Annotated in this window: 49 protein-coding genes, 1 tRNA gene and 1 pseudogene (2 of these 51 cut by a window edge); 19 read left to right on the top strand and 32 right to left on the bottom strand. The window is 66.7% G+C overall.

Annotated elements, in window-relative coordinates; genetic code table 11:
• On the top strand, window positions 1–433 hold the 3' end of the coding sequence (gene clsB / locus RV045_RS07995) for a cardiolipin synthase ClsB (protein WP_423235256.1). The gene continues 965 nt to the left of window position 1, outside the view; 433 of the gene's 1398 nt are visible here — the last part of the coding sequence; its start codon lies off the left edge, out of view; it ends in the stop codon at window positions 431–433.
• A gap of 42 nt (window positions 434–475) precedes the next feature.
• Here clsB and RV045_RS08000 read toward each other — a convergent pair whose 3' ends face one another.
• The 3 genes from RV045_RS08000 to RV045_RS08010 all read right to left on the bottom strand — a co-directional run bounded on the left by RV045_RS08000 (window position 476) and on the right by RV045_RS08010 (window position 4110).
• The gene (locus tag RV045_RS08000; RefSeq protein ID WP_423235257.1) at window positions 476–1552 is read right to left on the bottom strand and encodes a LacI family DNA-binding transcriptional regulator; all 1077 of its coding nucleotides are present in this window, start codon (window positions 1550–1552) and stop codon (window positions 476–478) included.
• A 102-nt stretch (window positions 1553–1654) separates the two neighbouring features.
• Window positions 1655–2794, bottom strand: coding sequence for a glycosyl hydrolase family 17 protein (locus RV045_RS08005; RefSeq protein WP_423235258.1), 1140 nt, complete (start codon window positions 2792–2794; stop codon window positions 1655–1657).
• A gap of 14 nt (window positions 2795–2808) precedes the next feature.
• Window positions 2809–4110 carry a porin family protein gene (locus RV045_RS08010; protein WP_423235259.1) on the bottom strand — a complete coding sequence of 434 codons (1302 nt, stop codon included), beginning with the start codon at window positions 4108–4110 and terminating at the stop codon, window positions 2809–2811.
• A gap of 230 nt (window positions 4111–4340) precedes the next feature.
• Between RV045_RS08010 and RV045_RS08015 the strand changes: the two genes are divergently transcribed.
• On the top strand, window positions 4341–6677 hold the full coding sequence (locus tag RV045_RS08015) for a glycosyl hydrolase (protein ID WP_423235260.1): 2337 nt from the start codon (window positions 4341–4343) through the stop codon (window positions 6675–6677).
• A 71-nt stretch (window positions 6678–6748) separates the two neighbouring features.
• Entirely contained in the window at window positions 6749–8812 is a 2064-nt protein-coding gene (locus tag RV045_RS08020) for an Ig-like domain-containing protein (protein ID WP_423235261.1), read from the top strand.
• Between the two features lie 73 nt (window positions 8813–8885).
• Here RV045_RS08020 and RV045_RS08025 read toward each other — a convergent pair whose 3' ends face one another.
• The 11 genes and pseudogenes from RV045_RS08025 to RV045_RS08075 all read right to left on the bottom strand — a co-directional run bounded on the left by RV045_RS08025 (window position 8886) and on the right by RV045_RS08075 (window position 22050).
• A complete protein-coding gene (locus RV045_RS08025; protein WP_423235262.1) occupies window positions 8886–9968 on the bottom strand; it encodes an ABC transporter ATP-binding protein in 1083 nt (360 codons plus the stop codon).
• Between the two features lies 1 nt (window position 9969).
• Window positions 9970–11307: a GH1 family beta-glucosidase gene (locus RV045_RS08030; protein WP_423235263.1), complete on the bottom strand. Its 1338-nt coding sequence runs from the start codon at window positions 11305–11307 to the stop codon at window positions 9970–9972.
• A gap of 4 nt (window positions 11308–11311) precedes the next feature.
• Window positions 11312–12151: a carbohydrate ABC transporter permease gene (locus tag RV045_RS08035; RefSeq protein WP_423235264.1), complete on the bottom strand. Its 840-nt coding sequence runs from the start codon at window positions 12149–12151 to the stop codon at window positions 11312–11314.
• Window positions 12152–12153: 2 nt separating this feature from the next.
• Window positions 12154–13074 carry a carbohydrate ABC transporter permease gene (locus RV045_RS08040; protein WP_423235265.1) on the bottom strand — a complete coding sequence of 307 codons (921 nt, stop codon included), beginning with the start codon at window positions 13072–13074 and terminating at the stop codon, window positions 12154–12156.
• Window positions 13071–14312, bottom strand: a complete 1242-nt coding sequence (locus tag RV045_RS08045; protein WP_423235266.1) for an extracellular solute-binding protein — start codon at window positions 14310–14312, stop codon at window positions 13071–13073. Before RV045_RS08045 ends, RV045_RS08040 begins: the two co-directional genes overlap by 4 nt.
• 195 nt (window positions 14313–14507) lie before the next feature.
• On the bottom strand, window positions 14508–15734 hold the full coding sequence (locus tag RV045_RS08050) for a DesA family fatty acid desaturase (RefSeq protein WP_423235267.1): 1227 nt from the start codon (window positions 15732–15734) through the stop codon (window positions 14508–14510).
• 82 nt (window positions 15735–15816) lie between these two features.
• Complete coding sequence (locus RV045_RS08055) at window positions 15817–17598, bottom strand: cation:proton antiporter domain-containing protein (protein WP_423235268.1); 1782 nt, start codon at window positions 17596–17598, stop codon at window positions 15817–15819.
• Between the two features lie 125 nt (window positions 17599–17723).
• Window positions 17724–19082 (bottom strand): annotated as a pseudogene (locus RV045_RS08060) (MFS transporter); the annotation flags it as partial.
• Window positions 19079–19855: an exodeoxyribonuclease III gene (xth, locus tag RV045_RS08065; protein WP_423235269.1), complete on the bottom strand. Its 777-nt coding sequence runs from the start codon at window positions 19853–19855 to the stop codon at window positions 19079–19081. The pseudogene RV045_RS08060 and the gene xth, both read right to left, overlap by 4 nt.
• A 10-nt stretch (window positions 19856–19865) precedes the next feature.
• Window positions 19866–20822, bottom strand: a complete 957-nt coding sequence (gene lipA, locus RV045_RS08070; RefSeq protein WP_423235270.1) for a lipoyl synthase — start codon at window positions 20820–20822, stop codon at window positions 19866–19868.
• A 16-nt stretch (window positions 20823–20838) separates the two neighbouring features.
• Window positions 20839–22050 (bottom strand): class I SAM-dependent methyltransferase, encoded by a 1212-nt coding sequence (locus RV045_RS08075; RefSeq protein ID WP_423235271.1) that lies wholly within the window; start codon window positions 22048–22050, stop codon window positions 20839–20841.
• An 86-nt stretch (window positions 22051–22136) separates the two neighbouring features.
• Between RV045_RS08075 and RV045_RS08080 the strand changes: the two genes are divergently transcribed.
• A complete protein-coding gene (locus RV045_RS08080; protein WP_423235272.1) occupies window positions 22137–22967 on the top strand; it encodes an SDR family oxidoreductase in 831 nt (276 codons plus the stop codon).
• A gap of 7 nt (window positions 22968–22974) precedes the next feature.
• Window positions 22975–23418: a dihydroneopterin aldolase gene (locus RV045_RS08085; RefSeq protein WP_423235273.1), complete on the top strand. Its 444-nt coding sequence runs from the start codon at window positions 22975–22977 to the stop codon at window positions 23416–23418.
• A 28-nt stretch (window positions 23419–23446) separates the two neighbouring features.
• On the opposite strand, the gene phaR is transcribed toward RV045_RS08085, so the two are convergent.
• From phaR to RV045_RS08100, 3 genes are all read right to left on the bottom strand, one after another.
• On the bottom strand, window positions 23447–24157 hold the full coding sequence (gene phaR / locus RV045_RS08090) for a polyhydroxyalkanoate synthesis repressor PhaR (protein WP_423235274.1): 711 nt from the start codon (window positions 24155–24157) through the stop codon (window positions 23447–23449).
• Between the two features lie 131 nt (window positions 24158–24288).
• On the bottom strand, window positions 24289–24942 hold the full coding sequence (locus tag RV045_RS08095; protein ID WP_423235275.1) for a YiaD family glycine zipper/OmpA-like lipoprotein: 654 nt from the start codon (window positions 24940–24942) through the stop codon (window positions 24289–24291).
• Between the two features lie 44 nt (window positions 24943–24986).
• On the bottom strand, window positions 24987–25931 hold the full coding sequence (locus tag RV045_RS08100; RefSeq protein WP_423235276.1) for a GGDEF domain-containing protein: 945 nt from the start codon (window positions 25929–25931) through the stop codon (window positions 24987–24989).
• A 235-nt stretch (window positions 25932–26166) separates the two neighbouring features.
• On the opposite strand from RV045_RS08100, the gene RV045_RS08105 reads away from it, so the two are divergent.
• Complete coding sequence (locus RV045_RS08105) at window positions 26167–27543, top strand: heme biosynthesis protein HemY (protein WP_423235277.1); 1377 nt, start codon at window positions 26167–26169, stop codon at window positions 27541–27543.
• Between the two features lie 27 nt (window positions 27544–27570).
• On the opposite strand, the gene RV045_RS08110 is transcribed toward RV045_RS08105, so the two are convergent.
• The 5 genes from RV045_RS08110 to RV045_RS08130 form a co-directional block, all read right to left on the bottom strand.
• Window positions 27571–28908 (bottom strand): MFS transporter, encoded by a 1338-nt coding sequence (locus RV045_RS08110; protein WP_423235278.1) that lies wholly within the window; start codon window positions 28906–28908, stop codon window positions 27571–27573.
• A gap of 27 nt (window positions 28909–28935) precedes the next feature.
• Window positions 28936–29421, bottom strand: coding sequence for a MarR family winged helix-turn-helix transcriptional regulator (locus RV045_RS08115; protein WP_423235279.1), 486 nt, complete (start codon window positions 29419–29421; stop codon window positions 28936–28938).
• Window positions 29422–29457: 36 nt separating this feature from the next.
• Window positions 29458–31005, bottom strand: a complete 1548-nt coding sequence (locus tag RV045_RS08120; protein WP_423235280.1) for a DHA2 family efflux MFS transporter permease subunit — start codon at window positions 31003–31005, stop codon at window positions 29458–29460.
• A 6-nt stretch (window positions 31006–31011) separates the two neighbouring features.
• Complete coding sequence (locus tag RV045_RS08125) at window positions 31012–32190, bottom strand: biotin/lipoyl-containing protein (protein WP_423235281.1); 1179 nt, start codon at window positions 32188–32190, stop codon at window positions 31012–31014.
• Between the two features lie 80 nt (window positions 32191–32270).
• Window positions 32271–33740 (bottom strand): efflux transporter outer membrane subunit, encoded by a 1470-nt coding sequence (locus RV045_RS08130; protein ID WP_423235282.1) that lies wholly within the window; start codon window positions 33738–33740, stop codon window positions 32271–32273.
• A gap of 192 nt (window positions 33741–33932) precedes the next feature.
• Here RV045_RS08130 and miaB point away from each other — a divergent pair, with 192 nt between their 5' ends.
• Entirely contained in the window at window positions 33933–35354 is a 1422-nt protein-coding gene (miaB, locus tag RV045_RS08135; RefSeq protein WP_423235283.1) for a tRNA (N6-isopentenyl adenosine(37)-C2)-methylthiotransferase MiaB, read from the top strand.
• A gap of 24 nt (window positions 35355–35378) precedes the next feature.
• Here miaB and RV045_RS08140 read toward each other — a convergent pair whose 3' ends face one another.
• From RV045_RS08140 to RV045_RS08155, 4 genes are all read right to left on the bottom strand, one after another.
• Window positions 35379–36341: a TIGR01777 family oxidoreductase gene (locus RV045_RS08140; protein WP_423235284.1), complete on the bottom strand. Its 963-nt coding sequence runs from the start codon at window positions 36339–36341 to the stop codon at window positions 35379–35381.
• Window positions 36342–36492: 151 nt separating this feature from the next.
• A complete protein-coding gene (locus RV045_RS08145) occupies window positions 36493–36810 on the bottom strand; it encodes an H-NS histone family protein (RefSeq protein WP_423235285.1) in 318 nt (105 codons plus the stop codon).
• 95 nt (window positions 36811–36905) lie between these two features.
• Complete coding sequence (locus RV045_RS08150; protein ID WP_423235286.1) at window positions 36906–37178, bottom strand: oxidative damage protection protein; 273 nt, start codon at window positions 37176–37178, stop codon at window positions 36906–36908.
• A gap of 135 nt (window positions 37179–37313) precedes the next feature.
• Window positions 37314–37583, bottom strand: a complete 270-nt coding sequence (locus RV045_RS08155; protein ID WP_423235287.1) for a hypothetical protein — start codon at window positions 37581–37583, stop codon at window positions 37314–37316.
• 120 nt (window positions 37584–37703) lie between these two features.
• Here RV045_RS08155 and hemA point away from each other — a divergent pair, with 120 nt between their 5' ends.
• The 3 genes from hemA to prmC are packed head-to-tail and all read left to right on the top strand — an operon-like array spanning window position 37704 to window position 41083.
• A complete protein-coding gene (hemA, locus tag RV045_RS08160) occupies window positions 37704–39044 on the top strand; it encodes a glutamyl-tRNA reductase (RefSeq protein ID WP_423235288.1) in 1341 nt (446 codons plus the stop codon).
• A gap of 6 nt (window positions 39045–39050) precedes the next feature.
• A complete protein-coding gene (prfA, locus tag RV045_RS08165; RefSeq protein WP_423235289.1) occupies window positions 39051–40166 on the top strand; it encodes a peptide chain release factor 1 in 1116 nt (371 codons plus the stop codon).
• Window positions 40163–41083, top strand: a complete 921-nt coding sequence (gene prmC / locus RV045_RS08170; protein ID WP_423235290.1) for a peptide chain release factor N(5)-glutamine methyltransferase — start codon at window positions 40163–40165, stop codon at window positions 41081–41083. Before prfA ends, prmC begins: the two co-directional genes overlap by 4 nt.
• Before the next feature lie 9 nt (window positions 41084–41092).
• On the opposite strand, the gene RV045_RS08175 is transcribed toward prmC, so the two are convergent.
• On the bottom strand, window positions 41093–42172 hold the full coding sequence (locus RV045_RS08175) for a DMT family transporter (protein ID WP_423235291.1): 1080 nt from the start codon (window positions 42170–42172) through the stop codon (window positions 41093–41095).
• A gap of 23 nt (window positions 42173–42195) precedes the next feature.
• The gene (gene ftsY, locus RV045_RS08180) at window positions 42196–43476 is read right to left on the bottom strand and encodes a signal recognition particle-docking protein FtsY (RefSeq protein WP_423235292.1); all 1281 of its coding nucleotides are present in this window, start codon (window positions 43474–43476) and stop codon (window positions 42196–42198) included.
• A gap of 46 nt (window positions 43477–43522) precedes the next feature.
• Between ftsY and RV045_RS08185 the strand changes: the two genes are divergently transcribed.
• The 8 genes from RV045_RS08185 to RV045_RS08220 all read left to right on the top strand — a co-directional run bounded on the left by RV045_RS08185 (window position 43523) and on the right by RV045_RS08220 (window position 51258).
• Window positions 43523–43599: transfer RNA gene (locus RV045_RS08185), tRNA-Met, on the top strand.
• A 330-nt stretch (window positions 43600–43929) separates the two neighbouring features.
• A complete protein-coding gene (locus RV045_RS08190; RefSeq protein WP_423235293.1) occupies window positions 43930–44307 on the top strand; it encodes a response regulator in 378 nt (125 codons plus the stop codon).
• The gene (locus RV045_RS08195; protein ID WP_423235294.1) at window positions 44304–44648 is read left to right on the top strand and encodes an STAS domain-containing protein; all 345 of its coding nucleotides are present in this window, start codon (window positions 44304–44306) and stop codon (window positions 44646–44648) included. The genes RV045_RS08190 and RV045_RS08195 overlap by 4 nt, the downstream gene beginning before the upstream one ends.
• Window positions 44645–46837: a chemotaxis protein CheA gene (locus RV045_RS08200; RefSeq protein ID WP_423235295.1), complete on the top strand. Its 2193-nt coding sequence runs from the start codon at window positions 44645–44647 to the stop codon at window positions 46835–46837. Before RV045_RS08195 ends, RV045_RS08200 begins: the two co-directional genes overlap by 4 nt.
• Before the next feature lie 3 nt (window positions 46838–46840).
• Window positions 46841–48574, top strand: a complete 1734-nt coding sequence (locus RV045_RS08205; protein ID WP_423235296.1) for a methyl-accepting chemotaxis protein — start codon at window positions 46841–46843, stop codon at window positions 48572–48574.
• A 17-nt stretch (window positions 48575–48591) separates the two neighbouring features.
• Window positions 48592–49113, top strand: coding sequence for a chemotaxis protein CheW (locus RV045_RS08210; protein WP_423235297.1), 522 nt, complete (start codon window positions 48592–48594; stop codon window positions 49111–49113).
• Window positions 49106–50353, top strand: coding sequence for an EAL domain-containing response regulator (locus tag RV045_RS08215; RefSeq protein ID WP_423235298.1), 1248 nt, complete (start codon window positions 49106–49108; stop codon window positions 50351–50353). Before RV045_RS08210 ends, RV045_RS08215 begins: the two co-directional genes overlap by 8 nt.
• A gap of 5 nt (window positions 50354–50358) precedes the next feature.
• Complete coding sequence (locus RV045_RS08220) at window positions 50359–51258, top strand: CheR family methyltransferase (protein ID WP_423235299.1); 900 nt, start codon at window positions 50359–50361, stop codon at window positions 51256–51258.
• Here RV045_RS08220 and dnaJ read toward each other — a convergent pair.
• From dnaJ to grpE, 3 genes are all read right to left on the bottom strand, one after another.
• A complete protein-coding gene (dnaJ, locus tag RV045_RS08225; protein WP_423235300.1) occupies window positions 51251–52405 on the bottom strand; it encodes a molecular chaperone DnaJ in 1155 nt (384 codons plus the stop codon). The two genes, RV045_RS08220 and dnaJ, sit on opposite strands and share 8 nt — an antisense overlap.
• Window positions 52406–52527: 122 nt before the next feature.
• Window positions 52528–54468, bottom strand: coding sequence for a molecular chaperone DnaK (gene dnaK / locus RV045_RS08230; RefSeq protein WP_423235301.1), 1941 nt, complete (start codon window positions 54466–54468; stop codon window positions 52528–52530).
• 112 nt (window positions 54469–54580) lie between these two features.
• Window positions 54581–55153, bottom strand: a complete 573-nt coding sequence (grpE, locus tag RV045_RS08235; RefSeq protein WP_423235302.1) for a nucleotide exchange factor GrpE — start codon at window positions 55151–55153, stop codon at window positions 54581–54583.
• A gap of 157 nt (window positions 55154–55310) precedes the next feature.
• On the opposite strand from grpE, the gene RV045_RS08240 reads away from it, so the two are divergent.
• On the top strand, window positions 55311–56468 hold the full coding sequence (locus RV045_RS08240) for a Y-family DNA polymerase (protein ID WP_423235324.1): 1158 nt from the start codon (window positions 55311–55313) through the stop codon (window positions 56466–56468).
• Window positions 56469–56492: 24 nt separating this feature from the next.
• On the opposite strand, the gene RV045_RS08245 is transcribed toward RV045_RS08240, so the two are convergent.
• Window positions 56493–57671, bottom strand: partial view of an EAL domain-containing protein gene (locus RV045_RS08245; protein WP_423235303.1) — the 3' portion only. The gene runs 729 nt beyond the window's last position; only the last 1179 of its 1908 coding nucleotides appear in the window; its start codon lies beyond the right edge, outside the window — the gene reads right to left on this strand; the stop codon is at window positions 56493–56495.

Consider the following 57671-nt stretch of genomic DNA (forward strand, 5'->3'; position numbering starts at 1 on the left):
GCAGGCTGCCGCGCGGCGCGGCGTGCAGGTGCGCCTGCTGATGCAAGGGCGCACCGATTACCGCATCGCCGCCGATGCCGCCCGCGCCATGTACCCCGCCCTGCTGCCCTGCGGTGTGGCCATTTTTGAATACCAGCGCGCTTTCCTGCACGCCAAGATCGCCGTCATCGACGGCCGCTGGAGCACCGTGGGCAGCAGCAACATCGATCCGATCTCGATGCTGCTCAACCTGGAGGCCAACCTGGCCATTCACGATGCCGCCTTCGCCGCCGATCTGGAGGCGGCCTTTGAGCAGGCGCTGAAGCACGCCACCCCCGTCACCGCGCTTCCCGGCGTCAGCCGAGGGCCGCTGGCCTGGCTGCGCCGTGCGCTGCTGGCCTGGGTGGCCCGGGTGTATCTGGGTGTGGCGGGGGCGGGCGGGACGCGGTACTGAGCGCGGCATCAAGCCCGATTCCCGAGCGCCCGGATCAGACGCTCAGCGGCGCACCATGCGGGTTGATTCGCGCACCACCAGCTCGGCCGGAATCACTTTGGACGGCGGCGTGCGCCGGGCCAGCAGATCGAGCATGGCCCGGGCGGCAGTCTGGCCCACCTCGTAAACCGACTGCCGCACAGAGGTCAGCGGCGGCAGCGTGTAGGCCGAGTAGAGCAGATCGTCAAACCCGACCAGCGACACATCTTCCGGCACACGCAGGCCGGCACGGTGCAGCGCCAGCCGTGCGCCATAGGCCATCTGGTCGTTGGCGGCAATGACGGCGGAGAAAAGCCGCCCGCTTTGCAGCAGAAGACCCATGGCGCGAAAGCCGCCCGACTCCTGGAAATCACCGATGACCACCAGATCCGGATCGTAGCCGGGCTCTGTGGTCTGGATTTCACCGCGAAAGCCGTCCATGCGCGCCTGGGCATCGGGGTGATCCAGTGGGCCGGAAATGAAGGCGATCTGGCGGTGGCCCAGCGCATGCAGGTGACGCACGGCCAGGCGCATGCCTTCTTCGTTGTCGTAATCCAGGCTGTAGAGGTTGTCGGCGCTGAGCCGCCGCCCGGTCACGACAACGGGCAAGGCCTTGGCCAGCTCCAGCAGAGCCGCATCGGACAGGCGGCCCGTGAGTACGATCAGGCCATCGACTTTGCGCTCCTGCAGCAGGGCCACGCGGCTGGTTTCTTCGGCCTCGTTCCAGTGGCCGCTGACGAAAAGGGGCGAGTAATTGGCCGGATGCAGCTGATCCTCGATACCCCGTAGCGCTTCGCCGTAAAAGGGACTGTCGATGAACTGGGTCAGCACACCGACGCTCATGGTCCGCCCGCCCGCCAGGCTGCGCGCCATCGGATCGGGCCGGAAATCCAGCTCCTGGATGGTGCGCTCGACCAGCGCGCGCTTGACCGGGCTGACGTTGGCGGTGCCGTTGAGAATGCGCGAAACCGTGCTGGGCGACACGCCCGCCCGCTGGGCGACCATGCCCAGGGTGGTTCGGCCGCGCGGCACGGGGAGGGCTGGCGGCCCATCGGCAGAGCCAGCCTGGCTTGGGGTGGGATCGGTGTGTTTCTTGCTCATGAAATCGGTGTCAATACGCGTAGGGCAAATTTTGCGTCATTTCCACCCGCCTGCACCGATCATGTCACGCCAAGGTCACCTCCAGACCCAGCGCCGGCCCGGTCACCCCGGCGATCCCGTCCAGTAAGCCGCCTGGGCCGGGTCGCAGGATGCGCTGTCAGCCGCCAGACCTGTCCCGAGGCTCTGGGTCACACAGCGCGCCTTGCGGTCCACGGTGAACAGGCCCCACTTGTCGTCGCCCTGCTTCCATGGCTCGTCGAACGCCTCGAAGTGCACGACGGTGGCCGGGCCGTTCCCGGCGGCTTTCCAGGCCTCGATGCGGTCGAAGTACATCTTCTGGTTGACGGGGCTCGCCCGCTGGGTTTCCCCGCCGGAGGGCGCGGCCTTCCAGCCGGTTTCACCCACGACAATGGGCATGCCAACATGGCCCAGCGCGTCCAGGTTGCTGCGCACGGCGCTGTACTCGTTTTTCAGGCTGACCACGGCGGCGTCCATCATGGCGGCTGCGCGCTGGGAAGCCGGTACGGCGGCCTGTTTCCAGTCCCAGAGCGTTTCGTTGTAGATGGTATCCAGCAGGGGATAGGAATGCATGGACACGAAATCGATTTCCGCCAGCACAGGGTCTGATTTTTTCGCCCCCTGGGCTGCCGCATCGGCGAAGAAGGCCCAGTTGTCATCGGTGGTCACGGGCTGCGTGGTGGCGGCGCGCACCTTGCGGATATAGCCGACCATGGCCCCGACGTCGATGGGCGCAAACGACCAGTACACCAGCTTCTCATTGCCCACGCTCAGGGCGACGACCTCGGCCGGATAGGCCTTGGCGAGAGCAATGCCCCGGTCCAGCTCTGCCTGGTTGGCAGCTTCGGCATTGGGGTTGACATACATGCCCAGCATGACCTTGATGGGCAGCTGGCGCTCACGGATGACCTCTAGGACCAGTCTGGAAACGGCATCCGACGCATCAAACAGCCGGATCAGGCCAAAGCCGGTCTGCTGCAGCAGCGCCAGATCCTGCTCGATCATCGTCTTGGTGATGGTTTCCGTGTCGCGGTTGCTGGTGCGGTAGGGCGAATAAGCCGTCGCCCTTTGCTGCATCACCGCTGCAGGCAGCGCGCGGAAATCGCTCACACCGGCGACAGGAATGGTGCCGCCGCCCCCGCAAGCCGACAGCAGCAGCGCGCTGGCCAGGGAGATACCACCGAGCCACTGGCGTCTGTTCTGGCGCCCAAACTTGATTTCCATGATGTGTTCCTCAATCAAAAGGTGTAGGTGGCGCCCACGCCCGCCCAGCGGCCGGTGCGCGCGACGCGGGAATCAACCCCGCTGAACGCCGAGTTCGAGGGCATGGACAGCGGCGCCAGCCCCTTTTTGCGGTACTGAACCATGCCGGCCAAGCCGTACACCAGCCAGTTCTGGCCAAAGCGCTTCGAGACGCCCACCGTGGCGAGATCCATGGCGTTGCTCTGGCCGCGCTCCGACGGGTTGGCGGTGCTGGCGCGGCCCAAGTGCACGTAGCCCGCCGAATACGTCCAGTCCCCCCGGGTGTGTCGCACACCCAGCGACACATCCATCGAGGTTGCGGGGTAACCTGGATTGGGCACGCCGCGCAGCGTGCCGCCCCAGTCCACGTTGAACATGTTGTTCCACAGGGTATTGCCGTCGGCGCGGAATTCGGTCTGCACCGCGTAAGCCCCGCTCCAGCGGTTTCTGCGCAGACCGGCTGACAGCTGCCACTGGCTGTTCACGTCGTAGCGCGCCATCAGCATGGCAATGGACTGCCCCGATCCGCCCAGCTTGGCATCGTCGGCCGGGTTGGGGGTCAGCGACGTGAAGGGGCCGTGTCCCCAGGACGAGGGCGTGCCGTTGCGGCTGGTCTGCATCACGGCGTCCAGCGCCAGATCGCCCCGGCGGTACTGCGCCCAGAACTCCAGCAGGCGCGGTTTGTTGATTTTGAAGCCCGACTTGCCCTGATCGTAGGTCAGCTCGACCACCAGATCGCCCGACATCACGTCAAACGGGCGGCTGGTGTAGCGCAGTGCGTGGCCCAGCAGGCCGTAGCCGGCACCGCTGCTGGCCCAGGCGTCGGCCACGCCAATGTCGCTGCCGTAGGGGTAATCGGCGACGCTCCAGGCCCGCGAGGTCATCGCGCCGACCGTCAGGCGGCCCCACTCCTCGTGGCTGATGCCCACGTTTTTCTCGTAGAGCACGCCGTCGATGTCGGGCTTGCCGTCGCGCCAGCGCTGGCTGAGCGCGGCGTGCACCTTGAAGCCGCGCCCGATGTCCTGGTTGAGCGTCAGCCAGGGCTGAAACAGCGTCACCACCGAGGTGCGGGTGCCATAGCTTTTGCCGGGGACCAGCTCGTCGGCCCAGAGCCTCTGGCGGTCTTCGCCCGGAAAGCGCTGGCAGTCCTTGCACTGGTTGCCGGACACCAGGGCTTCGACCTTGGCAAACCCGTTCACGTTGATGGGACCGATTTCAAACGCCTGCGCGGGCGCTACGCCCAGCGCGGTGAGCGTGGCGGCCAGCGCCAGCCAGCGTCTCTTGTGGGGGATGTTCATATTGCCTCCTGGGATCGGGGTCGGGGTCGGAGCTGGATGTCGTTTTCAGCATCCAATCTGAAAGCGCTTTCAACACTGATCATGTTAGCAACGGCAAATAACGGGCGTCAACGCGGCAGACACCGTGAAAACCCTGGGATTTGGTCCGATGCGACATGCGGTAAACCCTAATTTGATGTGAAAGCGCTTTCAACAATACTGGCGCGATCGCGACTCCGGATCCGACTGCCATGACTGCACTGATCTCTTCCCCTCAGACCCGTCCCGCCCTGTGCCCGTCCCGCGTGGCATGGCGTCCGGCCCTGCTGCTCGCCGCCGTGGTGGCCCTGCTGGCCCCCGCAATCGCCCCGGCGCAGGACAGCCTCCAGGCCGGAGCCGCCCGGCTGCTGCTGCAACCGAGGTCGGGCGACCGGGCGGCGCCTGTGGCCCAAGGCCGCGAAGGGGCGATGCTCAAACAGGCGGTGCCGACCAACCAGTGGTATTCCAGCCTGATGTTCAGCGCCGAACCCATGCCGCTGTACGCGCAGCCGCTCAGCGGCCGGGCCACCGTGGCCGGGTTCGAGATGGCCCTGCCCGTCAAAAAAGTGGTGCCGTCGGAGCGCAAGGACAACGAGATCCACTACCCGCACCGCGCCGCCATCACCGTCAAACCCGCCGATTTCGCGTTGAAACCGGTACGCCTGAGCCGCGTCAGCGACTGGGCCATCGACATCGCGCTGGGGCAGGACGCGCAGCGCTTTGACCTGACGATGGCGCACGGCAGCCCTTATGTGTGGGGCCAGATCAGCCAGGGCGATCTGCTTTTGCAGGCGGCGGCGGGCGCGAAACGCGTCGATCATCCGGACAAGCGACTGCTGCTGCTGGACATCGCTGGCCAGCGCTACCTGGCGCTGGGCCCGCAGGGCACGCAGTGGGAGCCTGCGGCAGAACCAGGCACATGGCGCGCACGTATGCCCACAGGGCCCGCAGGCGCCCGGTATTTCGTGCTGGCGGCCACGCCGGACAGCAGCGACGCCAGCCTGGCGCTGATCCTGCGCCACGCCTTCGTGCGCTACGCCAGCACGGCGGTGGACTGGCGCTTTGACAACGCCAGCCAGACCGTCCACACCCGCTACGCCGTCACACCCGAAGTGCTGGAAGGCCGCGAGGAGACGCCGCTGCTGGCGCTCTACCCGCACCACTGGCACAGGAACGAGAGCGTCTCAGCCCGTCTGGGGCCGGCTTACGACACGGTGCGTGGCCCGCTCAAACTGCTGGCCGCCCGCGATTTCAGCACCGATGTGCGCCATCGCGGTTTCGTGCCCTGGTGGCCCAAAGTGCCCGAGGGCGAGGGCAGCGAGATGCTCAAAAGCCTGATGTCCAGCGATGTGCGCGACGCCCGCCGCATGATGCTGCAGATCGGCAAAGGCCCCTACTGGCAGGGCAAGGGGCTGCAGCGCACCAGCAAGCTGCTGGACATTGCCGAGGTGCAGGGCAACGCAGATCAGGCCAGCCGCCTGCGCGAGCTGCTGCAGGGCCGCATCGAGGAGTGGTTCAGCGGCAGCGACCGCCAGCGCTACTTCCACCTGGACCGCCAGCTGGGTACGGTGCTGTCCTATCCGGAAGAGTATTTCGCGGTCGAGCAGATGAACGACCACCACTTCCACTACGGCTACTGGATCCGCACCATGGCCGAGCTGGCCCTGCGTGATCCGAAGTGGACCGCGCCGGACCAGTGGGGCGGCATGGTGCCCTGGCTGATCCGCGACATCGCCACCGCCGAGCGCGGCCGGGCCGACTTCCCCTTCCTGCGGCCGTTCGATGTCTATGAAGGGCATTCCTGGGCCTCGGGCATCGGGCTTGGCGAGCTGGGCAACAACCAGGAATCGTCCTCCGAGGCCATCAACGCCTGGGTGGGGCTGATCCTGTGGGGCGAATCCCAGGGCGATACGGCCCTGCGCGATCTGGGGCTGTATCTGTACAACACCGAGATCGAAGCGATCCGCCACTACTGGTTTGACGTGCACGGCCTGGTTTTCCCGCCCGAGTACCCGCACGTGGAAACCAGCCTCGTGTTTGGCGGCGCCTACAAGCACAACACCTGGTGGACGGACGAACCCCGGCAGATCAAGGGGATCAACCTGCTGCCCATCACCACGGCATCCACCTATCTGGGGCTGGACCCCGCCCACACGCGGCGCAGCATGGCCACGCTGGCCAGGGACAGCGAGATTTTCGAATCGCGCGGCAAGAAAGCCGATCCGAAAGACATCTGGCAGGACCTGTTTGCGCAGTACACGGCGCTGAGCGATCCGGCCGCCGGACGCGCCCAGTGGGACCGCTGGGGGTCCGTCGAAGCCGGTGAATCGCGCAGCCACACCCTGCACCAGCTGCTCAGCCTGAGCAGTATGGGGACGCCCGATTTCAGCATCTGGGCCGACACGCCGCTGCACGCGGTGTTCAAAAGCGCATCGGGCCAGCGCACTTACCTGGCCTTCAACAGCAGCACGCAGGCCCGCCAGGTGCGCTTCAGCGATGGCACCACGCTGGAGGTCGCACCCCGCTCGCTGGCCCAGACACAGCGCTGAAGCCGCCACCCCGCTTTTCTTTTTATAGACCGTTTTCCCTGCCTGATTGTCACACCACCCGGAGACCCGCCGTGAACCACCGCTCCCCCCTGCTCCACCCCAGCGCCCTGGCGCTGGCCGCCAGTGCCCTTCTTGCCGCCTGTGGCGGCGGCAGCGCGGGCGCTCCTCCCGGCTCGGAGGACACCACCCCGCCCACGCTGACCCTCAGCGACAGCGTGCCCGGCGCCACCGCCACGGGGCCAGTGACCTTCACTTTCACGTTCAGCGAGCCCGTCAGCGGCTTCACCGCCGAAGATGTGACCGTCGCAGGCGGCACGGCAGGCGCCTTCAGCATGGGCGCCACCAACACCACGGCCACACTGGTCGTCACACCGGCAGCCAACAGCACCGGCACGCTGCAGGTGAATGTCGCGGCAGGCTCGTTCGCCGATCTGGCCGGGAACGCCAGCACAGCCGCCGCCAGCGCCAGCCAGGCGTTTGACACCACTGTCCCGGCCGAGCCCCCGCCCGCAGGCCTGCTGGCCGACTTTGACACCGCCCCGCTGCCCACCTTCGAAGGCTTTGAAGGGGCAGGAGCCAGCATCGAAGTCGGACCGGACGGCGGAACAGGTTCAGCACTGAAAATCGTGCGCAACGGCGGCCAGGTGTATGCCGGCGTCGTGGTGAATGTGCCAACGATCCCCAGCAATGCGGGCACGCAGGTCGTCAGTGCCCGGGTGTACTCGCCCACGGCGGGCATTCCCATGGTGATCAAGGTCGAAGCGGCGGACCAGTCAAGCCCGGGTGACGTGCAGGCCAACGAAACGGTGAAAGCGGGCTGGCAGACCCTGACCTGGACCCTGAGCAACCTGGACGCCAGCAAGGTCTACAACCGCTTTGTGGTGCTGCCTCAGCTGGGCACCGTGGGCAGCGGCGAGACCTTCTTCTTTGACGACATCGCGGTCAAGGCCGCCCCCGTGACCCCGCCCGCCCAGCAGAATCTGCTGGCCGACTTTGACACCGCACCGCTGCCCACCTTTGAAGGCTTCGAAGGGGCTGGCGCCAGCATCGCAGCCGGACCGGACGGCGGAACAGGTTCAGCACTGAAAATCGTGCGCAATGGCGGCCAGGTGTATGCAGGCGTCGTGGTGAATGTGCCGACCATTCCCAGCAATGCGGGCACGCAGACCGTCAGCGCCCGGGTGTATTCGCCCAAGGCGGGCATTCCCATGGTGATCAAGGTCGAAGCGGCGGACCAGTCAAGCCCGGGTGACGTGCAGGCCAACGAAACCGTGAAAGCGGGCTGGCAGACCCTGACCTGGACCCTGAGCAACCTGGACGCCAGCAAGGTCTACAACCGCCTTGTGGTGCTGCCCCAGCTGGGCACCGTGGGCAGCGGCGAGACCTTCTTCGTTGACGACATCACCCTGGCAGCGAAACAGTCGCCCGAAGTGCCCGCCGCAAGCCTGCAGACTTTCTCCGCAGGATTTGCCAGCAACGTGCTGACCAGCAGTGGCGGGGCCGTAGCGACTGCCGGAGGCAGCGACCTGGACAGCTTCAACTGCAACGGAACACCCGACTGGTGCGGCAGCGGATCGGGCGGCACAGGGGCCGACAGCTTTGTCTACTTTTATTACCAGACGCCCAGCCCAGCCAGCGCGCTGTACAGCCAGATCGAGGTCTTTGGCCCCGGAATCACAGGCCTGAGCACCTCCGGCGATACCGGCGGTGTGACGCTGGGCAGCCAGACCAAACTGAACTTCACCTTCAACCCCAATCCGGAGTGGTACAACAGCGCCAACAATGCGCTGGGCGTCGTGCTGACCTTGGGCAAACGCTACGCGATTGACAACGGCTGCCACCTGCAGCTCCACGGGGTGCTCAAGCCCAGCTCTGTGGATGCCACCGCCTACTCGATGAACCTGCGCAACGACTTCCGCGTCGCCGCCGACTGCGGCGCGGGCATTGCGCAGGAGGATGTGGCCGCTGCTCTGGCGGCGTCCCCCGTGGTCAGCAGCGTCAAATTTGTCGGTGCAGGCGGCGGTGCGGCCATTCTGGGCCGCAATGGGGCCAGCAGTGGCGCCAACCTGACGACGGCAGCAGGCACTGTTTATCCGACCACTGTCGCTCTGAAGGGGGCCATCACCTTCGACTGATTGCGATCTTTACCAACAGGAAAAGGGCCTTCAAGGCCCTTTTTCTTGGGGTGCGAACCCTTAAAAATCCGGCTCAGGCATCAACCCTTTGGCCCTGAGCGTCAAACACCAGCCCCGCATCCAGCGGCATCAGGCCGACCGCCGTGCCCATGCGCAGAGCCTCGGACTCGCCGTTGTGCTTCACAGCCACCAGCTCGGTGTGAGCGGGCGTGCGGACATAGATCACGGTGACATCCCCCAGCTTCTCGACAAACTCGATCTGGCCAGGCAGCCCGCGCCCCGGCTCGCACAGCCCCAGGGATTCCGGACGCCAGCCGATGGCCTCACCCCGTGACAGCAGGGCAGCCATTGACTGCAGGGTGTCCAGCGGCAAGGCCGCCGCGCCGTCACCCAACACAAGACGCTGTCCGGCGGCATCCACACGGTAAGGCATCACATTGATCTTGGGCGAGCCCAGGAACTCGGCCACGAAGCGGTTGGCGGGCTGGCGGTAAAGATCCATCGGCGCGCCGACCTGCTCGATGCGGCCCTTGTTGAACACGGCAATGCGGTCGCCCAGGGTCATGGCCTCGGTCTGGTCATGGGTGACGTAAATCATGGTCGTGCCGAGCTGGCCATGCAGGCGCGCCAGCTCGATGCGCATCTGCACGCGCAGCGCGGCATCGAGGTTGGACAGCGGCTCGTCAAACAGGAACACCTTGGGCCGACGCACGATCGCCCGCCCGATGGCCACGCGCTGGCGCTGTCCGCCGGAAAGCTGCTTGGGGTAGCGATCCAGCAGCGGCGTGAGCTGCAGGGTCTGGGCAACCTCCTCCACGGCCGCCTGGCGCTGCGCCTTGCTGTGGCCCGCCATGCGCAGGGCAAAACCCATGTTTTCGGCGACCGTCATGTGCGGGTACAGGGCGTAGCTCTGAAACACCATGGCCGCACCCCGGTCGGAGGAGCCAATGTCGTTCACCCGCTGGCCATCGAACAGGACATCGCCGGAGGTGATGCTCTCCAGGCCCGCCAGCATGCGCAGCATGGTCGATTTGCCGCACCCGGAAGGTCCGACAAAAACAAGGAACTCGCCGTCCTGGACCTCAAGGTCGACCCCGGGAATCACCAGGGTATCGCCGTAGGATTTGCTGACTTGCCTGAGTTGAATCTGTGCCATATCACGCTTTCAGAAAACCGCTGTACCAGTGCGCACTGCTTTTGAGCGTGCGCTGCTGCGTCTGATAATTCACATAAACCAGGCCAAAGCGCTTGGCATAACCACTGGCCCATTCGAAGTTGTCCATCAGGCTCCAGGCGAAATAAGCTCCTACAGGAACCCCCTTCTCACGGGCATTCCAGGCGGCCTGAATGTGGCGCTGCAGATAAGCAACGCGGTCCGGATCGTCCACAACGCCGTCACGCTCGGTGTCCTTGAACGCAGCCCCGTTTTCGGTGACCCAGAGCGAGGGCACCGGATAATCAGCGTGCAGGCGGCACAGCAGCTCGGTCAGACCTTGCGGATAAACCTCCCAGCCCATGTCAGTGACCTGGTTGCCCGTGGAGCTGACATCCCACGGATTACCGCTGGACGCAAAATTGCGCGTGTAGTAGTTGACGCCCAGGAAATCCAGCGGCTGCGCGATCATTGCCATATCGGCTGCCTGAACCACGGGCGCATCGTTGCCCAGATGCGCCATGACATCCGCCGGATAACGGCCGAAAAACAGCGGGTCCAGATACCAGCGGGCATTCAGGCCATCGTCCAGCCTGGCCTTGGCCACATCGGCTGCGCTGCTGGATGCCGGATAAATCGGCGAGAGATTCAGGACGATCCCCAGCGCGGCTTTTACCCCGGCCTCGCGCATGGCCTTGAGCGCCATCCCGTGACTGAGCAGCAGGTGGTGCGCTACCTGAATGGCAGCGCGGCGTGATTTGATTCCCGGCGCAAAAACCCCATGCTCGTGGCCCAGAACCGCTATCACCCAGGGCTCGTTGTGCGTGCAAAGGCTTTTGACGCGGCTCCCGAAACGGCGGGAGATTTCCAGGGCATAACGCACAAAATGCTCGCAGGTCTCGCGCGATTCCCAGCCCCCTTTTTCCTGCAGGGCCTGAGGCAGATCCCAGTGATTCAGCGTCAGATGGGCCTCGATGCCCAAAGCCTCCAGGCGGCTCAGCAGCCGGTCATAAAACGCGAAACCCGCTTCATTCCAGGCGCCTTCGCCCAAAGGCTGAACGCGGGGCCAGCTCACTGAAAAGCGGTAGGCGTTCACACCCAGGCTGGCGATCAGATCGACATCGCTCTCCCAGCGCTGATAGTGCTCACAGGCCCGGCTGCCATCACTGGCATCGGCGATGACGCCAGGTTTCTGGCAGAACACATCCCAGACCGAGGGACCACGCCCTCCTTCCTGGACAGCCCCTTCGATCTGGTAGGCCGAAGTGGCCACACCCCAGACAAAATCCTGCGGAAAATCAGCCCGTGTCAGGGTCATGGATTCATTGGTTTTCATCAGCATGATTTCAACTCTTGACAGCCCCCGCCGTCAGCCCCGAAATGAGTCTGCGCGAGGAAAATATAAAAATCACCAGCAGCGGTAAAACCGCCACCACGGAACCCGCCATCAAGGCCCCCCACTCGGTATCGACCGGGTTTTGCACACTGCGCAGCGCCAGCGGGAAGGTGTAGTTTTCAACCGAGCGCATGACCACCAGAGGGCCGATGAAGTTGTTCCACGAGGCAATGAAAGCAATCAGCCCCAGGGTGCCAAATGCCGGGCCCAGCAGCGGAACAACAATGCGCCAGTAAACCGCCCATTCACCGCAGCCATCCATGCGAGCCGCTTCCAGCAGTTCACGCGGAATGGCCGATTCGATGTATTGCCGCATCAGGAATATACCCATAGCGGGCGCTGCAGCTGGAATGTAGAGGGCGCGCGGCTGGTCGATCCAGCCCAGCGTGTCCATGATCATGAACGTCGGAATCATGCCCAGAAACGCGGGAATCAGCATCGTCCCCATCACCAGCGCAAAAAGCGCTTTTTTGAAGCGGAAGGTGTATGCCGCAAAAGCAAATCCGGCCATGGAACAGAACAGCAGGGTCAACCCCGTGCTCAGCGCCCCCACGTACAAAGACCATCCCAGATTTTTCCAGAACGGAATCTTGGACATCAGGATGTCCAGGTTATCCATGAAGTGAGTCCCGAACCACAGCGGAGGCGGCACCCGGAAGATGTCCGCCCTCAGGTGGGTCGAAAACACAAACATGAAGTAAAACGGCGCCAGCATCACGACGCCCCCCAGAATCAGGAAAACCCAACCCAGCGGGCCCATCGTCGCCTTGTCGGTCGAAGTGGATTGCATACTCATTCCCCTCGGGTTTTGAAAGCCCGGTTGGTCAGTACCGTCAGCAGCAGGATCACCACAAACAGCATCCACGAAATCGCACTGGCCAGACCGAAATCGTTGAAATCAAACGCCGTCCGGTACATATACATGGCCGTGGTCATGCCCGCGTACTCGATACCGCCCTTGCCCCCGGTAAGGATGAAGGGTTCCTCAAAGAGCTGCAGTCCCCCGATCACCGTCAGCGTCACCCCGAAATACATCATGGGCTTGAGCTGGGGCAAGGTAATGAACCAGAAAATCCGGCCACTGCCTGCGCCGTCCATCCGGGCGGCTTCGTACAGATCACGGGGAATACTCTGCATGGCGGCCACGTACAGGATCACGTTGAAGCCCACATAACGCCAGAACACCACCAGCGCCACCACCGGCTTGATGGTTCCGGGCTGGCCGAGCCAGTCGATATTGGATTGCGGCAGCACGGACCCCAGCCAGCTGGATTGGGCCAGCGCCTGCAGCATGGCGTTGACGGCCCCGTAATCGGTTGAAAACAGGGTGCTGAACATGATGGCAATCGCCACTGTCGAGGTGATGTAAGGCAGGAAATACACCCCCATCGCCGCGTTGCGCCACGACCCCAGACGCTCGTTGATCAGGTAGGCCAGCGGGATGGCCACCAGATGCTGGGGCAGCCCCGAGGCCACAGCCAGCCACAGGGTGTTCTTCATCGAAGTCCAGACCAGCGGGTCCTCGACCGCAAAGCTGAGGTTGTCCAGCCCCACGTACTCCATCGACCCGATGCCCTGGACCGGATCCCAGCTGTGGAACATCAGGAAAAACGAGAACAGGATGGGGAAGAGCCCAAAAACGAGGAAGAGGACCACAAAGGGGCTGAGCAGCACATACGGTGCCCAGCCCTGTCCCAGCTTGAGCCTGCTCACCGCTGTGCCCTGCGCTGGATCATGCGCTGCGCGTCGGCCAGCGCCTGGTCGACGGACTTGCCGCGTGTCAGGACCTGATCGAGCTCGGCGTTGACGATTTCCTCAGCGATCGGGTCGTTGCGGAACACGCGGGTCGGCGCAATTTTCAGGGCCGTATCGCGCCAGGTGACGCGCGCCTTCTGGTTGCCGAGGAAGGGCACGGGCTGGTCAAAGAAGGGGCCGCTCTGGGCCTCGATCAGCGCCGGGAAGGCGTTGAATTTCTCGAAAGCCGCCTGCTGCTGGGCCTTGTTCAGCGTCAGGTACTGGATCAGATCCCAGGCCAGCGCCTTGTTCTGGGCCTTCTTGGGAATGGCGTAAAAGGTGCCGCCCCAGGACGTGGCCACGCCTTCAGGCAGCGTTGTGCTGCGCCACAGACCGGCTGTATTGGGGGCCAGCCAGTTCTGCAGGTGCCCGCCCAGCCAGGCCCCCATCATCTGGACGGTGATGGTGCCGCGCTTGAGGCCTTCGCCCCAGTCGTTGGACCAGGCGTTGATTTTGGCATCCAGCCCCTGGTCGCGGATGCTCTTGGCCAGGGCAAAGGCTTTCTTGAAACGTGGCGCTGTACCGACCACCGATTCGCCCTTGGCGTTGTAATAAATGCCCTCGCCGGCGGGGATGCCGGTGCGGATCACAATGTCTTTGACATCGCGGGCATGGGCCACCAGGTAGGAGCCGGTTTTGGCCTTGACCGCCTTGCCGGCCTCGACGAAGCTGGTCCAGCTCGTGGTGAGCTGCTCCGGCTTCACGCCCGCTTTTTCAAGGATGTCATTGCGGTAGAACATGGCCCCCGGACCGATGTCGGTGGGCATGGCGGTCTGGCCCTGACGCTCGTCACGGGCCTGCGCCCAGGCAAAGGGCACGAAACGCTTCTCGAACTGCTGGGCCGAATAAGGGGCCGCGGCCAGGTTTTCCAGCCCGCCGCTCTGCGAGAAGCGGCCCAGAAAGCCGTACTCGATGGTCATCACGTCCGGCAGACCGGACGATGCGGCCAGCGCCGTGGTCATGGCGGTGTGGTGGTCAGCGTACTCGCGGCTCACCACCTTGACCTCGACGTCGGGATGCTTCTTGTTCCATTCCGGCAAGGCCGCCTTGACGATCTCGTCCACAGCCGGGAAGGCCGCTACAGTCAGCACCGTTTTCTGGGCCATGGCGGACGAAGCGGCCAAGGCGCACAGGGCAAAAACGCAGGATTTGCGCATGTTGGTCTCCATGTATGAAAGCGCTTTCAGTGTAGCCAAAGAAAAAAGCAGCGTGAAGCGGCCCTGGGGTATTTCCTGAGTGGTAGCGCCCCCACAGTCCACTGGCGTACATGGAGAAAACACCGGACGAAAAAGCTTTCAATGGCCAACAAAAAACCGGCCTGAGGCCGGTTTTTTGCAGGAACAGCGCCCGGATCAGGCGGGAGCCAGCGAGCGCACCCGGGTGGAGAACTCGCGCAGGGCCGCGATGCCGCTGGTTTCGGCCTTGCTGCACCAGGCCTGCAGGTCGCTGACCAGCTGGTCGCGGGTCACGTGGGTGCGGGTCCAGAGCTGACGCAGCTCCTCGCGCATCGACACCAGGATGCCCAGTTCGCGGTGGCTGCCCAGCACGCTGGACAGTCTGGGACGGACATTGGTGGGAATCTTGTCCTCATCGCGGTGCAGCCAGCGCTTGACCAGACTCAGTTCGGCGAAGGCTGCCGTGCGCTGCTGGCCCTGCTCGCGCAGGTGCTGCAGCTCGGCGCTGACCGTCCCGCGCAGGGTTTTGGCGTACTGGGCCATCAGCTCGTAGCGGTTGGCCACGATGGCATCCAGCGTGCGCGCGTCGGGCGCGGGCTGCGTGGCGCCCAGCACCATCTGCGGCGGCAGCTTGCGCACTTTGGCCAGGCCCATGACCTGCAGGGTGCGGATGTAGAGCCAGCCGATGTCGAACTCGTACTTCTTGACCGACAGCTTGGCCGACGTCGGGTAGGTGTGGTGGTTGTTGTGCAGCTCTTCACCGCCAATGAGGATGCCCCAGGGCACGATGTTGGTCGACGCGTCGGCCGCCTCAAAGTTGCGGTAGCCCCAGAAGTGACCAATGCCGTTGATCACGCCGGCGGCCGTCACCGGGATCCAGGCCATCTGCAGCGCCCACACGGCCAGACCGCCCACGCCAAACAGGGTCACGTCCAGAATGAGGGTGATCGACACACCCAGAATCGGGAAGCGACTGTAGAGCTTGCGCTCCACCCAGTCATCCGGGCAGTTGTGGCCGTACTTCTGCTTGGTTTCTTCGACCTTGGCCTCGGCGCGATACAACTCGCTGCCGCGCAGCAGCACGGTCTTGATGCCGCGCGTCACGGGGCTGTGCGGGTCGTCCACGGTTTCACATTTGGCGTGGTGCTTGCGGTGGATGGCCACCCACTCTTTGGTGACCATGCCGGTGGTCATCCACAGCCAGAAACGGAAGAAATGCGACACCAGCGTGTGCAGCTCCAGCGCCCGGTGCGCCATGCAGCGGTGCAGGTAAATCGTCACCGACGCGATCGTGATGTGCGTGGTCAGCAAGGCAATGCCCAGCATCCACCAGCCACTCAGGCCCGTCAGGCCGTTGATCAGAAAATCCAGCACATGGTCATGCACCGACATCAAGACATCCATGGTCTTCCTTGTTCAACTTCAGAATATGGTAAGGGCAGATTTTCGCTGCAAAGCGGATAAAAAGGGGAAAAGACCCTGTATATCACCTGGTCGGAGCGGGCGTGGCGTGGGCGCCACCCCCGGCGGATTCGGCCGGATCGGCTGGCGCCCCCGGCCCGGCCTCGGGGGGCGGTGGCGCGAGACGGCTGGCCGCGATGTGCGCGATCATGCCGCGCGCCAGTTCTTCCTCGCCCAGAAATACGGTCACGCCCTCGCCCGCCATCAGCTCGGCCTCGTCGGCGCTGTGGCTGCGCAGCACGATGCGGATACCGGGATTGAGCGTGCGCGCCGTCTCCATCATGGTCTGCACATCGACCGGATCGGCCACCGCCACGACCAGCATCGCGGCGCGGGCAATGTGCGCCTGTACCAGCACCATGGGCTCGGCGGCGTCCCCGCAGACGGCGGTGTGGCCCGCGTCGCGCAGCTCATCGACCGACTCGCGGTTCTGCTCGACCACGACGACGGGGATCTCCTGTTCGCGCAGCGCGCTGTGGATGCGCCGCCCCACCCGCCCGTGTCCCACCAGAACGACCTGGCCGTGCAGGAAGGAGTCCTGCGTGCTCATGGGCAGTTCGGCCAGCGGGTCGGCGCGGGCATCCAGGCGGCGCGCCCAGGCCCAGTGCTCCAGCATCCAGGCGCGCAGAGGCTCGATGGCGGCAAAGAGCGCAGAGTTCAGCGCAATCGAGACCAGCGCACCCGCCAGCACCAGGCTCTGGCCCTCGGGCGGCAGCAGGTTCAGACCCACGCCCAAGCCGGCCAGAATGAAGGAGAACTCGCCGATCTGCGCCAGGCTCGCGCCCACCGTCAGCGCCGTGCCCAGCGGGTAGCGCAGGGCCAGCACCAGCGCCATGGCGGCCAGGGTTTTGCCGACCACGATGATGCCGACCACCGCCAGCAGCTTGAAGGGCTGGGTCCAGATCACGGCCGGATCAAACAGCATCCCGACCGAGACAAAAAACAGCACCGCAAACGCGTCGCGCAGCGGCAGGGATTCGTCGGCGGCGCGGTGGCTGAACTCGGATTCGCGCATCATCATGCCGGCGAAGAAAGCGCCCAGCGCGAAGGACACGTCAAACAGCTTGGCAGCGCCAAAAGCCACGCCCACCGCCATGGCGACCACGCCCAGGGTGAACAGCTCCTGCGAACCCGTACGCGCCACCCACCACAGCACGCGCGGCAGCAGGCGGCGACCCACGACCAGCATCAGCGCGATGAAGGCGCAGACCTTGGCCAGCGTCCAGCCTATGGTGGACCAGAGCTGCGCGGTGGACACGGCCGTGCCGCTATCGCCCTCGGCCAGCAGGCCAGACAGCGCGGGCAGCAGCACAAGCACCAGCACCATCACGAGGTCTTCCACCACCAGCCAGCCCACGGCGATCTGCCCGTTGAGCGAGGACAGCACCCCGCGCGCCTCCAAGGCTTTGAGCAGCACCACCGTGCTGGCCACCGACAGGCACAGGCCAAAAACCACCGAGGCGCCAAAGCTCCAGCCCCACAGCGCCGACACCGCCATGCCCAGCAGCGTGGCCACGGCGATCTGCACCAGCGCACCCGGCACGGCGATGCGCTTGACCGCCATCAGATCAGCCAGCGAAAAGTGCAGGCCCACGCCAAACATCAGCAGCATCACGCCGATTTCGGCGAGCTGCGACGCCAGACCCAGGTCGCCCACATAGCCCGGCGTGTGCGGCCCGACCAGGATACCGGCCAGCAGATAGCCCACCAGCGGCGGCATTTTCAGGCGGCTGGCCATCAGGCCAAACACCAGGGCCAGACCGAAACCGGCCGCAATCGTGGCGATCAGGCTGACGTCATGCGGCATAGGGCGGTCTCCGTGTTGTCGCTGGGGCTGTTGCGGGAATCAATGACAGCATCTTAACAGCAATTCAGTTTAAATTGACTGCATTTAACCGCAAACACGCATCAAAATCAGGGATTATGCCGTTATCTTCCGCCTATCCAGCGACGCAGGCCCTGCAGGTACTCGGGCGAAGTCAGCGCCAGGTGCGCCGTCACGGCCAGGTTGGCCAGGCCCATCAGTGCGAAAAGCTGCGGCAGCGACAGCCCCGCCGCCATCAACGCCCCAGCGATCAGCGCGCTGGCGATCATGTACAGCGCGTTCAGGATGTTGTTGGCCGCGATGATGCGGGCGCGGTGCGTCACCGGCGAGCGCGACTGCACCATGGCATACAGCGGCACGATGTACAGCCCGGTGAACAGGCTCATCAGGGCCAGATCGGCCATCACCCGCCAGTGCGCGCCCTGGCCCACGAAAGCGGTCACATCCAGCAGCGTCTGGCCCGACGGCACGGGCAGCGCGCGGGTGGCGAAGTACAGATCGACCGAAAACGCCGTCATGCCCAAAGCGCCGGGGATGACCAGACCCAGTTCGACGCGGCCCCGGCTCAGGCCCTCGCACAGCAGCGAGCCCACGCCCACGCCCACCGAGAACAGCACCAGCAGCAGCGAGGCCACGCCCTCGTTGCCATGCAGCACGTCGCGGGCAAACACGGGGAACTGGCTGAGGAAGACCGCGCCAAAAAACCACATCCAGCTGATGCCCAGCAGCGCGCGGAACACGGTTTTGTCCTGCCGCGCCATCATCAGGTTGGCCCAGGTTTCGGTGAAAGGGTTCCAGTTGATGCGCAGGCCCGGCGCGCTGGCGGGCAGCGGCGGCACGCGCCACACCGTCACCAGACCCAGCAGCGAAACACCCAGACAGGCCAGCGCCACCCACAGCGGCCCCTGCTCCGGCACCGAAACCAGCACCCCGCCCACCAGATTGCCCAGCAGGATGGCCACAAACGTGCCCATTTCGACCACACCGTTGCCGCCGACCAGCTCGTGCGGCTTAAGCGTGGCGGGCAGATAAGCGAACTTGACCGGGCCAAACACCGTCGAATGAAGCCCCATCAGCATCACGCCCAGCAGCAGCAGCGCCGGGCTGGGTACCAGAAAGCCAACCAGGCCGATCGCCATGATGCCCAGCTCACCGACCTTCACCCAGCGCATCAGCAGGTGCTTGGGCAGGCGGTCGGCGAGCTGGCCGCTGGTGGCCGACAGCAGCACAAAAGGCAGGATGAACAGCGCGCTGATCACCAGCCCCGCCAGTTCGCGCGGCAGCCAGGCCACCTGCCACTGGTAAGTCACCAGCACCGTGAAGGCGAACTTGAAGAGGTTGTCGTTGGCCGCGCCCAGGAACTGCGTCCAGAAAAAGGGGGCGAAGCGGCGCTGGCGCAGCAGCGCGAACTGGCTGGGGTGCGGCTGCGCCGGCGTAGGAGCGTCCGGCCCGCTGCCTGAGCTCATGCAGGATCCAGCTGCACCCAGACCGGCGCGTGGTCGCTGGGCCGCTCGTTCTTGCGCGGCAGGCGGTCGATCTCGCAGGCCGTGACGCGACCCACCAGCGGCTGGCTGGCCAGAATGTGGTCGATGCGCAGGCCCTGGTTCTTGCGAAAGGCCAGATTGCGGTAATCCCACCAGCTCCAGCTTTTCACCGGCTGCTCGAAGAGGCGGAAGGCATCGACCAAACCCAGCGCGGTCAGCGCCTGGAAGTGCTCGCGCTCCTGCGGCGTGCAGTGGATCTGGCCCGCCCAGGCCACCGGATCGTAGACGTCGGCGTCGGTCGGGCAGATGTTGAAATCGCCCATCAGCAGCAGATCTGGCGTGCGCACCAGCTCGCCCTGAAGCCAGGCGCGCAGCGCATCCAGCCAGCGCATCTTGTAGGCGAACTTGTCGCTGTCGGGCGCCTGGCCGTTGGGGAAGTAGCCCCCGACCACACGCACGCCATCGACCGTCGCGGCGATGACGCGGGCCTGCTCGTCCTCAAAACCGGGGATGTTTTTCACCGGATCGCTGACCTGGCAGCCCGCGCGCGCCAGCAGCGCCACACCGTTATAGGTTTTCTGGCCGTGCCACAGGCTGGTGTAGCCCGCCTGCGCCAGCGCCTCGTGGGGGAATTTGTCGTCGGTGAGCTTGGTTTCCTGCAGCACCAGCACCTGCGGCTGGTGGGCGGCCAGCCAGTCCAGCACCTGCGGCAGGCGCACGGACAGCGAGTTGACGTTCCAGGTGGCGGCTTTCACGCGGGGCCCGTCAGACGTGCGCCGCCTGCTGGTCGGCGTGGTAGCTGGATCGCACCATCGCGCCCACGGCGGCGTTGACAAAGCCCATGCGATAGGCTTCTTCCTCGAACATTTTGAAGGTGTCGGGGTGGACGTAGCGCTGCACCGGCAGGTGGTGGCCGCTGGGCGCCAGGTACTGGCCGATGGTGATCATGTCGATGTCGTGCGCGCGCATGTCGCGCATCACCTGCAGAATCTCTTCGTCGGTTTCGCCCAAGCCCACCATGATGCCGCTCTTGGTCGGCACGCCGGGCACCTGCTCCTTGAACTTCTTGAGCAGGTTCAGGCTGAACTGGTAATCCGAGCCCGGACGCGCCTGCTTGTAAAGGCGCGGTGCGGTTTCCAGGTTGTGGTTCATGATGTCCGGCGGGGCTTCGCGCAGGATGCCCAGGGCGCGGTCGTCGCGGCCCCGGAAATCGGGCACCAGCACCTCGATGCGTGTCTGCGGCGACGCCACACGCACCTGGCGGATGCACTCGGCGAAGTGCGCGGCGCCACCGTCGCGCAAGTCGTCGCGGTCCACGCTAGTGATCACCACATAGTTCAGTTTCAGCGCCGCGATGGTCTTGGCCAGGTTGGCGGGCTCGTCCGCGTCCAGCGGATCGGGGCGGCCGTGGCCCACGTCGCAGAAGGGACAGCGGCGCGTGCACTTGTCGCCCATGATCATGAAGGTGGCCGTGCCCTTGCCAAAGCATTCGCCGATGTTGGGGCAGGACGCCTCTTCGCACACCGTGTGCAGCTTGTGCTCGCGCAGGATATTTTTGATCTCGTAAAAGCGCGTGCCCGCACTGCCCGCCTTGACGCGAATCCAGTCGGGCTTTTTCAGCTGCTCGTGCTGGGCCAGCGGCACGATCTTGATGGGGATGCGCGCCGTCTTGTCGGCAGCTTTCTGCTTGACGGTCGGGTCGTAAGGCGTGGGGGTGTTCATGGGTGTGAGTGTAATCTCAGCCCAGCGCGCCAGTTCGGTCGCCCTGCGCAAACCCCAGCCAGTGGCGGGTCGCGTCCAGACCGCGTCCCAGCAGCAGCACCTTGAAGAGCTCGCCCATTTCGTGCTCGGCCCACAGCTTGTGCGCGTTGGCGGTGGTGCGCGCGCTGGCCACGCGCTCCTGCGCCGTCGCCTGGGGCAGTTCGGCCAGACGCTGCGGCAGGCCGCAGTTGATCAGGAAACGCCCCTGACTGGTGTAGCCCAGCACGTCCAGCCCCGCATCCTGCGCGGCCAGCGCGACGCCGGTGAAGTTGACGTGCGCGGTGATGTCTTTTTCGCCCGGCTCGGCCAGCGGCTGGTCGTCCGCCCGGTGGGCACGGTGGCACATCAGCGTGCCCGTGGCGCGCTGGGGATGGTAGTAGGTGCGCTCTTCAAAGCCGTAATCCAGCCAGAGCATCGCGCCGCGTTTCAGCCGGGCGGCCAGCGTGCCCACCAGCGCCTGGCCCTGGGGGTGAATTTCGCTGGTGTAGCCGGGCGGAAGCTGCGGCGCGATCTCGTCCAGCAGCCCGGCGCAGCGCGCGTCCTGCGCGGCCAGCAGCGCCCGGTCCAGAGGCCTGTCCTGCCACTGCCAGGCGTTGGCAGTGTCGTCCCAGACGGCACCGCGCTCCCGCCAGGCGGGCTCATCGTCCACAGAGCGCACGACCACGCGCACGGGGACGGCGTCCAGCAGCTCGTTGCCCAGAATCACGCCCTCGAAGGATTCAGGCAGGGCCTCCAGCCACTGCACGCGCTCGCCAAAGCGCGCCAGACGCTGCGCCTGACGGCCGCGCAGGCTGGGGGAGACGTCCAGGATGCGATAAGCGACGTGCGGTGGCAAAACGTCCAGCAGCGCTTCGGCCAGCGCGCCACTGCCCGCACCCAGCTCCAGCACAGTCTGCGTGCCGCTGGCCTGCAGCAGCTCGGTCACCTGCGCGGCCAGGGTGTGGCCAAAGAGCGGCGTCAGCTCGGGCGCGGTGACGAAATCGCTGCCCGATTCCGGCCGCTCGCCCAGCTTGGGGCTGCTGCGCGTGTAATACCCGGCCTGCGGGTGGTAAAGCGCCTGCTGCATGAAGGCATCAAAACGCAGCCAGCCGCTGGCATCGCGGGCGGCCAGCAGGGCCGCGTGGAGATCAGGATCAGGTCCGAGCCGACCGGGTACTGGCGCGAATGCAGGGGCAGGAAAATCATTCATGGGCAGGGACTTGCGTTGGAGCAGGCGTCAGCGCGGACACGCTTGCGGGACAATCCGCGCATTGTCGCAAACCCGGAAAGCACCCCATGACCGCCCTGCCCTCCGCCCCCGTCGTTCTGGTCACCGGCGCCGCGCGCCGCGTGGGGCGCTGCATCGCCCTGCATCTGGCCGCGCAGGGCTGGCGAGTGGCCATTCACGCCCGCCACTCGCTCGACGAAGCGAACGCCACCGCCGACGAAGCGCGCCGGGCGTCGGGCCACGGGGCTGCCGTCTTCGTCGCCGATCTGGCCGACGAGGCGGCCTGCCGCGCGCTGGTGCCACAGGTCGTGGCGCAGTTCGGGCGGCTGGACGCGCTGGTCAACAACGCCTCGCTGTTTGAATTTGACGACAGCGCCACGCTGACTGGCGAGCGCCTGCAGCGCCACATGGCCACCAACACCCTGGCGCCGCTGCTGCTGACGCAGGCGCTGGCCGACCACCTGGCGCAGCGCGCCCAGGCCGGGTCCGGGCACGAGCCCCAGACGCAGCGCCCCTGGCCCTGCGCCGTGCACATCCTGGATCAGAAGCTGCACAACCCCAATCCCGATCACCTGTCCTACACCCTGAGCAAGGCCGCACTGAAAGAGGCCGTGCGCCTTCAGGCCATGGCGCTGGCGCCGCGTCTGCGTGTGGTGGGCATCTCGCCCGGGCTGACGCTGGTTTCCGGCCCGATGAACGAAACCGAATTTGACGCCGCCCGGCGCATGACGCCGCTGCAGCGCTCGTCCACGCCCGAAGACATCGCCCGCGCCGTGGCCTACGCGCTGGACAGCCCGGCGCTGACTGGCTGCGATCTGCTGGTCGATGGCGGTCAGCATCTGATGGGCCAGGGCCGCGATGTGCTGTTTCTGGCGCAAAATGCGCTTTCCCAGCTTTGATCGCGACATGAACTCACTGACTTTCGGCGCCTGGCCCGACCACGCCCTGCCCCCCTGCCGCCGGCTTTTCCTGCGCAATTACAGCGTGCAGATGGGCATAGGCGCGCACGATTTCGAAAAGCGGGGGACGCAGCGCGTCTGCCTGAACGTCGATCTGTACGTGCCGCTGTCCAGCTCCACGCCCAGTCAGGACGAGCTGGACGAGGTCGTTGATTACGATTTCATCCGCTCGACCATCGCCGCGCGCATCGCCACCGGCCACATCCAGCTTCAGGAAACGCTGGTTGACGATCTGCTGATCAGCCTGCTGGCCCACCCGCGCGTCGCGGCCGTGCGCCTGAGCAGCGAAAAGCCCGACGTCTACCCCGACTGCGATGCGGTCGGCGTCGAGGTCATGGGCTACAAGCTGGGGTCAGTCGACTCAGCCGGTTTGGCCAGTCCGTCTGACTGACCCGCAGGCGGATCAGCCTGCAGCCGCATCAGCCTGCAGCCGGTTTGCGGCGGCGGGGTTTCGGGGTCACCGGCGCCTCAGCGGGATCGCCAGAAGGAGGCGCATCCGACCCGGATGCCGCAGGCTCTGACGTCGCCGGAGGCTGGAAGCTGGCGAAAAACTGCTCGCCGGCCTGGCGCAGCTGGTCCTGCTGGGCCTGCCACTGCGCCGTCATCTGCTGCATCCAGTCGCTGCCGGGCAGCGCCCCCACGCCCGGCAATACGCCCGGCAAAACGGCGGGCATCACACCAGGCATCACCCCGGGCAGCGGCGGTGGTATCCCGGCAAACGGCTGGGCGCCGGGCAGCTGGCCCAGCTGCTCCAGTTGCGCCTGCCACTGCGCGCCCAGGGAATCCTGCAGGCGCGACACGCCGGCGAGCGACTGCTCCAGCCAGGCGCCCAGGCTGCTGTGCATGGCCTGGCCATAGACGCGGATCAGCACGCGCAGCATGGTTTCGCTAAAAATCGGCGCGCCCGCAGTTTCTTCTTCCAGAATGATCTGCAGCAGGATGCTGCGGGTGAGGTCCTCCGCCGTCTTGGCGTCCACCACGCGAAAGGGCGTGCCCGCCACCACCATGGCCTTGACGTCGGCCAGCGTCACATAGCTGCTGCTGTGGCTGTCGTACAGGCGGCGGTTGGGGTATTTCTTGAGCACGCGCACGGCGGCGGTGGGCGCGGAACTGCTGGGTGAGGATTGCACTGCGGGGCCTGTCTCGTTGACTTTGTTCGATCAGACCATTTTACGGGCGAAAAAAAACCGCGCCACCGGGTTGTGGTGGCGCGGTCCTGCGATGCCTTGCAGCAGACTGCCCGAGGGCAGCCCATTGGCGATCAGCGCGGAGCGGCTTCGCTCACGTAGATCTCGACACGGCGGTTCTGGGCACGGCCCTCGTTGCTGGCGTTGCTGGCCACGGGTTCGCGCGAGCCACGGCCTTCGATGGCGAAGCGGTTGCTGGCCACGCCGCGCGAGACCAGGTAATCGCGGGCGGCCGCAGCGCGATTCAGCGACAGCGGGTTGTTGATGGCGTCGCTGCCGGTGTTGTCGGTGTGACCAATGATGGCCACGCTGGCGGCCGGGTTACCCACCAGGCCGGTGGCGAACTGGTTCAGCACATTGGCCAGGGTGGAAGAAATCTGCGCGCTGCCCACCGCGAAGCCGGCATCAGCGGGGACGTTCAGCTTCAGGCGGTTGTCGGCCGTGCGGTCGACCTGGATGCCGGTGCCTTTGGTGGCGGCTTCCATCTGGCGCTTCTGCTCTTCCAGACGCTGCGACCAGACATAGCCGCCCAGTGCGCCCAGGCCTGCACCGATGGCGGCGCCCTTCAGGGCTGTCGTGCGGTCGCCGGTGGCAGCACCGATCACGGCACCCGCCAGGGCGCCCAGGCCAGCGCCTTTGCCGGTGGTCTGCTGACCTTCGGTCATGTTGGCACAGGCCGACAGCATGAGGGAGGAAGCCAGCACGATAGCAGTCACTTGGGTACGCATAATTTCTCCTTGAATTGGGACAGTTCGGGGTCTGTCACGATGGATCAGTCGTTGGCTGAAGTACAGCCTTGCAACATGTTGATGCCGTTCATGACCGAAAAGTTCCCCGACGGCGCGACTGTACCAGCCAGAGTCAGCACCGGCGCCTGCGGGTTCATGCGAAGCAGCGCCTGACCGATGAGTTCGCCCGGATTCTGTTGCGCGACAGACTCAACGGCGACCATGTCCACGGGCAAGGAGACGCTCTGGCCGCTGACCACATAGGGCTGGTCAAGCAGCGTGCGCAGCTTGGCCTGCACATGGGCGACATCCTGCGGCGTATCCATGACAGCCAGCAGGATGGCGAACTGGCTGGGCCCCAGCGACGCCACCACATCGCTGGCGCGCAGCGCCGAGCGCAGACGCACCGCCACCTTGCGCCGCAGCACGCTGGCGGCCACCGAGCCCAGGCTGCCCTCCAGCGGCGCCAGGCCCTGGAACTGCAGCACCAGCAGCGACATGGGCGCCGGATCGCGGGCGCGCAGCGCCAGCAGGTGGGACATGTGTTCCTGAAGCTGCTTCTGGTTGGGCAGGCCGGTGGCCATGTCCAGCGAGAGCGAGCGGCGCGTGTCGCTGAGCAGCGTCTGGCGCTCGACCGCCATGCGCAGCGCCTTGGCCAGAAGATAGCTGCCCGCCTCGCGCGAACTGAGCGCATCCTGCACGCCCAGCGTCACCAGGTGTGGCAGCAGGGCGGGATCAGGTTCGGTGCTGACCAGCAGCACGGGCACGTCGGCCAGCAGCAGCTGGGCGTTCCAGCGGCGCAACTGGGCGATGGCATCGGTCAGGTTCCAGTGCAGCAGCAGCACGTCGGGCGGCTGCGCACGCAGGGCATCGGTGACCGCGGGCAGATCGGCCCGGGCCTCGACCACAAACGGGCCGTAATGAGACATGGACAGGTCAGGAACCCAGCCCTTCTCGCTGACCGACAGAACCTCCAGTGGCGTTTTCATGCAGCGTGCCCCCGGCAGACCGGAGGATGTAAGCGGACGATTTGAATTTGTGTTCATTGAACCGCGAAACCGTCCATCGTCAAAGATCGTTTTCCCTTGGAATCCGGTGCTTTTTTGAAGGGCAGTGGGCGACAGGCGACAGTGCCGCGCAGCATGACCGCCCCGGCGCCCCCGTTCCGGGGGCCGGGTGTGAGCGTGTCACAATCCCTGCACAGGCAGACAGGAAGGAGTTCCCATGCGTTATGTGATCGTGCTCGTTATCATCGCCATTGTCGCGGCCCTCGCCGCGTCCGGGCTGGGTTATGACCAGGGCGCCGTGTCCTTCGTGATGGGCGGCGTGAAAACCGATCTGTCGCTCAACCTGTTTGTGGCGCTGGCGCTGGCGCTCTATTTGCTGCTGCTGGTGCTGACGCTGGCGGTGCGCGCCCTGTTTCGCGTGCCGCGCCGTCTAAGCCAGTGGCGCGGCCACAAGCGCGATCACCAGGCGCAGGTGGCCCTGCGCGCCGCCATCGCCGACACCTGGGCCGGTCGCGAAGCGCAGGCCACCAAATCGGTGCACCGTGCACTGCAGCTTTTTGCCGCACTGCCTGAAGGCGCTCAGGACCCCGATGCGATGGCGCTGCTGCACCTGCTACAGGCCGATGTGGCCCACCACCGCAAACAGCCGGACGAACGCGACGCCGCACTGGCTCACGCCCTGACCCAGGGCCAGACCGCTCACCCGCGCGTCAACCCCTGGGAAGAATCGGCCCGCCTGTGGCAGGCCACCTGGGCTCACGAAGACGGCCAGCACGAAGCCGCCCTGGATCTGATTTCTGCCCTGCCCGACGCCGTGCGCCGCCGCCCGCGCGTGGCGCGCCTTTACACCGACGCGCTGCTGGCGCTGGGCCGTCCAGTCGATGCCCTGCACGCCGCGCAGGCCATGGGCCAGAAACCGGCCTTCTTCGCGCTGACCACGCGCAAGGCGCCGACCGCCGAATCCGAGCTGAAGACCGGCCAGGCGCTGACCGTGGCGCTGAGCCAGGCCAGCGATCTGGACGCGCTGGACACCGCCTGGCGCGACGCAGGCAAAGCCGCGCAACACCAGATTCAATGGGCCGCGCTGGCCGCACGCCGGGCGCAGCAGCTGGGCGACAGCGGCCGCGCGCTGAACTGGCTCAAGCCGCTGTGGGATCGCTACTTCGATCAGCCGCAGGACAGCCGCCCCGAGCTGGGCCTGGCCGTGCTGCGCGCGTCAGCCGCCACCGATGCAAAGTGGCTCAAAGCCACCGACAAGGTTTACGCCCGCCACGACAGCGATCCCCTGCCCGCCAGCGTGCTGGCCGCCTGTGGCCTGATTTTTGCGCACCAGGGCCTGAGCGGCCGGGCGCTGGCGCCGCTGCAGGCGGCCGCCGATTCGGGCGAGCTGCCCGCCGCCGAGCGCCGTCTGGCCTGGCTGTGGCTGGCGCATCTGCACGCCCAGCAGGGCCATGCGGATCAGGCCGCAGCGGCGCAGCGTCAGGCGACGGCGCTGGAGGATGTCCTGCTGGCGGCGCTGCTGCCCGCAGGCGCAGCGCCCGCTGAAGCCGAGGCCGCGCCTCAACTGGCCGCTCCCGACGCCGTAAAAGGCTGAAGTCAGGGGTGACGTCAGGGGCTGAAATCAGCGCTGGGCCAGGTCGTCGCGGCTGGTCTCGCGCGCCATCAGCAGCGCCACCAGGGTCACCAGAGCGCACACGCCCAGGTAAATACCCACGCCCTTGAGGCCGTAGCTGTCGTTCAGGCCCACCGCCACCAGCGTGGCGACCGAGGCGCCCAGAATCGACGCCAGGTTGTAGGCCAGCGAGGCGCCGGTGTAGCGCACTTCGGTGGGGAACAGCTCGGGCAGGATGGCCGCCATGGGGCCGAAAGTCAGGCCCATCAGCGTCATGCCCAGCACCAGGAAAATCATCACCCCGCCCGGCGTGCCCTGACCCAGCAGCTGGGGCAGCAGCACAAAGCCGAAAATGGCGATCGCGACCGTCGTCCAGATCAGCAGCGTGCGCCGCCCGATGATGTCCGACAGCCAGCCCGAGATCAGGGTGAAAGCGCCAAACAGCAGCGTGGCGCCCATCAGCATTTCCAGAAACAGGCTTTTGTTGATGCCCAGGCCCGTGACGATACCGGCCGCGTTGGTCGCCGCCGGGCTGACCGAGTACTTCTGGCTGAACACCGTCATCAGGTAGAACAGCACGTAAGTCGCGACCATGATCAGCGTGCCGATCAGCATGGCGCCGCCGTGCTGGCCAAACACCCGGGCCAGCGGCACCTTGACCTTTTTGCCCTGCGCTTCGGCCTGGCGGTAAACGGGAGACTCTTCCAGCGACAGGCGGACATACAGGCCCACCATCACCAGCACCGCCGACGCCAGGAAAGGAATGCGCCATCCCCAGCTCATGAAATCTTCCGGGCTCATGGACGAGCTGACCGCGAAAAACGCGCCGTTAGCCAGCAGCAGCCCGATGGGTGCGCCCAGTTGCGGGAAGGAGCCAAACAGGCCGCGCCGTCCGGGCGGTGCGTTCTCGGTGGCGACCAGCGCTGCCCCGCCCCACTCGCCGCCCAGGCCCAGACCCTGACCGAAGCGCAGCAGGCACAGCAGCACCGGCGCGGCCAGGCCGATCTGGCCCTCGCCCGGCAGCAGGCCGATGAAGAAGGTGGACAGGCCCATCACCAGCAGCGACGCGACCAGCGTGGTCTTGCGCCCCAGGCGGTCGCCGTAGTGGCCAAACAGTGCTGAACCCACGGGCCGCGCAATGAAAGCAATCGAGAAGGTGGACAGCGACAGCAGCGTCTGCGCCGCCGGGCTGGCCGTGGGGAAGAACAGCGGGCCGAACACCAGCACGGCGGCCGTGGCGTAGATGTAGTAGTCGTAAAACTCGATGGCCGTCCCGACCAGGGACGCACCGAGCACCTTGGCGGGCGAGTTGAGCCGCGCTGCCGCGGCGGTTTGGGGCTGTGACATGGGATTCCTTTTTCTTCTGCGAGGCAATTACCGGGATTCGGTACAGCCCGATCCGACCCGCATGGCCGGGATGGGCAGACCCAGATTGTCCGCCACATGCGCCATGACACGGCGGCAGGCCGCGATGTCGTCAAGCGACAGTCCTTCAAAGCTGCGGCTGCGAAAGGCCAGCAGCCGGGCTTCGATGGCCTGCACGCGCTCTTCGCCCGCCGGCGTCAGATGCAGGGTTTTGGCGCGGCGGTCGGTGGGGTCGTCCTGGCGCTGCATCAGTCCGGCCTCGACCAGCTGGTCGATGTGACGCACCAGGGTCGAGCCCTCGATGCCCACATGCTCGGCCAGCGTCACCTGGCGCTGACCGTTGCCCAGGCGCCACAGCACCAGCAGCGCCCAGGCCGCCGCCTGCGACAGACCGAAATCGTCCAGCTCGCGGTCGGCGTGGGCGCGGTAGCCCCGGCTGAGCATCACCAGGTGCAGGACGCAGTCGTAGATTTCGCGGTCTCGCGGGCTCAGCATGGCAGCACTCCGGTGGCGGATGGGAACAAGGCCGGATCAATGGCCCGCACTGGCCGGGCCGGCCTTGGCCGAGAACGGCGGCCGGGCAAACCACAGCAGCAGGATCAGGCCGACAAAAATCCAGGCCAGCGCATAAAACAGCTCGTTGAAGCCGAGCTGCACCGCCTGCTGGGTGATGAGCTGATTGGCCTGCGCCAGCTGCGCCGTGGGCGTGGCGCCCAGCAGCGGCAGCGTGGCCGTGGCCTGGCTGTTGTAGGCGGAAATGCTCTCGGTCAGGTGCGCGTGATGGACCACGCCGCGCTCGTCCCACAAAAAGGTGGTGATCGATGCCGAAAAACTGCCGCCCAGCGTGCGCAGAAAGGTCGACAGGCCCGATCCGCCGGGAATCTCGCGCGGTGACAGATCAGACAGCATGATCTGGATCATGGGCATGAAGAAGAAGGCCACGCCCAGACCCATGATGAACTGCGTCAGCGCCACGTGGAAAAAATCCACCTGCACGACAAACTGCGAGCGCATGAAGGACACCAGGCCCATCACCACAAAGGCGAAGGACGCCATCAGCCGCAGGTCCACCTTCGAGCTGTACTTGCCCACCACCGGCGTCAACAGGATGGGCAGCAGGCCAATCGGCGCCGTCGCCAGACCCGCCCAGATCGAGGTGTAGCCCAGGTTGCGCTGCAGCCACAGCGGCACCAGCAGGCCCATGGAGAAGAAGGCCGCATAAGCCATCACCATGGCAATCGTGCCCACCAGAAAGTTGCGCTTGCGAAACAGCGTCAGGTTGACGATGGGGTCGTCGTGCGTCAGCTCCCAGATCACGAACACCGTCAGCGCCACGACCGACACCAGCGTCAGCGCCACGATCAGCGGCGAGGCGAACCAGTCGGCGTCGTTGCCCAGGTCCAGCATGATCTGCAGGCTGCCCACGCCGATCACCAGCAGAAACAGGCCCATGCGGTCCAGCTTCGGGGTCTCGATCGGGTCGCGTCGCTCACGCATCTGCTGCGCGATCACCGCGCTGGCAAAGAGGCCAATCGGCACGTTGATGAAGAAAATCCATTCCCACGAGTAGTTGTCGGTGATCCAGCCGCCCAGAATCGGCCCGGCAATCGGCGCCACCACGGTGATCATGGCCAGCAGCGCCAGCGCCATGCCGCGCTTGATGGGCGGGTAGATCGAGATCAGCAGGCTCTGCGTGATCGGGTACATCGGCCCCGCCACCGCGCCCTGCAGCGCACGGAACAGGATCAGCTCCGGCATGTTCGTGGCGATACCGCACAGGAAGGACGCCAGCGAGAACAGCATCGTCGCCCAGATGAACAGGCGCACTTCGCCAAAACGGCGCGTCAGGTAGCCCGTCAGCGGCAGGGCAATCGCCGTGCTGACCGCGAACGAGGTGATCACCCAGGTGGACTGGCCGCTGCTCACGCCCAGGTTGCCCGCAATGGTGGGCAGCGAGACGTTGGCGATGGTCGTGTCCAGCACCTGCATGAAGGTGGCCAGACACAGGCCCATGGTGGCGATGCCACGGCTGGGCGGGTTGAATGCGGCCTCGTGGACCGACTGGGCCGGGGTGCTCATGGTGGATCAGCTATGGCTCGGCAGGTTGGCGGTGATCACCTCGCGCACCACCGCATCGGCCTGGTTGAGCTGGTCGGTGTAGACCGACGTGGCCTGCGTGCCGCGCTGGTCGGGCACGGCCGCCAGCACCGGGCCCTTGCGGTCGTGGATATCGACATCCACCGACATCGACATGCCCACGCGCAGCGGGTGCGTCTGCAGCTGTTTCACGTCGGTGAAATCGACCTGCACCGGCACGCGCTGCACGATCTTGATCCAGTTGCCCGTGGCGTTCTGCGCGGGCAGCAGCGAAAAGGCGCTGCCCGTGCCCAGCCCCAGGCTGGTGATGCGGGCGCTGTACGTCACGTCCGATCCGTACAGATCAGCGTGCAGCGTGACCGGCTGGCCCAGGCGCAGATCGCGCAACTGGGTTTCCTTGAAGTTGGCATCGACCCAGACGGCCTGCAGCGGCACCACCGCCATCAGCGCCTGACCGGCCTGAACGTTCTGGCCCAGCTCGGCGTTGCGCTTGCCGACAAACCCGTCCACCGGCGCGACGATGTGCGTGCGCTGCAGGTCCAGCCAGGCGGCGCGCAGGCGGGCGGCAGCCACTTCGACCTCGGGGTTGCTGTCCACGGCAGCGTCGCCCAACAGCACCTGGCGGCCCTGGAACTGCTCGCGGGCGCTGGCCAGCGCGGCGCGGGCGCGGGTCAGGGCGTTGCGCGCCTGGCTCAGCTCTTCGGCCGAAACTGCACCGCTGGGCGCCAGACGCTCGCGGCGCTGCACCTCCTGCACGGCCAGTTTTTCGGCGGCCACGGCGGCATTGAGCTGCGCCTGCGCACCGCTGACCTGCGTGTGCAGGCCGCTGAGCTGGCGCAGCGAAGTCACCAGCGCAGCGCGTGCCGAAGCCAGCGCGAGCTGCGCCTTGCTGTCGTCCATTTCGGCCAGCACCTGGCCAGCCTTGACGGGATCGCCGTTGTTCACCAGCACGCGCACCAGCGTGCCGGGCGTCTGCGCCGACACCGGCACGATGTGGCCGGCCACGTAGGCGTCGTCGGTGCTCTCGTACCAGCGGCCGTCCAGCAGATACCAGGCGGCTGCGGCGATGGCGCCCAGCACCACCACGGCGCCGACGCCGCGCAGCCACAGCTTGCGCTGGCGGGGTTTGTCACTGACAGGGGTGTCGGGGGAGGAAGTCGTGCTCATCGTGGGGCTCCGCAAGGGGAAGGATTCGTTCAGTCCAGAAAATCAGGAAAATCAGAAATCGGGGGAAGGAAACGGTCGGCTCAGCGCGCCGGGTCCGTCGCAAAACCACCGCCCAGCGCGGCCACCAGCGCCAGGCTGGTCTGCCACTGGCGCTGGCGCAGGCCCTGCTGCTGCTGCTGCGCCGCCAGCGCGGCGGTCTGCGCGTCCAGCGCCTCCAGGGCGTTGCCCAGGCCTTCGCGGTAGCGCAGGCGGGCCAGATCGGCGGCCTTGGCGGCCTGGTCCACAGCCGTCTGCTGGGCCGCGATCTGGGCGTCCAGCGCGCGGCGGGTCTGCCACTGGTCGACCGCATCGTTCAGCGCGGTGACCAGGGTCTGGTTGTACTGGGCCACGGCTTGGTCATAGCGGGCGTCCTGCTGAGCCAGGCCTGCGCGCAGGCGGCCACCGTCAAACAGCGGCAGGCTGATGCTGGGCCCGATGTTGGCAAACAGCGACGGGATCGAGAACAGCGTCAGCGTGTCCTGGCTGCCCAGTGATCCGGCCAGCGCACCCAGCGAGACATTGGGCATGAAGCGCGCTTTCTGCGCGCTCACGCTGGCCTGCGCGGCCTCGACGCGCCAGCGCGCCGCGACCAGATCCGGCCGGCGGCCCAGCAGACCCACGGCCAGGTCGCCCGGCAGACGGCGTCCCAGCGCCAGCAGCGCGGGGGCGTCCAGGCGCGGAGCGCGCAAATCCAGCGTGCTGTCCGGCCCGGCGCCGATCAAAGTGGCGAGAGCCAGACGGGCGTGCTGCACGGTCTGGCGGCTGGCCTCCAGCTGCTGGCGAGCCTGCGCCTGAGCGCTGCGCGAGCGCGCCAGGGTGATGGCGTTGTCCAGGCCATCGCGGCTGCGCTGCTGCACCAGAGCCAGCAGGCGGGTGGCCGTGTCCACCCCGGTCTGGGCCAGCTTTTGCGTGACCTGCGCCTGCGCCCAGGCCACATAAGCCTGCGTCACCTGCGTGGACAGCGCCAGCCGGGCGGCGTGGGTATCGACCTCGGCGGCTCGCGCCTGGCCGACCGCGGCCTGCAGCGCCTGGGCGTTGGCGCCCCACAAATCCAGATCCCAGCTAGCGCGTACCAGCGCGTTTTCGCCCAGCTTGGGATTGCCGTCCAGCACCTGCGGCGCCAGACCCGTCGGCAGACGCGTCAGCGACACGCCGCCGCTGGCGCCCACACTGGGACGCGACTGCGCCAGCACGCCGCCCGCCGCCGCCTGCGCCTCGCGCCAGCGCGCCTGAGCCAGCGCCAGCGTGGGGCTGCCTTTGAGCGCCCGCTCGATCAGGCTGTTGAGCTGCGCGTCACCCAGCGCCGTCCACCAATCCTGGCGCGGCCAGGCGGCGGGGCTGAGGTCGGTCGTGCTGCGCGTGGCGCTCAGGCGGGTGGCGTCCAGCGCCTGGGCCTGCGGCGCCAGACCCGCCGGGCTGGCGCAGGCGGCCAGCAGCGCGCTCGCGGCCAAGGCGCTGATCAAGGCGCTGGAGGGCCAGCGGCGCTGGCGGGTCAGGGTTTGGGAAGGCATGGGGCTCATGGCTTTGCTTCGAAGTGTTCACTGCACGGGATCGAATTATTAGCTTTCAAACTATTAGCATCAACTTGACTGCGCTGTCACCCTTTCAGGCCCAGGGTCTTGCCGCAGTCCAGCGCCCTGCCCCGCACGGCCTTGCTGCGTGAGACAATCCGGCGCTCTAATTTCAGCCTCTGGATCTACACCATGAACCGCTGCAGCGACGACACCGCCTCCGCCACTTCCGATCTTTCTTCATCCGCCAATTCCCCGGCAACGTCTGGCAAAAAGGTCTATATCAAGACTTTTGGCTGCCAGATGAACGAGTACGACTCGGGCAAGATGCTCGACGTGCTGCGCGAAGCCGACGGCTACACGCCCACCGACAACGTCGAAGAAGCCGACCTGGTGCTGTTCAACACCTGCTCGGTGCGCGAAAAGGCGCAGGAAAAAGTCTTCTCCGACCTGGGCCGCGTGCGGCACCTGAAGCAAAAAGGCGTGCTGATTGGCGTGGGCGGCTGCGTGGCCAGCCAGGAGGGCGAGGCCATCATCAGCCGTGCGCCTTTTGTCGATGTGGTATTCGGCCCGCAGACCCTACACCGCCTGCCGCAGATGCTCCAGGACCGGCGCGCACGGGCCAAGCCGCAGGTGGATATCCAGTTCCCGGAGATCGAGAAGTTCGACCATCTGCCACCCGCGCGCGTCGATGGCGCCAGCGCCTTTGTCTCGATCATGGAAGGCTGCAGCAAATACTGCGCCTACTGCGTCGTGCCCTATACGCGCGGCGAAGAGTTTTCACGCCCCTTTGAAGACGTGCTGGTTGAAATTGCCGGCCTGGCCGATCAGGGCGTCAAGGAAATCAACCTGTTGGGACAGAATGTCAACGCCTGGCGCGGCACCGTGGGCCCGGGCGGAGAAACCGCCGATTTCGCTACGCTGCTGGAATATGTCGGCGACATTCCCGGCATCCAGCGCCTGCGTTTCACCACCAGCCACCCCAACGAATTCAGCCAGCGCATCATTGACGCCTACGCCAAAGTGCCGCAACTGGTGAACCATCTGCACCTGCCTGTGCAGCACGGTTCGGACCGCATCCTGTCGGCCATGAAACGCGGCTACACCGCGCTGGAATTCAAATCCATCATCCGGCGCCTTCGGCTTGTGCGCCCGGACATCAGCGTGTCCAGCGATTTCATCGTGGGCTACCCCGGCGAAACCGAGGCCGATTTCGAAAAACTGATGCAACTGGTCACCGATGTCGGGTTTGACGCCAGTTTCAGCTTCATTTACAGCCCGCGCCCCGGCACGCCCGCCGCCGCTTTGCACGACGATACCCCGCACGAGGTCAAACTGGTCCGCCTGCAGCGCCTGCAGGCCCAGCTGGATGTGCAGCAGCAGGCCATAGGCCGCACACGCATCAATACCGTGCAGCGGATTCTGGTCGAAGGCCCGAGCAAAAAGGACAAAACCGAGCTGATGGGCCGCACCGAATGCAACCGCATCGTCAATTTCCCCGGCGGTCCGCAGCCGCAGCGCCTGGTGGGACAGTTAATGGATGTGCGCATCACCCAGGCTTTTGCACATTCACTGCGCGGCGAGATTCTGGTCAAGGACGACGCCCCGGCCTGATTCTCCCCGGGGGAAACTGACTTTTCAGCGCACCAGATCGCGCAGTGCGCTGTCCCAGTCGGGATACAGAAACGGCTGGCCGTCCAGCCCCGGCCAGGTCGCGCCCTCGCCCAGCAGTCGGGCAGGCTGCACGCGCTGGCCGTCCAGCACCAGATCAGCCAGCTCGCCCAAAGCCAGGCGCAGCGCAGCACCGGGCACGCACAACCACTGCGGCCGTCCCAGCGCCCACGCCATGCGCCGCGTGAAATCGGCCTGCGTCAGCGGCTGCGGCGCCACCAGGTTGACCGGGCCGCTGGCGTTGCAGCGCGCGTCCATCAGCGCCAGCGCGGCACGCACCCAGTCGTCGATGTGGATCCAGCTCTGGTACTGCTGACCATCGCCCAGGCGCGCCGCCAGGCCCAGCAGCGCGGGCCTCTTGAGCTGGGGCCACAGACCGCCCTGGCGGGCCATCACCAGCCCGGTACGCAGCAGCACCAACCGCGCCTGCGGCAGCGCTTCGCCCAGCGCCTGCGCGGCAGCCTCCCATTCGCGGCACAGCGCGGCGGCAAAGCCGGGCGCAGCCGGTGGCGTCTGGTTCTCAGCCAGCGCCTGCGCACCCGTGTCGCCGTAAATGCCGATGGCCGAGCCACTTAGGATCACGCGCGGCCCGGTGATCTGGCCCTGCGAAGCAGCCGAAGCCGAAGCGGCCAGCGCCTGCAGCTGGCGTGTCACGCCGATGCGGCTGGCACGCAGCAGCGCCTGACGTGCGGGCGTCCAGCGCCCGCCCGCGATCGATTCGCCCGCCAGATTGATCCAGACCTCGCAGCCCAGCGCGAGCTGGGCCACCGGGCCTTCGAGCGACGCCACCGCCTGCACGCCCGCACCACACAGGGCCGCAACCTGCGCTGGCCTGCGGCTGTAGACCCAGACCTGATCGCCGCGCGCCAGCAGCGCCCGGCACAGCGCCTGGCCCAGCAGGCCGGTTCCGCCTGTCATAAAGACTTTCATGGGTATCCTTTGGGGGGTGAGTTCGGGGTTTAAATTGAAGTTTGAAGCGCACAGAATGCAAAAAACCCGAACACCTTGCGGTGATCGGGTTTTGAAAGATCAGACCTGGAACGACGGAATCAGCGTCAGGATCAGTCCTTTACCGCAGTTTTCAGACGGCGAAGCTTTCCAGCGTGCGGCCGCCTTCAATGGCGTCGCGCAGCCAGCGCGGTTTCAGGCCACGGCCCGTCCAGCTGTTGCCGGTGGCGGCATCACGGTATTTGGCTTCCAGCTTTTTACCGGCAGCGGCAGAGCGCGCACGGCCTGCCGTTGCGCCACGCTCGGGAATATCGTCTTTGGTCAGGTCGTAACGCTGCATCAGATCGCGAATCTGGCCGATAGCGCCCGCGCGCTCTTCACGCTGGCGGCGCGAAATCTGTTCTTCAAGGGCGGCTTTTTCAGCCATCAGCTGGTCGAGGGACTTGTCCATGGGTTCTCCTGAAAGGGAAAGATAAACTGTGGTGCGATTATGCCAAACTTTATTTCCCTTTCCTGGCAAAAGATCACGTAAAGAAATATTTTGCGTCAGGCTTCGGGCGGAACATAACCGGCGGGCTGATCGCCACCGCCGCCAAACAGGAACTGTTCCATCTGCCGGGCCAGATACTGGCGCGCGCGCAGGTCGGCCAGATTCAGACGGTTTTCATTGACCAGCATGGTCTGATGACGCTTCCAGGCTTCAAAAGCCTCGTGGCTGATCTGGTTGTATATGCGCGCACCCAGTTCGCCCGGATAGGGGGCGTAGGTCATGCCGGGGGCCTCTTTTTTGAGGTAAACGCATTGCACCATGCGGGTCATGGCGATTCTCCTGGTGGGATGGATAAAGCGTGGGCGCCATCGGGTCGGGCCGCACGGTGTGGTCGCGAATATAGGGCATATCGGGCGGTTGTGCTGCTGCCGGGTTTGCAGCCCGCCCCTTATTGGAAGGACCGATCAGGCCGTGCGCATGGACAGCACCAGCACACCCGACATCACCGCCAGCACGGCCAGGTAACTGACCATGGCGCCGTCATAACCCAGCATGGCAAGGCCCCCGGCCCAGACCGCCATACCCGCCAGGGCGCAGGCCAGCGCCAACCCCCCCCAGGTGCGGTGGGCCAGAGCCAAAGGCCACAGGCGGCGGGCCACCAGCGGCAGCGTGGCGGCCAGAAACCACACCGGCCACAGCCACTGCGCCAGATGCCAGGCGACGTCCAGAATCATGATCTCTCCTGCGCACTGCGTCCGGGGTGGGCCCGAGGGCCCCGGATCATAGAAATAAGCTATCAAAACGAAACAGCCCTTTGTGCCCGCAGGACTGTCCGACAATTTTATAATCACGCCATGCACATGATGACCCTGGGGCTGAACCACACCACCGCGCCGCTGGACGTGCGCGGTCGGCTGGCGTTTTCCCTGGATCAGATCCAGCAGGCGCTGCGTGCCATCCACGGCCGTCTGCAAGGCAATGGCCGCAGTGCGCCCGAGGCCGCGCTGCTGTCGACCTGCAACCGCACCGAACTGTATCTGGCTGCGCCGCGTGGCGCCAAGCTGGCCCAATGTCCGGTGATGTCGCAGGCCGGGACCGACGCCGAGCGCGAGGCCCTGATCCACGCCGCGCTCGAGTGGCTGGCCCAGCACGGCGGCATCGCCGCGGGCGAGCTGCGCCACCACCTGTACGTGCGCGCCCACACCGACGCGGCGCGCCACGCCTTCCGCGTGGCCAGCGGGCTGGATTCCATGGTGCTGGGCGAGCCGCAGATTCTGGGCCAGATGAAGCAGGCGGTGCGCGAAGCCGAAGCCGCAGGCACCCTGGGCACGACGCTGCACCAGCTTTTCCAGCGTTCGTTTGCGGTCGCCAAAGAGGTGCGCAGCACCACCGACATCGGCAGCCATTCGATCAGCATGGCCGCCGCAGCCGTGCGTCTGGCCAGCCAGATTTTTGAAGATATTGCCGATCTGAACGTGCTTTTTATTGGCGCAGGCGAAATGATCGAGCTGGTCGCCACGCACTTCGCGGCGCGCCAGCCCAGAACGCTGACCATCGCCAACCGCACGCAGTCGCGCGGCGAGGCACTGGCCCAGCGCCTGAACGGCCGCGTCATGCCGCTGGCCGACGTGCCCGCCAACCTTGGAAAGCACGACATCGTCGTGTCCTGCACCGCCAGCTCGGTGCCCATCGTGGGCCTGGGTGCGGTCGAACAGGCGCTGCGTCAACGCCGCCATGCGCCGATGTTCATGGTCGATCTGGCCGTGCCGCGCGACATCGAAACCGCCGTGGCGCAGCTGGACGACGTTTATCTGTACACCGTGGACGATCTGGCCAGCGTGGTGCGCGAGGGCGGCGAAAAGCGCCAGGCCGCCGTGCAGCAGGCCGAAACCATCATCGATCTGGGCGTGCAGCATTTTGCCGACTGGCTGTCGCAGCGCGGCTCGGTGCCGCTGATCCGCCAGCTGGGCGATCAGGCTCAAGCCTGGCGCGAGGCCGAAGTCCACAAGGCGCAGCGCCTGCTGGCCAAAGGCCGACCGGTGGACGAGGTGCTGGACCAGCTCGCTGCCGCGCTCAACCAGAAGTGGCTGCACGGCCCGCTGGCCGAGCTGGGCCGCCTGCAGGGCGACGAGCGCGCCGAGGTCGAGCGCAGCGTCGAACGCCTGCTGCTGCGCCGCCAGCGCAACCCCTCCTAGTCCGCGATGAAAGCCGAGTGGCGCGAGCGTTTCGCGCGTCTGGCCCTGCGCCGCGCCGAGCTGGATGCCAGCCTGAGCGACCCCGCCGTGCTGGCCGATATCAAACGCTGGCGCCAGCTCTCGCGCGAGCACGGCGAGGCCAGCCAGGTGCTGGATCTCTACACCCGCCACCAGCAGCGCGAAAGTGACGAAACCGCCGCGCGCGCCCTGCTGGACGACCCCGAAAGCCGCCAGGACGCCGACCTGATCGCCATGGCGCAGTCTGAAATCGCCGAGGCGCAGGCCGAGCAGACGCAGCTGCTGGAGCAGCTTCAGAGCGCGCTGCTGCCCCGCGATCCGGACGACGACCGCCCGGCGCTGGTCGAAATCCGCGCCGGAACTGGCGGCGACGAATCGGCGCTGTTCGCGGGCGATCTGGCGCGCATGTACCTGCGTTACGCCGAGCGCCAAGGCTGGCGCAGCGAGATTCTGTCCGAGAGCAGCGCCGACATCGGCGGCTACAAGGAGGTCATCCTGCGGCTGGACGGCGAGGCGGCTTACGGCCAGCTCAAGTTCGAATCGGGCGGCCACCGCGTGCAGCGCGTGCCGGTGACCGAATCCCAGGGCCGCATCCACACCAGCGCCTGCACCGTGGCCGTGCTGCCCGAGCCCGACGAGGCCACCGAAATCACCCTGAACCCGGCCGATCTGCGCATCGACACCTTCCGCGCCAGCGGTGCGGGCGGCCAGCACATCAACAAGACCGATTCGGCCATCCGCATCACCCACCTGCCCACGGGCCTGGTCGCCGAATGCCAGGACGACCGCAGCCAGCACCGCAACAAGGCCAAGGCGATGATCGTGCTGCAGGCCCGCCTGAACGACCGCGAGCGCCAGCAGCGCCAGGCGCACGAGGCAGCGACGCGCAAAGGCCTGATCGGTACGGGCGACCGCAGCGACCGCATCCGCACTTACAACTTTCCGCAGGGACGGCTCAGCGATCACCGCATCAACCTGACGCTCTACCGCCTGGGTGCCATTCTGGATGGCGATCTGGCCGAAGTGGTCCAGGCGCTCCAGCAGGCGCAGGCGCAGGAGCAGCTCGCGCAGATGGAAACCGGTGGCTGGGACACCCGCGCATGAGCGCCCTGTCCCGCGCGGAGACGCTCACCGTGAACGCCTGGCTGCGTCAGGCGCAGGCGCGTGGCCTGTCGCGCCAGGACGCCCGCCACCTGCTGGCCCACACCGCCGCGCGCCCGCTGGCCTGGCTGCTGATGGCCGGACCAGAGCCGCTGGCCCAGCATCTGGATGCGGCGGCGCAGGCGCAGCTCGAAACCCACACCCGCGCCCTGCTGGACGACGTGCCGCTGGCCCACGTGCTGGGCCACCAGCCTTTTCTGGGGCTGGAACTGGCCGTCACGCCCGCCACGCTGGTGCCGCGCGACGACACCGCCACGCTGGTCCAGTGGGCGCTGGACGCGCTGCAGGAGCGCGTGGCGCAGCACACTGAGACGGCACAGGGCGCCCAGCCGCTGCGCGTGCTCGATCTGGGCACCGGCAGCGGCGCCATCATCCTGGCGCTGGCGCATACGTGGGCAAAACGACCGGTTAATCACCCTGTGATCTGGCAGGCCAGCGACCGCAGTGCCGCAGCCCTGGCCGTGGCCCGCGACAACGCCAGGCAGCATGGTCTGGCGGTGGATTTCTTTGAAGGCGACTGGCTGGACGCCCTGCCCGCCGCGCTGCGCGCCCTGGGCTGGGACCTGATCCTGAGCAATCCGCCCTACATCGCCGAGCACGACCCCCACCTGCCCGCCCTGCGCCACGAACCGCGCAGCGCGCTGGTGTCCGGTCCCGACGGGCTGGATGACCTGCGCCGCATCGTTGCGCAGGCCACGCCTGCGCTGCGACCGGGCGGCGTCCTGCTGCTGGAACACGGCTGGGATCAGGTGGATGCCGTCGGCGGCCTGATCGCGGCGGCGGGCCTGACGCCCCTGCCCCCACGCCGGGATGGCGGCGGGCAGTGGCGCTGCAGCGGCGGCGTCAAAACGCCCGTCTGATCGGCCTCTTCAGTGGCTGTGGCGGTGGTGCGCGTCCGGAAAATGGGCGTGGGCGTGCGTCAGTGGTGCGTGATGGTGCCAGTGGCTGTGCGGACCCGCCCCGGAATGCGGCGTGCCGCCATCGTGGGAGTGGGCGTGATGCCCATCGTCGTGCGTGTGCTCGTGGGCGTGGTCCAGCGCCTCGTGGCTGTGGCCGTGGGTGTGGTTTTCGCTCAGGTGCAGCCACAGCCCCAGTGCCATCAGCGCGGCGGCGGCCAGCAGCGCCGGGGTCACGGGCTCGCCCAGCGCCACGCCCAGCAGCGCCCCGGCGAAGGGCGCCGCTGAAAAGTAGGCGCCCGTGCGCGCCGTGCCCAGATGGCGCAGCGCCTGCACAAACAGCGACAGACTGACGCCATAGGCCAGCAGCCCGATCAGCAGGGTGGCGCCCACGCGTGGCCAGGCCGGAAGATCAAGCCCGCTGCCCGTCCACACGCCCAGCATCATCCAGATCAGCAGGTTAACCGCCCCCGCCACCAGGCCTTTGACCGACGCCAGCCAGGTCGCGTCGGCCAGTGCCACGCGGCGCATCAGGTTGTTGTCCAGCGCCCACAGCAGGCAGGCGCCCAGAATCAGCACAGCGGGCCAGACCCCCGACAGGCTCAGCGTCTGCCCTGGCCCGCTCAGCAGCAGCGCACCCGCGACGATGCACAGCAGACCCAGTACAAGACGAGGACCCGCGCTTTCGCCAAAAACCAGCCAGGCGAGGATCGCGGTGAACACCCCCTCGGCGTTGAGCAGCAGCGCCGCCTGTGAAGCTGGCATCTGCGCCAGACCCGCCAGCAGCAGCACCGGCGCCAGCACACCACCGGCCAGCACGGCGGCGGCAAACCAGAGCCCCTCCTGCAGCGCCAGGCGTGCCGGGGCAGCGCGGCTCAGGCGCCGAAAAACCATCAGCCCCAGCCCCGAGCCCAGATACAGCAGCCCGGCCAGCAGCCAGGGGCTGGACGAGCCCAGCGCCAGCTTGGCCAGCGGCGTGCCCGCGCCAAACAGCAGGGCTGACGCCAGTGCCGCCGCGACGCCCCTGGGGAAGATTCGGGCCAGGGCGGTCATCGCGGCGAACAGTCTCTGCGGCTTCAGCCCAGCAGCGCCTGCGCAAATTCGCGGGCGCGGAAGGGCTGCAGATCGGCCAGGCCTTCGCCGATGCCGATGAAATAGACCGGAATCGGCCGCTCGCGGGCGATGGCGGCCAGCACGCCGCCTTTGGCCGTGCCGTCCAGCTTGGTCACCACCAGTCCTGTCAGGCCCAGCGCGTCATCAAAAGCCTTGACCTGGGTGAGCGCGTTCTGGCCGGTGTTGCCATCGACCACCAGCAGCACCTCGTGCGGGGCTCCCTCCATCGCGCGGCCGATGACGCGGTGGATTTTCTTCAGCTCTTCCATCAGGTGCAGCTGCGTGGGCAGGCGCCCGGCGGTATCGGCGATGACGACATCGCAGCGCCGTGCCTTGCCTGCGACCACCGCGTCGTAGGTGACGGCGGCCGGATCGCCGCCCTCCTGCGCGATGATCTGCACCGCGTTGCGGTCGGCCCAGACGGCCAGCTGCTCGCGCGCGGCGGCGCGGAAGGTGTCGGCGGCGGCCAGCAGCACCTTCTGCTTTTCGTCGATCAGGTGGCGCGTCAGCTTGCCGATGCTGGTGGTTTTGCCCGCGCCGTTGACGCCCGCGACCATCATCACCGTCGGCTCATGCTCGCCGATGGTCAGGGCGCGCTCCAGCGGCGCCAGCAGCTCGGTGATGGCGTCGCACAGCAGCGCTTTGACGCCCGCCGCGTCTTTGGGGCGCTCCTGCTTGACGCGGCGGCGCAGGTCCTTGAGCAGGAACTCGGTCGCCTGCACGCCGGTGTCGGCCATCAGCAGCGCCGCTTCCAGCTCTTCGTAGAGCGATTCGTCCAGCTGGGTCGCGACAAAAACGCTGGTCAGGCTGTTGCCGGTCTTGCGCAGGCTCTGCGCAAGACGTGCGGCCCAGCTGGTTTTGGCGGGCGGAGCGGGCGGGGGCGGCGCGGGAGCTGGGTCGGGCTCGGGCTCGGGTTCGGAGATGGGCTCTGGTTCAGGCTCCAGTAGCAGCTCCGGTTCCGGTTCCGGTTCCGGTTCCGGTTCGGGCTCAGGCTGCGGCGCAGGCACTGGCTCGGGGGCCAGAACAGGCGGGGGCACCGTAATGGGCGCAGGGGCCGGTTCTGGAACAGGCTCGGGCGCAGGTTCTGGAGCAGGCTCTGGGAGCACAGGTGGGGCGGGTGCAGGCTGCGGCGGCGATTCCGGTTCCGGCGCCTGCTCGGGCACAGGCGCTGACACCCCGGTTTCAAGGGCGGGTGCGGCCTCTTCGACTTTTTTGCGGCGAAAAAAACTGAAAAATCCGGCCATGATGGCTTTCCAGAAAGAAAAAAGTGGCTATAATTTCGGGCTTGTTGGCGCTTTAGCTCAGTCGGTTAGAGCGATGGAATCATAATCCACAGGTCCGGGGTTCGAATCCCTGAAGCGCCACCAGATAAAACAACGGGTTGCATCGAAAGATGCAGCCCGTTTTGTTTTGGGGCCAAGTCTTTGGCTCCTGCTGGAACTGATTTTATCAGAGCCCCACCAGAGCCCCCAAAGGGCGCCGTCCGGCCCAGAGCCCAGCCCAGCCCAGCCCGCAGACGCACCCTGCGCGCGAGCCACGCGACCTTTTGCCGAAAAGCGGGGCCATCGCCCCCCTAACCTTGCATCGAAGCCCGGTCAGGTCTGCTAAATTCGTCAGCAAAGGGCTGAGTCGATTCGCACCCGTGTTCATGCTGCGTGTCTGCCGAGGTCCCCACAATAAATCGACTCAGCGCAGCCATGGCCAAGACCATCATGATCGTGGACGATTCAGCAACCATCCGCCACCGGGTGGCGGGCACGCTGCGCCAGGCCGGTTACGAGGTGCTGGAAGGCTGCGACGGCCAGGATGCGCTGGAGCGCCTGGATGCCCTGGACGGACAGAAGATCCACCTCATCGTCAGCGACCTGAACATGCCGCGCCTGGACGGCATCGGCCTACTCAAGGCGGTGCGTACCCTGGCTCACTACCGGTTCACACCGGTCATCATGCTGACCACCGTCAGCGAAGAAGACAAACAGCGCGAAGGCCGCGAAGCCGGAGCCCGCGCCTGGCTGCTCAAACCCTTTGACGGAACGTCACTGCTGAACGCCGTCCACCAGCTGGTGCTGCCATGAGCGACACCGCCACCGCGCCCGCCCCGCTCGCCATCCAGGGCGATCTGACCATCTACCGCGCGGCCGAGCTGCGCCAGACGCTGCTGACCGCACTGGCCCAGCCCGGCGACACGCTGGCGCTGGATTTATCGGGCGTGACCGAGCTGGACAGCGCCGGGCTGCAGCTGCTGCTGTCGGCGCGACGCACGGCGCAGGCGGGCGGGCGCACGCTGGATTTCCTGGCGCCCAGCCCGCCGCTGCTGCAGACCTGGCAGATGCTGGGCCTGCCCACCCAGGGCGAGGCCGATCCGCTGGGCGGTGTGCTGCAGCCGGACGACCCGAACGGCTGGGGCACGTCATGAGCGACATCGATCTCGATTCAGCGCGGCCGATTTTCATCGCCGAATGCCGCGAGCTATTGGCCAGCATGGAATCGGCGCTCCTGCGCCTGCCGCAGGAAGCGGACAAAGACCGTCGCGATTCGGTCCACGGCATTTTCCGCGCGGCGCACACCATCAAGGGCTCGGCCGGAATTTTCGGCATGGAGGACATCGTCTCCTTCGCGCACGCGATGGAGAGCGTGCTCGACCATGTCCGCGACGGCGTGCTCCCGATTGGCGACGACCTGATCGCCCTGCTTCTGGCCTGCGCCGACCATCTGGGCCAGCTCGTGGACAGCGTGGCCGAAAACCAGGCGCAGCCCGACGCGGAGCTGGTCCACGACGCCCGCCCGCTGCTGGCCCAGCTGAACCAGCGTCTGCTGGCGGTGCGCATGCAGCGCTCGCCCGGCGCCGGGGATGCGCCGCAGCGCAAGGCACCGGCCGCGCCGCGCCAGACCGGCGCCGACCACTGGCACATTTCGCTGCGCTTTGGCCGCGACGTGCTGCGCTTTGGCATGGACCCGCTCTCCTTCCTGAACTACCTGCAGCGCCTGGGCCGCATCACCACCCTGGTCACCCTGCACGGCGATGTGCCGCTGCTGGACGGGCTGGATCCGGAGGCCTGCTACCTGGGCTTTGAGGTGGCGCTGGAGAGCAGCGCGCCGCTGTCGGCCATCGAGGGCACCTTCAAGTTCGTGATGGACGACTGCGAGGTCGGCATCCTGCCACCGGGCAGCCCGGTCGCGGATCATCTGACGCTGATGCGCGAGCGCGCCCGAGGCGATCCGGCCGAGCTGCAGCGCCTGCGGGCGATCTGGCTGCACTGCGCCAGTGTGGCGCCCGAAGCGCTGGATGAAATCGCCGCTGCGGCGACAAAGCCTGCACCGGCCCAGCCTGTGCCAGCCCCCGCCGCACAGCCTGCTGCGGCGCCTGCCCCTGCCCCGGCGACCGTGCGGGCCCGGCGCACCGGACCGCGTCCGGGCGAGGCCAGCACGGTGCGCGTCGATGCCGACAAGCTGGACCGCCTGGTCGATCTGGTCGGCGAGCTGATCACCGCATCGGCCAGCGCCACGATGGCGGGCCGCGGCCTGCGCAGCGCCGCCCTGCAGGAGGCCCACGAGGCGCTGGCGCTGCTGGTCCAGGAGGTGCGCGACAGCGCGCTGCAGCTGCGCATGGTCAAGATCGGCGCCACCTTCAACCGCTTCCACCGCGTGGTGTACGACGCCGCGCGCGATCTGGGCAAGGACATCGCCCTGGAGATCAGCGGCGAGGACACCGAGCTGGACAAATCGCTGGTCGAGAAAATCGCCGATCCGCTCACCCACCTGGTGCGCAACGCCATGGACCACGGCATCGAGCCGCCCGCGCTGCGTCTGGCTGCCGGCAAGCCTGCGCAGGGCACGATACGCCTCAACGCCTATCACCACTCGGGCAGCATCGTGATCGAAATCAGCGACGACGGTGCAGGCCTGTCGCGCGAGCGCATCATCGGGCGCGCCCGCAGCCAGCGCCTGCTCGATCCGGGCCGCGAACCCAGCGAAGCCGAAGTTTTCGCGCTGATTTTCGAGCCGGGCTTCTCCACCGCCGACGCCATCACCAGCCTGTCCGGGCGCGGCGTGGGCATGGACGTGGTCAAGCGCAACATCACCGCGCTGCGCGGCTCGGTCAGCCTGGCCAGCCGCAGCGGCCAGGGCACCACCGTGACCGTGCGCCTGCCGCTGACGCTGGCCATCATCAACTGCTTCCTGATCGGCGTGGGCGGCTCCGTTTTCGTGCTGCCCATGGATGTGGTCGAGGAATGCATCGATTTCATCGACCCGGGCGCGAACGACTACACCGAGCTGCGCGGCCAGGTGCTGCCCTTCATCCGGCTCCGCCGCCTGTTTGGCGTGCAGGACACGCCGCCGCGCCGCCAGAGCCTGGTCGTGGTCGGCCATGGCAGCCAGCGCTTTGGCCTGGTCGTGGACCGTCTGCTGGGCGAAACCCAGACCGTCATCAAGCCACTGGCACGCCTGTTTGCCCACCTGCGCGGCATCAGCGGCTCCAGCATCCTGGGCAGCGGCGAGGTCGCCCTGATCCTGGACGTGGCGGCGCTGGCCGACATCACCCGCGCGGCCATGGTGTCGCGCTCCCCTGCTGCGGCTGCGGCAGAACCTGTTCACCAAGGATAGACCGTGTTCAAACGCATCAAACTGTCCACCCGGCTTTTCGGCTCCTTCCTCCTCATCATGGCGATGATGGTGGGCATGGGCGTCTACGCCATCCACCAGCTCTCGGCGGTCAACCGCGCCGCGGGCGAGCTCAGCGATTACTGGACGCCCAGCCTGCGCGACAACCTGCTGATGCTGGCGCGGCTCAACCGCAACCGCCAGCAGCAGACGCGCTCCATCATGTTCACCGACGACAAGCGCATCCAGGAGGCCGTCCGGGAAGCCGATGACCTGATCGTCGAAATGGACCAGATCTGGGAACGCGCCGCACCCACCGTGCGCGACCCGCGCGAACGCGAACTGTACGGGCAGATCAAAAAGGATCTGGCCGATTACAAGGTGATGCACCGCCAGATCGTGGCCCTGAGCAGCGTCAACCGCAACGACGAAGCCACCGAGCTGCTCGACGGGCCCTCGCAGAAGCTGTACTACGGCCTGCGCCAGAAGCTGGACGAAAGCACCGCCATCAACATCCGGGGCGCGCAGGCCGCCACCCGCCTGATCGACACCACTTACGAGCAGGCGCGCACCTGGGTGCTGGGTGTGCTGGGGGGCTGCACGGCGCTGGCGCTGCTGCTGGGCTTTGCCATCACCCGCAGCCTGGTGCGTCAGCTGGGTGGCGAGCCCTGGTATGTGGCCGAGATCGCCGAACGCGTGGCGCGCGGACAGCTGGCGCTGGACATCGCCGTGAAACAGGGCGACCGCACCAGCGTGCTGGCGGCCATGGACCACATGGTGAACCGCCTGTCGCAGGTGGTGACCGAAGTCAACAGTGGCGCCGAGGCGCTGGCCAGCGCATCGGAAGAAGTCAGCGCCACGGCGCAGACGCTCAGCCACGCCTCGGGCGAGCAGGCGGCCAATGTGGAAGAAACCAGCACCTCGATCGAGCAGATGACCGCGTCGATCGCGCAGAACTCGGGCAGCGCGCGCCAGACCGACACCATCGCCATGCAGGCCGCGGGCGAGGCGCTGGAAGGCGGTGAAGCCGTTCGCGCCACGGTGCTGGCCATGCGCCAGATCACGCAGAAAATCGGCATCATCGACGACATCGCCTACCAGACCAACCTGCTGGCGCTCAACGCGGCCATCGAAGCGGCGCGTGCGGGCGAGCACGGCAAGGGCTTTGCGGTTGTCGCCGCCGAAGTGCGCAAGCTGGCCGAACGCAGCCAGATCGCCGCGCAGGAAATCAGCGAAGTCGCCGGCTCCAGCGTGCAGGTCGCCGAGCGCGCCGGGCAGCTGCTGGAAGACATGGTGCCCAAGATCCGCCGCACTTCCGACCTGGTCCAGGACATCGCCGCCGCGTCCGAAGAGCAGACGCTGGGCGTGGGCCAGATCAATTCGGCGGCCATCCAGCTCAGCCAGATCACCCAGCAGAACGCCACCAGCTCCGAGGAGCTGGCGGCCACGGCCGAAGAGCTCAGCACCCAGGCCGAGCAGCTGCGCCAGACCATGAGCTTCTTCCGCCTGCCCGGCATGGGACACGCCGCCGCGACCGATGGCGGCGAGGGGCGTGGCGCGGGCGGCGCCAGCAAGGCCATCTCGCGCCAGGTGCTGGAGCGCCTGCAGCGCAGCAGCCGCAGTGGCGGCGGGAGGAGCAGCGGCAGCGATTCCAGCCGGTCGCACGCGGACGATGACCGCGCCAGAGCGTCCGCGCCGCGCGGCAATGCGCTGGACGAATCGCAGTTTTCGCCCTTCTGAGAGGAGCCGTGGCGCCCATGAACCCCCTCCCCCCGACCGCACACGAGCAGCAGTACCTGACTTTCCTCCTGGGTCAGGAGATGTTTGCGCTGGGCATCAGCGCGATCAAGGAAATCATCGAGTACAGCGCCCCGACGCCCGTCCCCATGATGCCAGGCGTGCTGCGCGGCGTCATCAACCTGCGCGGCGCCGTCGTGCCGGTGCTGGATCTGCAGGCGCGCTTTGGCCGCACCCCCTCGCCCGTCGAGCGGCGCAGCTGCATCGTCATCGTCGAAATGGCCGTGGGCGAGGGACGCCAGGTCATGGGCGTGGTCGTCGATGCGGTCAGCGAAGTGCTGGACATCGCGGCTGGCGACATCGAACCGCCGCCCCAGTTTGGCGCGCAGCTGCGCACCGATTTCATCCGCGGCATGGCGCGGGTGCGCGACCGCTTTGTCATCGTCCTGGACCTGAACAGTGTGCTGTCCATGGACGAGCTTGAAACGCTGGCCAGCCAGGCCCAGGCCTCAGCCTCCCATGGATCACTGCAGCATGTCTGACCTGTCCTACCTGCCGCCCTCGCTGTCTGTCCTGATCGTCGAGGACAGCGTGCCCCAGCGCCAGCACGCTGTGCGGCTGTGCGAGCAGATCGGCTTCACCGACATCTGGCAGTGCGGCAACGGCCAGGAGGCGCTGGATCTGCTGGCTTCGGACAGGCTGCCCCGCCTGCCCCACCTGCTGCTGCTGGATCTGAGCCTGCCGGGCATGGACGGCATCGAGATTCTGGTCGAGCTGGGCCTGCGCAACTACAGCGTGCCCATCGTGCTGGCCTCGTCGCACGAGCGCGCGCTGATCGAATCCGTCGTCGGCATGAGCCCCTACATCCTGGCTGGCCTGAGCAAACCACTGTCCCTGGAGGCGCTGCACGGCGCGCTCAAAGGCGGCGCGCTGCTGCACGGCCACACCGACCGGCGCCAGTCGCCGCGCACGCCGGTGACGGTGGAGATGCTGCGCGAAGCCATCGCCCAAGGCCAGATCGTGCCGCACTACCAGCCCAAAGTGGACGGCGAAACCGCGCTGCTGCGCGGCGTCGAGGCGCTGGCGCGCTGGAAGCATCCCGAACTGGGCTGGATTCCGCCCGACCAGTTCGTGCCGCTGGCCGAGCGCGAAGGGCTGATCCGCGATCTGACCCTGCACATGATGGACCGCAGCTTTGCGCAGTGCGCCTCGTGGGCGGCGCACGGCCTGCGCCTGACCATGGCGGTCAACCTGTCGCCGCACCTGCTGCGCCACGCCACCGTGGTCGAGGACATCTGCACCGTCAAGCGCCGCCACGGCCTGCAGCCCTCGCAGGTGGTGCTGGAAGTGACAGAGAGCACCGTGGTCGAGCAGGCCGGTCCGGGCCTGAGCGCGCTGGCGCGCCTGCGGCTCAAGGGCTTTGGCCTGGCGATTGACGATTACGGCACGGGCTTTTCGTCCATGCTGCAGCTGGCGCGCATCCCGTTCACCGAGCTGAAAATCGACCGCAGCTTCGTGCACGGCGCATCCAGCCGCAAAGGCCTGCGCGTCATTCTGGAATCGGCCATGGGCCTGGCGCGCGGGCTGGAAATCGCCACCGTCGGTGAAGGCGTCGAGACCATGGAAGACTGGCGCCTGCTGCAGCAGTTTGGCTGCAGCACCGGCCAGGGCTGGCTGATCGCCAAGGCGATGGACGGCGACGAACTGCCGCTGTGGATCAAGAACCACCACCTGCGCCTGCGCGATCTGCGCTCGCCCGGCGCCAGCCCGCTGCAAGCCTGAGCATCGTGGCCGCCATCCCCGCTGCCGCTCCTGGCCACGGCCCTGCAGGGGCTGTACGCGGTGCGCTGAGCGACGCCGAGTTCACGCAGTTCCGGCGCTTTCTGTACGAGGCTACGGGCATCAGCCTGGCGTCGACCAAGAAGGCGCTGGTGTTCGGGCGGCTATCGCGGCGGCTGCAGGCCTGCGGGCTGACGCGCTACAGCGACTACCTGCGCCTGCTGCAGGGTGGCAAGCACCCCGGCGAGGTGCAGATGGCGATTGATCTGCTGACCACCAACGAGACGTATTTCTTCCGCGAGCCGCGCCACTTCGAGCAGTTGCGTCTGCTGGCGCAGCAGCACGCGGGCGCGACGCCCTTCCGGGTGTGGAGCGCCGCGTGCTCCAGCGGCGAAGAGGTCTACACCATCGCCATGGTGCTGGCCGACACGCTGGGCGAGCGGCCCTTTGAGGTGCTGGGCACCGACATCAGCCAGCGCATGCTGGAGCGCGCGCGCACCGGCCACTACAGCCAGTTTCGTGCGCGACACATTCCGCCGCAGTACCTGAAACGCTTCTGTCTCAAAGGCCACGCCGAGCAGGCCGCCACCATCCTGATCAGCCGCGCGCTGCGCAGCCGGGTGCGCTTTGCGCCCGTCAACCTCAACGCCGCGCTGCCCCGGCTGGGGCCGTTTGACGCCATCTTCCTGCGCAACGTGATGATTTACTTCACCGACGACACCAAACGCGCGGTGATCGCGCGCGTGCTGCAGCAGCTCAAGCCCGGCGGCCACCTGTTTGTCGGGCACTCCGAGAGCCTGCTGGGGCTGTCGGCCGAGCTGGCGCACGCCGGGCCCGCGCAGTACCGACGCATCCGGGCCCAGGAGGCGCCGCCACGCGGCCTGCCGGGCCTGGCGCGGGTCACTTGAACAGGTCTTTGACCCCGTCCTTCACCTTTTCCGCCCAGCTTTTGCCGCCCGGCGAGTGACGGTCGCCGCCGCCGCGAAAGGATTCATCCAGCTCCTGCAGCAGCTCGCGCTGGCGCTCGGTCAGCTTGACGGGCGTCTCGACCATGATGTGGCAGTACAGATCACCCGGGACGCTGGAGCGCAGGCCCTTGATGCCCTTGCCGCGCAGTCGGAAGGTCTTGCCGTGCTGCGTGCCTTCGGGCAGATCGATCTCGGCCTTGCCCGCCAGCGTGGGCACCTCGATGCCGCCGCCCAGCGCGGCCAGCGTCATGGGCACGGGGACGCGGCAATGCAGATCGTCGCCGTCGCGCTCGAAAATCTCGTGCGGCTTGATGCGGATCTCGATGTAGAGATCGCCCGGCGGGCCGCCGTTGGTGCCGGGCTCGCCATTGCCGCTGGAGCGGATGCGCATGCCCTCGTTGATCCCGGCCGGAATCTTGACCTCCAGCGTTTTCTGCTTCTTGACCTTGCCCGCCCCGCCGCAGGTGCCGCAGGGGTTGGCGATGGTCTTGCCCGAGCCGTGGCACTTGGGGCAGGTCTGCTGGATGCTGAAAAAGCCCTGGCGCAGGTGCACCGTGCCGCTGCCGCTGCAGGTGCCGCAGGTGCTGGAACTGGTGCCCGGCTTGGCGCCACTGCCGTGGCAGGTTTCGCACTCGTCCCAGCTGGGCACGCGGATCTGTGTGTCCTTGCCCGCCGCCGCTTCTTCCAGGGTGATTTCCATGGCGTAGGACAGGTCCGAGCCGCGGTAAACCTGCGGCCCGCCGCGCCGTCCGCCGCCGCCTGCGGCCTGGCCGAAGATGTCGCCAAAAATGTCGCCAAAGGCTTCGGCGAAACCGCCGCCGCCCGCGAAACCGCCCGGCCCGCCGCCCATGCTGGGGTCGACCCCGGCGTGGCCGTACTGGTCGTAGGCCGCGCGCTTTTGCGGATCGGACAGGATCTCGTAGGCTTCCTTGATTTCCTTGAACTTCTCTTCCGCCTGCTTGGCCTTGTCCCCCTGGTTGCGGTCAGGGTGGTGCTTCATCGCCAGCTTGCGGTAGGCTTTTTTGATGTCGTCGTCACTGGCGTTCTTGGGCACACCCAGCGACTGGTAAAAATCCGGCTTGGCCATGGTAGTGGCTCCCTCCATCAGCAAGAAAAGGGTATGCCCTGCGGCATACCCCTGGAAAAGACCTTATCTCGGCCGGTTGGCGCCCGCATTTCGGGCGGGCGCCAGCAGCCCTGGGGCCGGTCTCACTTGCTGTCTTTGACTTCGGTGAAATCGGCGTCGACCACGTCGTCCGCCTTGCCCTCGGACTTGGCCGCGCCAGCGCCAGGGGCGGCCGCCTGGCCTTCGGCAGCCGCAGCGGCCTGCGCCTGGGCGTAGACCTTCTCGCCCAGCTTCTGGCTGGCCGTGGCCAGGGCCTCGGTTTTGGCGTCGATGTCGTCCTTGTCCTCGCCCTTGGCGGCCGTGTCCAGATCGGCGATGGCCTTCTCGATGGCGGCCTTCTCGTCGTCAGACAGCGTGCTGCCGTGCTCGGACAGGCTCTTCTTCACCGAATTGACCAGCGCCTCGGCCTGGTTGCGGGCCTGGACCAGCTCGACCTTCTTCTTGTCCTCGGCGGCGTTCAGCTCGGCGTCTTTGACCATGCGCTGGATTTCGTCCTCGGACAGGCCGGAGTTGGCCTTGATGGTGATCTTGTTCTCCTTGCCGGTGCCCTTGTCCTTGGCCGACACGTGCAGGATGCCGTTGGCGTCGATGTCAAACGTGACCTCGATCTGCGGCGTGCCACGCGGCGCGGGCGGGATGCCTTCCAGGTTGAACTCGCCCAGCATCTTGTTGGCCGAAGCCAGCTCGCGCTCGCCCTGGAACACCTTGATCGTCACCGCCGGCTGGTTGTCGTCGGCCGTGGAGTAGACCTGCGCGAACTTGGTCGGGATGGTCGTGTTCTTCTGGATCATCTTGGTCATCACGCCACCCAGGGTTTCGATGCCCAGCGACAGCGGCGTCACGTCCAGCAGCAGCACGTCGGTGCGGTCACCGCCCAGGACCTGGCCCTGGATGGCGGCGCCCACGGCAACGGCTTCGTCGGGGTTGACGTCGCGGCGCGGCTCCTGGCCGAAGTAGGCCTTGACGGTGTCCTGCACCTTGGGCATGCGCGTCATGCCGCCGACCAGGATCACGTCGTTGATGTCGCTGACCTTGACGCCCGCGTCACGGATGGCGGCCTTGCACGGCTCGATGGTGCGCTGCACCAGATCGTCCACCAGGCTTTCCAGCTTGGCGCGGCTGAGCTTGATGTTCAGGTGCTTGGGGCCGGAGGCATCGGCGGTGATGTAAGGCAGGTTGATGTCGGTCTGCGAGTTGCTGGACAGCTCGATCTTGGCCTTTTCGGCGGCTTCTTTCAGGCGCTGCAGGGCCAGAACGTCCTTGGTCAGGTCAACGCCGCTTTCCTTTTTGAACTCGGCAATGACGTGGTCGATGATGCGCTGGTCGAAATCTTCGCCGCCCAGGAAGGTGTCGCCGTTGGTCGACAGCACTTCGAACTGCATTTCGCCGTCCACGTCGGCGATCTCGATGATGGAGATGTCAAACGTGCCACCGCCCAGGTCGTACACGGCGATCTTGCGGTCGCCCTTGCCGTGCTTGTCCAGGCCGAAGGCCAGAGCGGCTGCGGTGGGCTCGTTGATGATGCGCTTGACGTCCAGACCGGCGATGCGGCCAGCGTCCTTGGTGGCCTGGCGCTGGCTGTCGTTGAAGTAGGCGGGCACGGTGATGACGGCCTCGGTCACTTCTTCGCCCAGGTAATCCTCGGCGGTTTTCTTCATTTTGCGCAGCACTTCGGCGCTGATCTGCGGCGGGGCCAGCTTCTTGCCGCGCACTTCCACCCAGGCGTCGCCGTTGTCGGCCGCGCTGATGGTGAAGGGCATCAGGTCGATGTCTTTCTGGACTTCTTTTTCGGCGAACTTGCGACCGATCAGGCGCTTGACCGCATAGAGCGTGTTGCGCGGGTTGGTGACGGCCTGACGCTTGGCCGATGCGCCGACCAGAATCTCGCCGTCTTCCTGGTACGCAATGATGGACGGCGTGGTGCGCGCGCCTTCGCTGTTCTCGATGACTTTGGTGTTTTTGCCTTCCAGCACAGCCACGCAGGAGTTGGTGGTGCCCAGGTCAATACCGATGATTTTTCCCATGATGTTCAATGCTCCGGATGAGTGAGGTGGGCTGCCGGGGAATCCGTCAGCGCCGATGGTCAGATAGATGGGGGGTGTGGGCGGGATTTCAAGAGGTCGGCTTGCGCGGACTTCACTTCGGCGCCGTCACCGTCACCAGCGCGGGACGCAGGATGCGGTCGAACAGGCGGTAGCCCTTTTGCAGCACGGTGACCACGGTGTTGGCCTCCTGGTCGGCGGGGACCATGGAGATGGCCTGGTGGCTGTGCGGATCGAACTTCTCGCCCGCGCCGGGGTTGATCTCGGCGACCTTGCTGGATTCCAGCGCGGACTGCAGCTGGCGCAGCGTGGCGTGCACGCCCTGCAGCACCTGCTCGGCGGTGCCGGCCTCGGTGGCCAGCGCGGCTTCCAGGCTGTCTTTGACGGGCAGCAGGCTGCTGGCGAAGCTCTCGACGGCGAACTTGCGCGCCTTGCTGCTTTCTTCCTCGCTGCGGCGGCGGATGTTTTCGGTTTCGGCCTTGGCGCGCAGGTAGGCCTCGGACATTTCAGCGTACTTGGCCTGCAGTTCGGCCAGCGCCTGCGCCGGGTCGAGCGCGGCCTCGGCGGCGGCGGCAGCGCCGGGTGCTGCGGCGCTGTCCTGGGACGCCGTCGTGGCGTCCGGATCGAGGCTGTCCTGCTGGGGCGGCATATCGTGGGTTGAGGTCATGCGAAACTCTCCTTCTCGTGATGAGGCAATGTCAGCGCATGTGGGTGCGCGCCGCGACAATTCAAGAACCATGGCCGAACTTTTTTCACCGCTGCAGACCCCGCCTGCCCTGCTGCAGGGCGGTACGCTGGCGCGGCGCTACATCGCGCATCTGGACATGGACGCGTTTTTTGCCTCGGTCGAACTGCTGCGTTATCCCGAACTGCGCGACCTGCCGGTGGTCGTGGGCGGCGGGCGCGACCGCCAGCCCGTGCTGCAGGGCGACGGCACGCGCGATTTCGCCCGCCTGCGCGATTACACCGGGCGCGGTGTGGTCACCACATCGACCTATGCGGCGCGGCGCCTGGGCGTGTTCTCCGCCATGGGGATGATGAAGGCGGCCAAACTCGCGCCCGACGCCATCGTCCTGCCGCCCGATTTCGACGCCTACCGCGAACTCTCACGCCGCTTCAAGGCCGCCGTGGCCGACTGGACCCCAGCCATCGAAGACCGGGGCATCGACGAGATCTACATCGACCTGGGCGAGCTGGTCCACGAGCGCCTGGCGCGCAGCGGCGGCAGCGCCCGTGACGCCGCGCTGGCCATTGCTCAGGGCATCAAGGACGCCGTGCGCCTGGCCACAGGCCTGAGCTGCTCGATGTCGGTGGCGCCCAACAAGCTGCTGGCCAAAATCGGCTCGGAACTCGACAAGCCCGACGGCCTGACCTGGCTGGACTGGAGCGATCTGCCCGCGCGCATCTGGCCGCTGGCGGTGCGCAGCATCAACGGCATCGGGCCGCGTGCGGGCGAGCGTCTGGCGCTTCTCGGGCTGGACACCGTGGGCGCGCTGGCCCACGCCGACCCAGCCGTCCTGCAGAAGCATTTCGGGGCACATCAGTCGGCCTGGCTGCTGGCGGCGGCCAATGGCGTGGACGAGCGCCCGGTGCAGAGCCACAGCGAGCCGCGCTCGGTCAGCCGCGAAACCACCTTTGAGCACGACCTGCACCCGCGCCGCGACCGCGCCCGCCTCAGCGACATCTTCACCCGCCTGTGCGAGCGCGTCGCGCAGGATCTGGCGCGCAAGGGCTACGCCGGGCGCACCATAGGCATCAAGCTGAGGTTTGACGATTTCAGCACCGTCACGCGCGACACCACGCTGGACGCGGCCACCCGCGATGCAGCCCGTATCCGTCAGGCGGCCACCGCCTGCCTGCGCCGCGTGCCGCTGGAGCGCCGCCTGCGGTTGCTGGGCGTGCGCGTCGGCGCGCTGGAGCCCAGTCAGGCCGCACCCAGCCGCCCGCGCCCTGTGCAACTGGAGCTGCCGCTGGAGGATTGAGTCGCTCCGCCCCAATCCGCCCGGTCACCCCTTCACCTGCACCGCCGGCCCGGTGATGCCATCAAAGCCGCACTGCCAGATCAGGGCGATGTCCTCGGCGTGCGTCACGCCTTCTGCGATCACCGTCACGCCACCCGAGCGCAGCCAGCGCACGGTACTGGCGAGCTGTTCGCGGCGGGTCAGGTCTTCGGCGATGTCCTTGACCTGGCTGCCATCCATTTTGATGTAATCCAGCCCGATTTCCAGCAGACCGTCGACCTTCAGCAGCGCTTCGCCCGCGTGCTCCAGGCCGACGTGCACGCCCAGCTCCCGCGTCTGCGTCACCAGCTGGCGCAGCACGCTCAGGTGGGTCTGGGTGACCTGTTCGCCGACCTCGAACCACAGCTTCTTCACCACCGGTTTGCCAAAGCCCTGCAGCACGCCGATCAGGGTCGACACGAAATTGCTGTCGTTGAAAGTGACCGGCGCGATATTGACCGCGCGCTCGATGCCGTCCGCCGCAATCGCCTGCAGCGAAGTGCGCACCGCCAGCAGGTCGATCGCCGACAGCAGCTGCGCGCGCTGCGCAAAGTGCAGCCAGCGCGCGGCCGGCAGGAATGCGCCGCCCTCTTCGACCTGCAGGCGCAGCGGGCACTCCAGGTGCAGGAGCTGGCCCTGCGGGTTGATGACCGGGTATTCGACCAGCTGCATGCGCTGCTCACGCACCGCCAGCACCAGGCCGTCGCGCCACTGGCCTTCGCCCATGACAGGCTCCTGCAGCGAATGCACGTGCTCCTGCGCAAACAGACCCTTGCGCTCGGCCTTGGCCAGCGCCTCGTCGACCGTGGCCATCAGCACCGAAATCGGCATGCCGTGGTGCCAGCTGGCCACCCCGCAGACCACCGCGCTGGATTCATCCAGCTCGGCAAAGCGCTCGCGCAGTTCGGACAGCAGGTGGTCGGCGAAGTGCTGGATGCTGTCCAGGCTGGAGCAGCTCAGCGCGAAATCGGTGCCATTCAGGCGCCCCAGGCGAACGCCCTGCAGATCGCAGGCGCTGGTCTGCAGCGTGGTGGCGATGCTGGAAATGATCTCGTTGGTCTTGTGATAGCCCACGCGGCGATTGATTTCAGCCAGATCCAGTAGACGCACCAGCATCAGGTAGCCACTGTCGGCGCCGTCCTCACGCTCCAGCGAGGCGCGCAGGTCAGCGAAGAAGCTGACGCG

This window comes from Amphibiibacter pelophylacis (assembly GCF_037688875.1).
Taxonomy (GTDB): Bacteria; Pseudomonadota; Gammaproteobacteria; order Burkholderiales; family Burkholderiaceae_C; genus Amphibiibacter; species Amphibiibacter pelophylacis.

Bases quoted from the DNA above. Each gene is read 5' to 3' on its own strand.
- dnaJ (WP_423235300.1), bottom strand. From the start codon at position 52,405: ATGGCCAAGCCGGATTTTTACCAGTCGCTGGGTGTGCCCAAGAACGCC.
- RV045_RS08240 (WP_423235324.1), top strand. From the start codon at position 55,311: ATGGACGCGTTTTTTGCCTCGGTCGAACTGCTGCGTTATCCCGAACTG.
- RV045_RS08155 (WP_423235287.1), bottom strand. From the start codon at position 37,583: ATGATTCTGGACGTCGCCTGGCATCTGGCGCAGTGGCTGTGGCCGGTG.
- RV045_RS08045 (WP_423235266.1), bottom strand. From the start codon at position 14,312: ATGCGCAAATCCTGCGTTTTTGCCCTGTGCGCCTTGGCCGCTTCGTCC.
- grpE (WP_423235302.1), bottom strand. From the start codon at position 55,153: ATGACCTCAACCCACGATATGCCGCCCCAGCAGGACAGCCTCGATCCG.
- RV045_RS08195 (WP_423235294.1), top strand. From the start codon at position 44,304: ATGAGCGACACCGCCACCGCGCCCGCCCCGCTCGCCATCCAGGGCGAT.
- RV045_RS08035 (WP_423235264.1), bottom strand. From the start codon at position 12,151: ATGCAATCCACTTCGACCGACAAGGCGACGATGGGCCCGCTGGGTTGG.
- RV045_RS08215 (WP_423235298.1), top strand. From the start codon at position 49,106: ATGTCTGACCTGTCCTACCTGCCGCCCTCGCTGTCTGTCCTGATCGTC.
- RV045_RS08200 (WP_423235295.1), top strand. From the start codon at position 44,645: ATGAGCGACATCGATCTCGATTCAGCGCGGCCGATTTTCATCGCCGAA.
- RV045_RS08130 (WP_423235282.1), bottom strand. From the start codon at position 33,740: ATGCCTTCCCAAACCCTGACCCGCCAGCGCCGCTGGCCCTCCAGCGCC.
- lipA (WP_423235270.1), bottom strand. From the start codon at position 20,822: ATGAACACCCCCACGCCTTACGACCCGACCGTCAAGCAGAAAGCTGCC.
- RV045_RS08085 (WP_423235273.1), top strand. From the start codon at position 22,975: ATGAACTCACTGACTTTCGGCGCCTGGCCCGACCACGCCCTGCCCCCC.
- RV045_RS08025 (WP_423235262.1), bottom strand. From the start codon at position 9,968: ATGGCACAGATTCAACTCAGGCAAGTCAGCAAATCCTACGGCGATACC.
- RV045_RS08080 (WP_423235272.1), top strand. From the start codon at position 22,137: ATGACCGCCCTGCCCTCCGCCCCCGTCGTTCTGGTCACCGGCGCCGCG.
- RV045_RS08005 (WP_423235258.1), bottom strand. From the start codon at position 2,794: ATGGAAATCAAGTTTGGGCGCCAGAACAGACGCCAGTGGCTCGGTGGT.
- RV045_RS08125 (WP_423235281.1), bottom strand. From the start codon at position 32,190: ATGAGCACGACTTCCTCCCCCGACACCCCTGTCAGTGACAAACCCCGC.
- dnaK (WP_423235301.1), bottom strand. From the start codon at position 54,468: ATGGGAAAAATCATCGGTATTGACCTGGGCACCACCAACTCCTGCGTG.
- miaB (WP_423235283.1), top strand. From the start codon at position 33,933: ATGAACCGCTGCAGCGACGACACCGCCTCCGCCACTTCCGATCTTTCT.
- RV045_RS08075 (WP_423235271.1), bottom strand. From the start codon at position 22,050: ATGAATGATTTTCCTGCCCCTGCATTCGCGCCAGTACCCGGTCGGCTC.
- RV045_RS08140 (WP_423235284.1), bottom strand. From the start codon at position 36,341: ATGAAAGTCTTTATGACAGGCGGAACCGGCCTGCTGGGCCAGGCGCTG.
- RV045_RS08030 (WP_423235263.1), bottom strand. From the start codon at position 11,307: ATGCTGATGAAAACCAATGAATCCATGACCCTGACACGGGCTGATTTT.
- hemA (WP_423235288.1), top strand. From the start codon at position 37,704: ATGCACATGATGACCCTGGGGCTGAACCACACCACCGCGCCGCTGGAC.
- RV045_RS08015 (WP_423235260.1), top strand. From the start codon at position 4,341: ATGACTGCACTGATCTCTTCCCCTCAGACCCGTCCCGCCCTGTGCCCG.
- RV045_RS08115 (WP_423235279.1), bottom strand. From the start codon at position 29,421: ATGCTGAGCCCGCGAGACCGCGAAATCTACGACTGCGTCCTGCACCTG.
- RV045_RS08055 (WP_423235268.1), bottom strand. From the start codon at position 17,598: ATGCCGCATGACGTCAGCCTGATCGCCACGATTGCGGCCGGTTTCGGT.
- RV045_RS08105 (WP_423235277.1), top strand. From the start codon at position 26,167: ATGCGTTATGTGATCGTGCTCGTTATCATCGCCATTGTCGCGGCCCTC.
- RV045_RS08190 (WP_423235293.1), top strand. From the start codon at position 43,930: ATGGCCAAGACCATCATGATCGTGGACGATTCAGCAACCATCCGCCAC.
- RV045_RS08210 (WP_423235297.1), top strand. From the start codon at position 48,592: ATGAACCCCCTCCCCCCGACCGCACACGAGCAGCAGTACCTGACTTTC.
- RV045_RS08000 (WP_423235257.1), bottom strand. From the start codon at position 1,552: ATGAGCAAGAAACACACCGATCCCACCCCAAGCCAGGCTGGCTCTGCC.
- RV045_RS08100 (WP_423235276.1), bottom strand. From the start codon at position 25,931: ATGAAAACGCCACTGGAGGTTCTGTCGGTCAGCGAGAAGGGCTGGGTT.
- RV045_RS08050 (WP_423235267.1), bottom strand. From the start codon at position 15,734: ATGGATGTCTTGATGTCGGTGCATGACCATGTGCTGGATTTTCTGATC.
- RV045_RS08110 (WP_423235278.1), bottom strand. From the start codon at position 28,908: ATGTCACAGCCCCAAACCGCCGCGGCAGCGCGGCTCAACTCGCCCGCC.
- RV045_RS08120 (WP_423235280.1), bottom strand. From the start codon at position 31,005: ATGAGCACCCCGGCCCAGTCGGTCCACGAGGCCGCATTCAACCCGCCC.
- prmC (WP_423235290.1), top strand. From the start codon at position 40,163: ATGAGCGCCCTGTCCCGCGCGGAGACGCTCACCGTGAACGCCTGGCTG.
- RV045_RS08010 (WP_423235259.1), bottom strand. From the start codon at position 4,110: ATGAACATCCCCCACAAGAGACGCTGGCTGGCGCTGGCCGCCACGCTC.
- prfA (WP_423235289.1), top strand. From the start codon at position 39,051: ATGAAAGCCGAGTGGCGCGAGCGTTTCGCGCGTCTGGCCCTGCGCCGC.
- RV045_RS08150 (WP_423235286.1), bottom strand. From the start codon at position 37,178: ATGACCCGCATGGTGCAATGCGTTTACCTCAAAAAAGAGGCCCCCGGC.
- ftsY (WP_423235292.1), bottom strand. From the start codon at position 43,476: ATGGCCGGATTTTTCAGTTTTTTTCGCCGCAAAAAAGTCGAAGAGGCC.
- RV045_RS08095 (WP_423235275.1), bottom strand. From the start codon at position 24,942: ATGCGTACCCAAGTGACTGCTATCGTGCTGGCTTCCTCCCTCATGCTG.
- RV045_RS08145 (WP_423235285.1), bottom strand. From the start codon at position 36,810: ATGGACAAGTCCCTCGACCAGCTGATGGCTGAAAAAGCCGCCCTTGAA.
- RV045_RS08175 (WP_423235291.1), bottom strand. From the start codon at position 42,172: ATGACCGCCCTGGCCCGAATCTTCCCCAGGGGCGTCGCGGCGGCACTG.